A 51,642-nucleotide genomic window follows, 5' to 3' on the forward strand; every position below is an offset into this window, starting at 1 on the left:
CGGACCAGTCGTTCCCGAGTTTCGCCTGGCTCCCCGCGATGCGTTCGCGGGCTTCGGCGAGGGCTTCTGGCGTGCCTCGCACCATGGCGCGGTTGATCGCGTTACGTTCATCCATGAGTGAGGCACGAACCTCGCTGACGTGCACGATGGGGATGAGCGATGTGCGATAGATCCCTTCGAGACTCGCCTGCGTCTTGCTAAGGGCGAAAAGCCCGGTACCGCCGATAACGACGGCGGCAACAAGCGCCGCCGCCATGGTGAAAATGATGCGCCACCTGATTGTCATGATGCCCGTACTGCCAATGCGAAAATGCTAAGACGGTAACGGCAGTAGCTGTCGTGGCTTTAATCTCGCTAAATCTTGCGCCCCATCAGTTTTCGCGGGCGTCACTTGGCGCTTTCTCGTATCGCGATAACTTGCGGAACCTGGACTCCCGATCCTGATCAGTGCTGTTTCGCATCGGCAGCCCGCTGTGCGTCAGTACTCGTATTCGTGCCCTGCCCCTTGGGTGTCGACGGGACCGGTGAGCCGTATTCGTCCTTTTGCCTCGGGTCGCGCGAATGGGTGGTATTCATCGCGTCGTTCCAGTGCTGCTTCTGCTCATGCTGTTTCGAATTGGCGGTCTCGTTGACCGTCTGCGGTGCCGAGTTCGCCGTCTGAGTCTTCGACTCTATGGGCGCGTCCTTTGACCTGGGGGCATCCTGACCTGCCACGCACATGCTTATGGACAGGCCGAGCATGGCAATGCTTAGGGCGGTAATTCGCATGGGATCTCTCCTGGCGGTGGGATTCGAGGCTCCCACTTCCCGCCTCACGGCGACGCCGACGGCCCGTGAAACCATCGCCTGCTAGCACCTCAATTCGTACGGGTAAATCACACTCATCACTAACGTGAAGGATCTGCCGAACTTTCATATACCTCATTCATTGCGTACGCAAAAACGTGCGGTATAAAGATCCGTCATCGTTAACGCACCCGCAGTCGTAGTCGCCGTATGCTCCGCCAGCTCCATCGTCGTCAGAACCTTTCGCTTATCCTTTCCGTCCTTGAACTCGCTGGTATAAGCACCCCGCAGGCGCAAGCCGACGCGCTCGGCAATATCGCCACGGCGCGCAAACTCTCCCGAATGCTGATAGGCGGCAACGTCCCGTCGATGTTCGCCCGTGGTGCCGATCACGCCTTCGGCCTCAAACGGGGCTGGATGGACCTTCCGCACAATGCCCCGCCAACGCTGCCGGCACGGTTGGGCGTGGTCGCCGTTGAGCCGACTTCCGTGGCTGAGTCGCTACCGCCATCGGCCTGTGAGGAGGCCGACGTTCCGGCGTAGCGAAATCAGTGCGCTTCGCCCTGGTGACCCGAAAGCGTCATCGCCTGAAGCACGGCGTCGACGACCACTTGTGGACGGTCGTATTGGATGTAGTGCGTGCTGTCGGGAACGATCATGTTGACGCCCCGGCTGGACATGGCCGCCATGCGCGCGTGCAGGCGCTCCCATGAAAGGGTGCGAAGGTCGCGCTCCGTTTGCGTCTCGTCATCGCGTTTCGGGTAAGGCGAATGGATGAGGACAAACAGCGGCATGTCACCGTAGTCCTTGCGCGTAGCCCGAACCTGCTCGCAACTCACACCGGCGACGTTTTCCCGTTCCGAAGCGACCGCCGCCTGCCATCGTTCGCTAGTCGCGTAGGCTCGCTGGGCAGCGTTGATGGCCTCGCTGAAGCGCGGATCGGCATCATCGCCAATGCACCGCTTGTAATCGGGTGTACCTGGTACGAGGCCCTTTTGTGCGAGTTCGATGCATCCATGGGCCTGTACGAGGTAGGCCTCATATTTGGCCTTCTGGTCCGGGGCACCTATCGCCCACCCTTCGGTGAACTGATCCTCGTGCGACGCCTCCACCATCACCATCCCCACCACTTCATTACGGAAGCGGTCGGCAAATGCCCTGGCGTTGAGGCCACCGAGCGAATGGGCCACCAGGACGTAGGGCGGCTTGATTCCGGCCGCCTGCAAAAGGTGGTGCAAGTCGTCGGCTGCGTTCTCAGGCGTTCCGGCACGTGTCGCCGCATCGCTGAAGCCCAATCCGGCCCGGTCGAACGAGCAGGTGCGTGTGCGACGCGAGATCGCGGGCTGGACCAGCGCCCAACTGATCGTCGAGTCACCCAGGCCAGCATCCATGATGACGCTTGGCGAGCCCTGCCCCGTGCAATAGAGATTCATGCGACGGCCATGGCCCACATCGACCAACTGGGCCGGGCGAGCGTAAACCGGATCGGTAATAACAGGCTCCGCCGCATTCGCGACTCCCGCCAACGCGCAGGCCAGGAGCAGGCCCAGGACAAACGACTTCGCCACGTTTTCCCCCTGTGATCGTCTGAGCGCCGGAGTATGCCAGACGACCTGAGACGCGCAGCACCCTCTGGGCGCAAAGGGGAACCGGCTCACCGACGCAACGGTCGCCACGGGATCGCGCAATCTTTCTACGCGACCCCGTTCCGTTCTGTAGGCGTAGCCCTCGCGGATGCGAGGGGCTTTTCGCTTCCCCTGTAGGGTTCTCTCAGTTCTGGGCGATGCAGCCCCAGCCATCCAGGACGCCACCGAACCCTTCGGATTCGCCTTCGAGGGCAGCCTCGAACGCGGAGATGTTCTCGTGGCTGGGTTCCATGAACGGATGGAGGAACACCTGCCACGGCATCTCGTCGCTATCTTCGTATTCGGAGAACGAGACCTTCTGGCCCTGCCTCAGCATGGCCACGCAGAACTCCAGAGCGGCCTGCTCCGTCTCGAACAGCACGGCGAAGTCGATTTCGCGCGGGATGGAGAGGTTGTCGCCCTCGGCAACCATCTGGCGGAGGACCTGGCCGTTGTCATCGTCTGGGAACATCAGTTCGTCGGTCATCGGATTATCTGTGGGTCGTGGGGACAAGGCCATTATGCTCGCTTCGTCAGCGTAGGCTAGCTACACATCCCGTTCATCCATGTCACCGAGATCCTCAAGCTCCCAAATCCAGCAGTCATGGGGAAGACGGTGCTTCAGCACGTGGCTGATCGTGTAGCACCTCCCCGTCTTGTCGAAAAGTACCTGTTCCACGCGACGCCCCAACCAGGAGCGCTGATAGCGATAAACCCATCGATACCCGAGCACGTCGGCACGCTTCAGGCGACGATACGAAAGCGCCGACTTGAAGATAATCGACTCATCGTCGATTTCCAGCGTGGCTGTGGCCGTGTCGGCCACCACCACCGCGCACAGCAGCGCAATGACGGACATGATTACCATATTCCCAGCAAGGGGATGACCGGGATATGTCAGCCACCGGTAAATGATGAATCCGATCATCCAGAGCACGGTGCCGATGAAGATCGCGGCGAGCAGCTTCACGAGGATGTGGGAATCGACACGCTGGACCGGGGTCCCGCCCACTCCAGTCCGACGACGGCCATAGCGAAGCCGCGCGCGCGAAATGGCGTCCTCGACGCCATCGTCACCGCGGCGGGCCTTCGAGACGTTTCTCCAGCCCACGACCACCAAGACCGCAAGGAAAAGAATGCCTCCGACGAGCCGTAGCGCGCTATCCATCACGCTTTAAAAATCAACATTCGCCCGCCCTACCGTCGCTCATCGACGCTTGACGGGATCGCCGCTGCCACTCACGGTCTCACGACCTTACCGTGCTCATCCAGGAAAGCGATCTCGGGGGTGCCAGTGGCCGGTACGGACAACTTGATCCGATCGTGACCAGCGGCATCCACGCCTGATAGCACCGTTACGGCGAATGCCGCGGTGAGAATGCCCGAATAGACGACAAGGAAACGCTGGCCGAACATACCTAAATCCCTGTGGTGTGTTGTATTAGAGCTATCGCTGACCGGCGACTTACACGGGTACGGCCTGCGAGTCCCCTTAGTTGGTTCACCATCCCGCCATTGGCGGATCGTAACCACCGGGCAGGCAGGTGTCGAGGCGACCACTTCCTCCACTCCATGGGGACCTTATTTAGTACAGTTGGCGGACGACCGGACACAGGGGAACAGGGGAACAGGGGAACAGGGGAACAGGGAATGATTAGACAAACATGGGTCACCGTAGCAGCGGCCATCGCTATCGCGATGCCGTCATTGGCTTCTGCGGATGTCACGACTATCCAGGAGCGAGATGCCTTCGATCTAAAGGAGGCCTCGATTTCGCACGCCATCGGCATGGCCATATTCTGCGGAGACGAGGCTGGCAGGAAGCGGCTATCTCAAGCCGTCATCTCGCAAGCCATGGACGAGAACCTGAAGCGAGGACCGGGTGCCTATGATGCTGTGCGCGAATTTTGGCAGATCGTCGAAGCCCGCGCCGACGGCACGGCTGAAGGCCTGGGCATGGCAAAGGTCTCCGATGAAGGCAAGGCCGCATTATGCGAAGAACGCGGCCGCGTGGCGAAACAAGTGCCGTAGCAACCGGTCAACTCAACGTGCCTGCTCGGGAAAGGCCAGCCGATGCGCCGCGCGTGTCTGTAGGGATTTCCCTACACCGCAATGCCAGTTAGTCGGGCTGTGGCTCAGCTGCTAGCATCCCCTGGAACCGGGAGGACCCTATGAAACGATACATCGGCGTTCTGTGCGTAGTGACCTGTGCGGCTCTTCACATCACGGCTGCCCAGGCCGAAGAGAAGCCGAAGCTCACGTGCGACCGGGGTGGCGAGATCGCGAAGTATGGTGGCACTGACTGGATGGTATATGGCTGCTCGGATGGAAAGACTCTCGCCTTCCTGGCCGCCCAGGGCAATCCAGCCTCTCCGTTCTACTTCATGCTCACGCCCAAGGACGGCAATTATCAACTTTACGGAGAAGGCAACGGCGACAAGAAGCTCACGGATGCCGCATATGCCGCGCTTAAATCGCTAACTCCAGCGCAGATCGACGCACTTCTCTCCAGCCGCGGACCATCGACCGGCCATTAGCCACTTCACGATCAAGTGCGTGCTTTAACGCAAGGGATCGCGGCCAACGGTCAGCGGCCGCCGCCCGGATCGCGATCGGATTGCGGGGAGTTCGGCGCGGCAGGATCATCTACCGCCCGGCGATCTTTCTTCGGATCATCCCGGTTCGGCTCCCTCGGCGGAGGGTCCTTCTTCGGCGGCTGTTTGTCGACGGACGTAGGGTCGCCGATGGGACCCGGGTTGCTGATCTGATCGTTGTTCATTAAATACTCCCATGCGGTCATCCGTTGGACTGGCCAAACCTGCGCGTGGGGCTGTGATATCGGCGTCACCGGAGCATGGAGAACCGACATCATCTAGTCGGGGCGAAACGATACGTGGCGACGTTAACCTTCCAACCAAAATGGAAAGTGATGCTGGTCTGCACCGGGCCTTGCGGCTCTTTCGTTTCGCAAAGCCTGATCGGGCCTTAGGGTGACGACCGTGGTTCAGATAGGCGTAAGCAGGTCCGCGACGGGGTCCAATAAGGTTTCGGGCAGATGCTCAAGGATGGTGTCCTTCATCACCGCTTCCGCATCTTCGTCCAGGGGCCCCTGGGAGAATGCGGCAGCCCGAATTTCAGCGCTGGGCCACTGGGCGTAGCTGTACCAGATGCCATCCGACCCCCTATGGAGGCGAGCTCCCAATGAGCCTCGCTCGACTTTCAAGCGGCTTGTGATCCTGGCCCAGGCAGCAGCGAACTCCGCCTCCATGTCAGCACGCACTCGCCAGCGGTACAGCACCGCGAAGCCGACGGAGCTGGCCGCAGGCGGAACCTCCCCGCCTGTGCCGTCGGGGCCAATGCGCGTGGTAAACAGTGGGTCGCTCATTCGCCATGCTCCATCCATGAGAGACTCCAGAGTAGCACCGCCCTCATTGCCACATGAGAAGGTGTCCGGCCCGATCGCGGATTAGTCAGCTGCTTCAGCTATTCCCCTCTGAGTCCGGCATTAGGATGGAGCATCATGATGAATGCATCGCGTGCATGCTCAACCTCATCGTCCTCGCTATCATTGGTCAGGATGACTATGGTCGTATTCTGGGATGGAAGCATGGTCAGCTCCGCTTTGAATCCGCGCCAATGTCCACCATGTGAGACGCTAGCGATCCCTTGGATAGATGGCTTGAGACTGAGTCCGAATCCGTACGGGCTTAGGGAACCGTCCACCAGCCTGACCGAGGTTGTGGCGTCCCTCCAATGCTCAGCTGACATGATTTTGCCATCGCGTAACGCGGTCGCCCAGGTGAGCAGATCACCAGCAGTCGAATAAATGCCGCCTGCACCGTACAGGTAGAGACCAGGAACTTGATCGAACGGCCTGCGCGACCCATCAGGTGTCTTGCGCATGGCGTACGCCCGCTCTGTGCCTTGGAGGGTCTCAGCTGATGGAGTCCGAACCCAGCTATGCCGCATCCCCAGCGGCCTGAAAAATTCGTCGTGAAGGAAGGAGGCGTAGCTCTTACCTGATGCATTCTCAATAATCTTCCCGAGCAGCGTGTATCCCGTATTGCTGTAGGAAAACGCCGCGCCTGGCTCAGTCAAGAGTGGCTCGCGCGAAGTCTTCAGGACATCGACAATGTCTGACAGGTCTATCGGTCCTTTGGCGTCGCCATTGAGAACCTGCTTCGTGTAGTGCGGCATCATGTCTGGAACACCCGAAGTCTGGTTCATCAGGTGGCGGATCGTAATAGTCGGGTAAGGAAAGCCCGGCAGAAATCGCTCAGCTGAATCGTCGAGTGAGAGGCGGTTCTGCTCGGCAAGCCTGACAATAGCAGCCGCTGTGAACTGCTTGCTGATCGATCCGATATCGAATGCAGTGTCCGTGGTGATTGGCTTCGTCCCGTCCGCGGAAGTATTGCCCACCGCTTTTTGCACGATGATTCTTCCATGCTGCGCGACTAGATACGAACCGCTGCACGCCAACGTCGCCGCGCACTGTTGTATGTATTTCGCTATTGCGCTCCCTGCCCTGCCACCTTCGGCGGCGGCAGGCACGTAAGCATTGGCGCCTAACGTAGCGCCAAGCAGGGTAATGAAGACGACCTTGTTCCGGTCCATACACTCCTCCACAATCCGCCGTCATGGCGTCATCGGAGTCTGCGAGCGCGGCGCCATGACTCGGGAAAAATTCCGACGAATGCTAGAAAGGAAGGGACGAGACTGCCGATTGCCGCCCCAGAATAGGAGAAGAGAAGTCACACGCGTCGGCATAGCCAGCGCCGTTGAATACGTCGCAGGAATGCAGCATAACCAGCACCAAAGCCTTCGGGGTGCACATTTTCAGCGCAGGACGGGACTGCCGGGCGGCCAACCGCAAAGCCACCTTACCTATAGGCGCTCCCCTACTGGGTCAGCCTCGGTTGCCTGGTGGTGCACCGCCTGCAGTGCGACTTGGGCCCTCTCGATTAGTACTGACGGCAGGCTACTGCTAGCTACAACTCATTCCAGGAAGAACATCACATGGACTTACCGTCGCTGATATCTACAGGCTCCTGCGCGCTCACACGTCTCGGGCCCTGCCGTAGCTCGTTCTGCGTAGCGTGGTACTCGATCGCTGACGCGGCGGTCCTCTGCGCCTTCTTCGTTTTCTGGTTCCGTGACACTGCCAAGCACGAGGGCCGCAGGAAGGCGATTCGCTACTTTCTGCCGATCGCCATTATTGTGGCGGCCTCAGTTGCGCTGTGCGTGTATCTGGCGATGGACTGACGGCTTGCCTACCACGAAATGATGGCGACTCGTTCGTCCGTGGAGAACCTTAAGCACGTCGGCCACGACCGGGACGGGAATGATGCCGTTGAGCCTGGAGGGTGATGCCGAGAGACGGCCAGATGGTGCCCGGAGTGGGACTCGAACCCACATACCCTTTCGGATGAGGGATTTTAAGTCCTGTGCATGAAGTAGGCATTTCATGCGGTTAGGAACTCTATTTTTACGGTACACCACGCTCTATGTGCCTGACGCTCCATGTGGACGGGCAAGAATTTTACGGGGTGTGTTTCCGCAATATTCCGGCCATGGAGCGCCACCCTCCTACCTACCGCCGGTCGAGATAGCGGTCGATCGCCGCTCGTGCGCGCTGGCTGGCTTCCTCCTCTGTGGAGCCTTCCTCGAAGCGTGCCCCGTGGGTACCGCGCGGCTCTATATAAACCTGGCTCTGAAGCTGTGGAGGGATCACGGGAAGGTTGTAGTGGGCAGCCCACTTGTCCCGTGACGGAACGTACTCACAGCGGATCCGAAGGTCTCGATAGATGGAAACGGTTGGTGCGTAGGTTGCGTCGTTCATTTTTCAGCTCCTTTGGCGTGATGCCGGGAGCAGAGTCGGAAAACCAAGCAGCCAAGTCAAGCATTTTTTCTAATTACAACAGTATGTTATATGAAACCACACCGCATATAAGCGAGAACACAACGCACCTTGTGCACCCTTCGAGCACTTGACTGTTAATCAGGGGGTCGTTGGTTCGAGTCCAACTTCGGGCGCCAGAGATTTCAAGGCCTTGCAGCAATGCAGGGCCTTTTTCTTTGGGCCGCGTGTAAATTTGCGTGTAAAAATAGCGACGCTGTCCGGTCGCGATCGGTGAGAACCAGTGGTCAGAAAATGACCACATGAACTCCTTTCGATCGACCCAGCGCGCCCGCCGCAACGGCTCGGGCAGTTTCAGCTACGGCGGCCCTGGTTACACGTTCTGCGAGCGACACCGCGAGCGTTACCGCAATGATCACCGTTGTCCCGGATGCTTCCCAGGCTACAAGCCTCCTCAGCGTGCAAGGTGGCGTTGATGGGTTTCTACGGTCGAAGCGAATGGCAGCGGCGGCGCGATCGGCAGCGCGAGTACGAGAACGCCTGGATCGAATGCCCGGTACCCGGTCACGGTGGGTACAACCCATGGCAGAAGACGCTTGGCGGCATGCGCCGCGGTGGGTGCCCGAAGTGTGCGGCAGCTAGATATGAGGCGGCGCGGAAAGGTCTAGAGTCGCCGCAGTAGCCAGCGGGTCGCCATCTTGATCACGAACGCTTCCTGCTCGGCGATCGGGGCCTCGTCGCCCCTCGGCCACGGTGCCGGCCCGAACATCACCCTGCCCTCCACTGCCTCGCTGTGGTTGCCGTCGGGGAACAGGCAGACGCGGTATCCATCCATGGTCGCCAGCTCGCGCACGAAGCCCACGCGTCGCCCGGACGCGTCCAGAGCGAAACGGTGAGGGTCGACGGCGCCCAGTAGGCTGACGTCTCGTGCTGGCCAGGTCACTTTGCTCATGGCGTGGCGGAGGATACGCCACCCCAGTCTCACCCCGCGGGAGCGATGCCACCATCGAGCGCAGCAACGCGCTCCAGAGCCGCCGCCAGCTTCGCCTCGAGGTCGGCGATCCGGGCATCGTGCTCCTGCCACGCCGCGGTGAGGTACACCGGCAGTCGGTCGTAGCTGATCGACTGAAGGACGGGGACGTCCACCAGCACGGGCACAGGTGGTTCCCACCCTTCCGGTTCCTGGCCAGGCAGATAGGGTGTCGTATCCCCCTGCCACTCGATGTCCTGCTCGACAGCGTCTTTCTCGCCGACGACGATCAGCGGCAGAAGAGCCTGCATCTCGTGAGCGATGAACCCCGCATAGACCTGTCCCGTCTGTTCGCGGCGGTCCCGGTACTCGATAGGCTGGGCGGCCCGGAGCGCCTCGGCGGCGCTGGCGGGAGCGACTGCAGCCACGACGTCTTTGATGCGGTAGTCCGAATTCTGGGTGAGGGATCCGGCAAAGGTCGCCGAGCCATTCGAGTTGAACACGAACTTGTTGGTGCCCGAGTCGAAGTGGAAGCCGATGAGGGGCGCGCTTGTCGTGGTGCCACCGGCGTAGCAATGGATACCGCCCAAGTGCCGGAAACCCCAATGGGTCCAGCTCATACCAACGTAGGTGGAACCGGGGTTCTGGCAATCGATCTGCAACGCGGGCTTGTAGGTCCCCGCGGTCCACTGACCATAGGAACTACCGATGCCAGAATCCGAACCTGTGTTTGCGACGCGGAAGGAGAACTCCGTGCCGACACCGGTCTTAGACATCATGCCCGTGAAAAGAGGATTTGCCACCGGCAATTTCAGCGCGTCCTGTGAGTCGACGTACGATTTGTCGGCTTTCGCGGCGAGACCGGTTGAAGCGCCGTCGGCGGTCGACTTAACGGCGATCAGGCGCGTGTCGAGGTCGTTGCAGTTGTTATCCAGCTTGCGCAGCGCGCCGCTGGTGTCATCGCCGGTGGCGGGATCGAAGTTGGGGCGGGTCTGTGCCATGAGGTCCTCAATAGCCCGTCACATCGACGAGCAGGTAGCTGAGCGCGTCCTGCTGGGAAGCGTTCGTTTTTGTTTCGGTAGGAAGGTGGTTGATCGCGTCGCTCTGCTGCAGCGACCAGGTGAGCTGTTGGCCGCTGAACGAAGCCATGGGGTAGAAGACGAAGTCGACCCATGGGTAGGGCGGGTTGCCGGCCTGGCTCACGATGTTGCTGACGTATTTGTAGGCGAGGTTCCCCACGACCATCGCCGGCAGCCCGGGAAACGACGCCGTCGCCGGTATCGTGTTGGCGGTGAAGTCGCTCCCACCGGCGCCGACAACACGCATGTACTTCATGCGTGAATCGAAGGTCACGACGCCCGTCGTCGGGTTCCTGATCCGTAGACCGGGCGCCGCGGCCATCGACACGTAGGCGGGTTCGTCGAAGAGCCACCAGTCGATCGATCCGCTCGTCGCGGCGATCAGGAACTGGTACGTGACCGATGTGCCCGACGCCGAGACGCTGACCAGCATCGCCGGCACCGACGATCGCCATGCCAGCACGGGCGAGTTGCCGGTGACCGTGAAGGATCCGAGGCGCCACTTGTTGCTGTTCCACGATGTACCCGGGGAGAAAGTCCCTTTCGCCCGCAGGGAGAGGTTTTTGTAGGTATCGTCGATCTGAACGCCGGAGGCGTTGCGAAGCTTGAAGCCGAGGGTCACAGCGGACCTCCGGTGTAGAAGCCGTACAGGACCTGCGCGGGCGATCGCACCGAAGGATCGCCGGCATACTTCCAGCTCCAGCTCAGCGTGGTGCCGCTGAGAACGATGCTCGGACTGTCCTTGCCCCCACTCCCGAAGCCGGGCAAAGTCGTGAAGAAGCCCTGCGCGCCCGCCACAGAGCCGAGCTCTGGGATAGTCACGGACCCAGGGGACGTGCCGGTGCTGAACTGCCCCAGGATCTTCGTCATGCGCGTCGCCAAGGTCACAAGCGTCGCGCCGGTCGCAGGGTCACGGAAGGTGGCAACGGCGGTTGCCATCAGCTCAGGATCCCGATCTCGACCACCACCACACCGTTGGCATTGTTGGTCATGCGCCAGCCGTTGGTGTCCTCCGTGATCGTGAAGGCCTCACCGCGCACGTAGCGCGAGCCGGTCTTGTTGATCTCCCACACCGGCAGGCCACCGGACGTGACTGCGGTGGACTTGATCTGGTTGCCGATCATGGCGTCCGTGATCCAGCCCTGCCCGATCAAAGCCTGGCTGATGAAGACCTGCCCGCCCTGGATCACAAACGGATATGTCACCGGCATAGAGCCATCGGTGGCATTAATCACCGCGAAGGTGCCCGCGTTCACCAGCACCTGCGATGTGACATCACCGCCGCTATAGTCGACGCCGAGCGCGATGCCCGCCATGTAGCGCTGCCCGTTCGCAGCGACCTGCGTTTTTATCGTGTAGCTGGACGACACCTTGCCGTCCGTCGTCGCCTGGGCCTGAGCGATCGTCTGGATCTGGGCACTGTACCCGCCGACAGTGGCGCTAAGCGCCTCGGTCTTGATGGCTTCGGCAAGGTCGCCATCCACCCGGGCGACGGAATACGTATAGATGCCCGCCTTTCGGGTGTTGGCGCCGGCCGGCGTGCTGTCCGCGCCAGCCTTGACCGGCATGGTCACCGAGGCTTCGATCGCCGTGGTACGCGATGCCAGAGCGCTGTCGGCATCCGCGCGCGCCTGCGCCTCCGCCGTGATCGCCGCAGTGTTCGCCAGGCCAGTCCCGATCGCTTCGGCGTCCTCGATGACGAAATAGTCGATCTCGACGATGCCGAGGCCGCTGCTGTAGTTCGCATAGATCACCGGCGCGAAGTACATGCATCCGTTCACCAGCGGGGCGGGTGCGTCGTAGGTCTTGTTCAGGGGAGGCACACCCGTGGCGGCCCGGCCCTTGAAATAGCCGGTGTACTCGACGAATGTGCCGATGGCCGGTGACGTGGATGTGTAGTGAGCCGGGCTGTATCCGTTGGCGCCCGCCGTCGTAATCGGGGTCGTCTTGTCGGCGCCGAACGCCACCACGCCAATGTAGGTAGGAAGGTCGCCCTGAACCCTGCGGAGGCGGCAACGAAAGCGATACAGCTTGTTCGGGTCGAACGGGATCCGATCCGTCGGCACCAGGTACTGGTGGTTGTCGGACGTTCCGTCGCCGATGCGCATGACCGACCCGCCCTGGACCGAGTCAGGCGAGGCGACATTCACCAATACGCTGCCAGCGCCAGCCACGCGCTTCCATCGCACTTTCGGGTCGGCCGCGTCGAAGACGTCACGGAACACGTTACCGGCCGAGACCTGCAGCGTCTGGATCGCGGATGCGTTCGCAGAATCGCCATCCGCCCGCGCCTGCTGCTCCGCAGTGATCGCGGCCGTGTTCTGGCCTACCGTGGACGACAGGTTGTCAATGCGCGTACCGAGCGCCGTGTCACCGTTCGTTCGCGCAGTGACCTCGGTGTTGAGACGGGTGCTGACGTCGCCGTTGGCCGCCGTCACGCTGGTCATCCACTGCGCCAGCGTCGTCGTGGCATCGACCTGGGTGGTCTGCTGATTCAGGATAAACGCCGACTTGGCCGCGTTGTGCGCGCCGATGAGGGCGATGTCCTGGGCCATGGCCGAATCGGCCGTGGCGCGTGCCGTGGCTTCGCTGGTGATCGCTGCGGCATTTACGGTGCCGCTGGTCTGCTGCGTGTTGTGCTTGGTCGTGATGACCTGCACGGTGTAGAGCGACGCATGGTTGTAGAGGCGCAGCGCAGGGACGCCATCGGCATCGATGAAGAATTCGGGATTATTGCTCGTGACGCCACGCTCATAGACCTTCTTGAGCGTCCAGTTCGTCCCATCGCTGATGAACTGCGCGACCGCGCTGGTCACGCTGCTCGTAGTTTTGACCTGGGCTTCGCACTCGTACACCGCGCCACCGGGCGCGTTCTTGTCCAGCGGCGTGGTGCCATCGGCGTTGGCCAGCTTCTTCGACGTGGCCGTGTTGACCTGGTAGACCGAGGTCCAGCGGCCGACCGCGCCGAACGATGCCGTGACGGTGTCAACGCGCGTGCCCAGTGCCTGGTCCGCGCTTGCGCGGGCCGTCTGCTCGGCGGTGATCGCCGCTGCATTGTCGTTCGCCTGCCCCTGGACCAGGCTAATCGACGTGGATAGCGCGCCATCGGCGTCCGTACGGGCCTTCTTCTCGTCGAAAATGATGCCGCTAGTCAGGTCACCCAGACTGGCGTTCGACGGGTCGGGGAGCCCTGTGAGCTTGCTGGACAGGGTCTGCCGCGCCGTGACCTCGGCACTGTCCGCGTTTGCCCGCGCCGTGGCCTCCGCCTGGATCGCGGCCGTGTTCCCGTCGGCGGCGGCTGTCACGGTATCGATGCGGCTGCCGAGCGATTCGTCAGCGGTCTGCCGGGCCGTGGCCTCGCTGGTCACGGCTGCGCCACGCGCCTGCGCCTCGGCATCGATCGCGTTAGCGCGCGCCTGCGCCTCGGCGCTGATCGCAGCTACTCGGTTGTCCGTCTCCTGCTGAATCGAGGCGGCCGCCGCGTCAACGTCGGTCCGGAGCTGGGTAGCGGCGGTGTTGAGCTCGGCCACGTCGTCGGTGAGCTGGCCTACGGCCGCCGTCGACGCGTCGATCTCGCTGCGAAGGGCATCCTGTAGGGCGCCCTTGCCGATCGTGCCGGCCCAATAGTCCTGCAGCTGGTTCGGATCGGAAATGCTCTGGCCGTTGACTGCCCCGGTCGGGGGATAGAACGGGCCGATGTTCCCAGCCTTGTCAACGATGCGCCCCCAGAAGAACAACGAGGCGCCGGCGGCCAGACCGTGAAGTTCCGTATGACTACCCGGGTACGAGAAGTCGCCCATCTTCGTGGCGGCGGTAACCTCCGCGTCCGGGCGCGCGGCGGTGGCGCTCGACCAGATCTCGGTGCGCTGGCTATCCTCGGTATTCGGCGGGAACGTCCAGTCCAGGGCGATGCCGAACGGCAAGCTCTTGGCGGTGAGGGTCGATAGCGACGGCGGCGCGCCAGTCTTACCCGCAACGAGTGTGGGATCGCTGTACGCGGCGATCGACGCGACATTGCCGTTGTTGATGGCCGTGACGCGGGCGATGTAGGTGCCCGTGTAGATACCGATGACGTCGATCGAGGTGGTCGAGACGGTGCCCGCCTGGATCCACTGGCCGTTGTCCTTCTGCCACTCGACCTTGTAGGTGGCTGCGCCATCGGCTGCCGTCCACTCGATGGTCATCACGTTGTTCGCGATGCCCTGCTCCACCACCACGCGGCCTTCCAGCGTGACGTTCGTCGGCGGTTTCTGCAGGCTCGCCGGCAGGCCACTGATGGGCGGTATCTGGATGGCCGCGCCCGAGTCGATGTGCGCGAACTTGCTTGCGTTGTGCTGGACCGCGCTGATCGTGAACTTGATCTGGCCCTCGCTCGAGTCCTCGCTGACGCTGAGGATGCGGAAGGTCTGGTTCTGGAGCGTCGTGCTCTCGACGGCCCACACCGACTGGCCCACCGGGATCTCGGTGAAGGGCTGTGAGACCGACAGCACCCGGCCGTTGATGCCGTTGATCACCCGGCTCTGCGCCGTGCCCTCGGGTAGATGGACCGTCAGGGTATCGCCGACGGCCACCTGCTCGGGCGCGCGATCGACGGTGACGGTGCTGGCCGTGGCCGCGCTAATGCGGCCGCCGTTGCGCGCGCCAGCACGAGCCGGATCCTGCACGCGGATGATCTGGCCCGGGGCGGCACGCAGGCCCTCAAGGCCCACGGCGAATGTCACCGAATCGGTCTCGTACTGGCTGCTCGTGACGGCCCAGAGTCCACGGCGGTGCGCCTGGCTCTGCCGCGTGCAGCCGAAGGCTACGAACTCGTAGGGCTGGATGCCATACCGGGCAATGGCCGCGTCGTCGGGGACGTACTCGACAGCCTGCTTGTAGCTGTTTTCCGGGTCGTTGTAGGTCACCAGCGCCGTGGTGTAACGGGTCTTACGAGCGCTCGACTGGTACGAGAACGCCCCGTCAATGACGTTCGCCGCGGTGTAGGTGTAGACCGGGTCGTCCGGCATATCCGCGACCGTGGTGATCGCGCTGCCCATCCAGTAGCTGACACCACTGAAGACCGACGCCAGGTCACCGAGCAGACGGAAGGCATCCTCCCGGGTCTGCAGGTAGCAGGTGCACGTGTAGCGTGGCTCCTGGCCGCCCTTGCCGTCCGGCACGAGCTGGTCGCAGTACTGGGCGATCCGGTACAGCTCCCATTTGTCCATCAGCGAGGCGTCGACCATCGCCCCCAAGCCGAAGCGGTCGTTCAGAACGACGTCGTAGATGATCCACGCGGGGTTGTTCGTCCAGGCGATCTTGAACGAGCCGTCCCACACGCCGCTGTACGCCCGCGTCTGGGGGTCGTAGTTCGACGGCACGCGGATGAGGCGGCCCCAGCAGACGTAGGACCGAACCGGGATATTCGAGAACTGGGAGGCATCCCCGCTTATCGCCACGTATGCCGTGTTCGGCATACGCAGCTTCGCGTCGATAATCTCGGTGATGGAGATAACACGGGTGGTATCCGCCACGGTGGCGCTGTCGGCGTTCGCGGTAATGCGACGAACGCGCACGTTCCAGCCCAAGGTGGCCGCCGGAAGGTCGATACGGTGCGTACGCTGGTACGGGTTGCTGGCCTTTCCGTCGAAGGCGCCGTTCAGAACCGTGTTGTAGGCGCCGCCATCGGTCGAGATGTCGATCGCGTACTGGATGCGGTAGCCGTTGATATCGCCGTTCGAAGTGTTGCTCTTCTGGAGGGCATCCACCTGCAGCGTGATCGAGACTGCAGACAACTCGGTGTTCGTCACCGCTCGGACCCACGGCGTGCCCGACTTGAGCTCGGTCGATACTGCGATCTCGTTCTTTACCGAGCCGTACCCGGGGATGTAGCTCTGGTCCTGCGTGCCAGGCCGGATCTGCACCGACACACCGGTGAAATTCAGTGTGCCGTCGGCATTGGCCACTGGCGTGCCGTCCAGCTTCACCGACTGCAGGCCGTTCACCAGCCCATACATTTCGCCTTCGGAGAGGATCTCCTCGATCTGGAAGTAAGAGATCGATCGAAGTGTGTCCGGCGCTTCGACAGGCGTGTGAGTGCTTCCGCCGCCTTTGAAGCCACGGATGATCGGGTCAAGGCCCATGGTCGTCCCATAAAAAAGGCCCGCACGTGGCGGGCCTGGGTGAAGGTCTGGTGGCGAGGATCAGTCGGGGTCGTACGGTGAGGCCTTCGACCCACCGAGCAGCGAGCCGGTACCGACGTTCGACGGGCGGGCGCTGTAGTCGACGGCCTCGATGCCGGCGGAGATCACCACGCTGCCAATTTCCATGGGGCCGCCGTAGAGCGCCGGCACGGCGCTGCCCTGGGCGGTGACGTTCACCGGGCCGTTGAAGATGTAGCTCGCCTGGTTGCTGGACGAATCTGCGGCCTTCGACGTCTTCGGCTGAGGGCTGAGCATCTGGACGACGCCGCCGGCCACCATCGCGATACCCGCCTGGATGAACGGGGTGCCCCAGCCGCCGTAGATGTTGCCGATCACTCCCACCACGATGAGCACGACGCCGATGATGGTCTGGAGCACGCCGCCATTCTTTGCGCCGGCGTGGACCTGGGCGATTCGGATCACGGACCCGGCAGGCTCCTTCAGCTGCTCGTAGCCGATGTTCTCTTCGTGCTTGCCGCTTCCACGGAACACAGCGAACTCGATCCCGTGATCGGTGCTCCAAGCCAGATACTCCTTGAACCCGCGCAGCATGGAGCACAGCGCGCGAACGGCTTCCGCCGGCGTCTTGGTGTCGAGGTGGAGGCTGAACTGCCGGCCGAAGCGGCGGCCAAGGGCCCCACCCAGGCGAATGGTCGTTGCGGTCACGTTGTTTCCTTGCTCGAGGCCGACATTCGCCACGCCGAACGCGTGATCTCCTGGTACCAGCCGCCGTAGTTGTCTCGGGAGCTGTCCCGACCGTACATGTGGTGCAGCATCAGGCCGTCACCCAGATAGATGGCTGCGTGGTTCGGAACCAGGTTCTTCGATCGGACCTGCATGAGGATCAAGTCGCCTCGACGCAGAGTCGATGGGTCGATCTTCTGGAAGCCAGCGGCAGCTATGGCGGCATCGGAATACAGGTCGCTCGATCCGTCGTCCCACCAACCGTCAGGGCGTGACGGATTTGGGAGGTCGACCCCGAGCTCGCGCGCATACCAGTCCCGGCACAACGCCCAGCAGTCCAGCACGCCGTGGTGCCACGTACGCCCGACCAGGGGCGCCTCGTAGCCGCTCGGCTCAATCACAAGCGTGTCGGTGACCACCGGCCCGGGCATAACGGAGACGATGGCCCACGGCACGCCAGAGGTCTCACACCCAACCCTGTCGCCCTCGGACGGTCTGGCTGGAACGTTCGGGTGCGAGTGCACGATCGCCGTAACCTCACCCTCGTCTTCAGCCGCAGCGTAGTCCGCCGGCGCAAGCACGAAGTGATCTTCAGGCGTCTTCGCGACGTTCCTACACGCAATGTATCGCTCCCTTCCCTTTCGCACGATGACAACGCCGCAGGCCTCGCGCGGGTATTCCTCGAGGGCATGCGCGTGAGCGGCTCGCTGGGTGGCAGGCTTCATTTGATCAGGCTCGCGGCTGGGAATGAGCCATACGGCAGTTCGGCGGTCTGTCCGAAGCGCGCGCGGCACGACGTCAGCCGACCGCCGCAGCGATCGAGCACGGGGTCATCGGTGGGCGTATCGTCGGCGAGCGCCACGGGCGGACCGTTGTAGCCGCAGTACGGGCCGCGGTACCCGCCGATGGCCAGCCAGCTGCAAACGTTCGCGATGATCTGCCGACCCGGCAACTGCTTGCCACCGAAGTCCATGGGGCTTGATAGCTCCCATGTGACCTGCGTCTTGTCCTCGGCGGACCGGCGCTCGATGAACCACAGCTCGGGCGGAATCTCCTGATCAGGGTCCGCTGTCGGATTACCTCCGGGGAAGTTCACAGCATCGAGGTATTTGCCGAGCGTGCGCCTGCGGGTGACGCGCGCCCCAACCAGGTCTTGATAGGCCAGGCAAAGCGCGGTCATACGGCCGTTGACGTTGCCGGCCGTCAGTGTTGGCACGGGCGGCTGGTCGGGATCGGTCTTGAAGCCCTGCGTCTGGATGGGCCACGGGTCGTACTGATTTCCCTGCCAGTAGATGGGCCCGACCTGGGTGTAACCGTGAAATCGGAGAACGTCCCCCGCTCCACCGCCAGTGATGGGCCGAGCATCGAGGTCGAACAACTCCACCCATGCGCCAGGCTCGAGGGTTTGGATATCGGCGTAGATCATGCAGCGAACTTCTGCTCGAACGTGGCGCTGACCGTGTAGATGCCGCCGCCGATCTCGGAAGGGCTGTAAGCCGTCACCTTGTAGAGGCCTTGCGTGCTGAGCGGCGGCTTCCAGAAGAACCCGACTGCACCAGCATGGCGGTCGAAGAAGTCCACGATCTCCTGCATCTCAGCCTCGTCGCCGACGAACTGCAGCGGCCACGACTGGACCTTGTTGTTGATCCCGTCCGCGACCTCCTGTGAGTAGCCATCCCCGAATTTGGCCTGGCTAGTTCGCAGATTCACCTGCCCGGGCGACCCGATCGCCCGCCACTTGAATGTCTCGGTCATCGCGGCTGGGCCCTCCACAGGGCGCCACCTGGGCGCATTGCCATGGCGAGCTCCTGCTTCACCGTCGCTTTCACCGCTTCACCAAGATGCCGGCCGAACCCGGCGGCATCGTCCTGCGTGGAAACATCGCTCGATCCATCAGCATTCACTACCACGCTCACCTGCACATCCGGGCCTGAGCCACCACCGACGGCCTCGACGCCAAGGCGGCCGCTCGATGTCCGGGTGAGCGGCATGATCGCCTCGCTGCGTCCGGTCTCTTCGCCGGCAACGCCGATGGCTGCCCCTTTGGCGAACGCAAACATGGTGGGCTTGCTGAGGATCTGGTTCGAATAGGTCGACAGGCTCGGAGAATCGTAGACACCGCCCTTGGCGTTCGCGGTCATTCCCGGCCACGACGTCGAGAGCGAGCCGCTCCCGGTGTAATTCGAACCGCCGTTCAGCGCGTCACCGGCGCCCGTAGAGGCACCACCTCCCGTGAAAAAGCTGAGCCCGTAGTTCAGGAGTGCCGCAGCCGCCTTGTTGGCTTCCAAGCGCGCCACTTCGGTAAGGATCGACGACACGAGATCCTTGATTCCCAGCTTTCCCTTCGTAACCGCATTGGTGATGAAGTCGGACAGGCCGCCGTACGTGCTCTGGACCAGATTGGCGAAGTTCGTAGCCGTGTCACTAACTTGGAAGTTGATGTCGTCCACGGCGCGACGCGCGCCATTGCGCCAGTCGTCGAGAATGGCCCTGCGCTGGTCTTGATATCCCTGTTCAACACCGAGCATGCGGTCGCGCGAATCGCGCAACGCCTGCTCTTGCACACGGTAGGAATCGGTGTTCTCTGCAACCCCTCGGTCTCGTAGCTGCTTGAGCCCATCCGTATAGGTTCGCTCGATCTGCAGCCGTCGACGCATCTGTTCCACGGCGTCGCTTCCCCGGCCAAGTTCGGCGAGGTCTGCGCTATCGGCATCCTTCTGATTCTGCTCTTCCGCCTTCAGTTGCGCTTCGAGGCGAGCGAGCTGCTCAGTTGCCTTCTTTCTATCGTCGGTCGACTTGTTGAGCTTGTCCGACGCATCCAGTTTATCGAGCAAAACCTTGATCGATGCTCTATCGGCAGCGCTGACCTTGTCACCGGCGGCTTCGAGATCGGCCTCTACCGAGATCCGCAGGCGCTGCGACGTCGTCAGCTTGTCCGTGCTTGAAGCATCCAACTCGTTTGCGGCAATCTGCTCCTGCAGCCGCTGGATCAACGTCTGACCAGGCTTCGCGAGCGCCGAGGCGGCACGGGTCTGGCTATCGACGGCTTTCTGGTACTGATCGTCGAGGCCCTTCAAGGCCTTCGTTTTGTCCTCGAGGATCTTCTTTTCGTTGCCGGGGTCGGCCTTTAACGCCGCAGCGGCAGCGTCGACGATCTTTTGCCGCTCGTCCTTGTATTTGTCGATCGTGGTGGCGTACTGCTTGGTGGCCGCCTCGAGGATGCGCTTGCCAGCGGCGCCGTCGGTCTCGATCCGATTGGCGGCCGCCGTGGCGACGCTCAGGTTGTCCTGGCCCATCAACTGATCCTGGATCAGGTTGATGCTGGACTTGGTCTGGTCGATTGCCTTATTGATGTCCTGCAGGCCGTCGAGGTTCCAGCGAAAGCGGACCCCAGACTTCGCTTCGGCCTGCAGCTCGGCCAGCTGCGTGGCCTGCTTCTGGAGTTGATCCTGCAGCGTCGGATCACGTCCGATGCTCGTGACAGCGCTCCATGCGCCCGAAACGGCATCCTTCACCGCCGTCCACGACCGGGCCATCCAGGTCGCGTTGTCGACGACGTCCTTTGACCGGTTAGCCACCGCGTCGGCGTACTGGTTGACCAGCAGCGTGGTGGCTTCCTGCGCCCTTCCCTGCTCGTCGAGCGCGGCCAGCTGGTCTTTCGTCGACTGGTTCAGGAAATGGAACTGCTTATCCAGCGCCGCGGCCGCCTTGACCGGATCCTCGCCGAGCCGAACGAACTGCGCGATCGTGTCATCGATCGACGCCCCGGTAGCCCGATTCAGCTGAACCGCGGCACGGGCTACCGTCTCGATAGTCGTACCGAAGAATTGGCCCGACTGCACGACCTTGGTCACGGCGTCAGCTGCAGCGCCGAAGCTGCCACCCGTTTCCTTCGCGATTCGCTGAGCCGACGTCGTCAACTGGTCGGCCGTCTGGCCAGCCTGATTACCGGTGAGGATCAGCGCTTTACGAAACTCATCCTGCTGGTCCTGCCCTTCCTTCCAGGCATATACCAGCCCGAGGGTCGCGGCAGCGACGAGCGCGGTAGGACTGAGCAAGCCAAGCAAGCTGCGCCCCAGAGCGCCGGCCGCGGGCGCGATGCCGCCGAACATATCCTTCAGCTGGCCGCCCTGCTGCAAGAGAACCGTGAAGGGACGCTGCCCAGTTGCCAAGCCGGAGACAATGTCGGTGATCTGGGCCGGCACGCCGCGCATCGCCGCCGCGCGTGCAGCCTCGCTCATAACGTACTTGCCGTTTGCCTCAGTGGCGCCCTTCGTTGCTGCGGTCTGGGCAGCCAGTTTTGTCTTCAGCTCATCAAGGATGCTGAGCGGCACGCCCTTCAACGCGGCGTTATAGGCAATCTGCTCCGAACGTGTGAGGCCGAGCTGGTCGGCCTGGCGAATGAGGGAGTCGACACGCCGTTTTTCGGCCGAAGAAAGCTGGTTGTAGTCCTGCTGCGCCTGCTGCGACATCGAGCTCACGCTTCGCTTCGCCGATGCAATAGCGGCGTCGAACTGCGTGGTGTCGACGACGATGTCTAGGCGCGCAGTGCCAATGCTGTCGTCGGTCATGAAGTGCTCTGGTGGAGGATATTGAGGGCTTCGCCCTCAATGACGCGGATCGCGTCCATGAAATCGTCGAAGGCGTCGCCCTCGACGCCCTTGCGGTCGAGTTCGTGGAAGATCACGCCGTAGTCCAGGCCAACCGCGCCACCCGGGCCGGTTCGCCATTGGGAGCTGTGTCTGCTGAAAAAGCCGATTGGATCGACGTTCTCGACCCAGAGGGAGACCTTCGGGTCTTCGAAATCCGAGGGCTTTAGGCCGAATTCGCCGGCCGCTGCGGCGGTGGGGCGCTCCCAATAGAGCGCCCGCACCGCTTCCCTCAGTTTCCCTCGCGGCCCACCCGAAGTCCGGTGCTGTACCCGGCCAGAATCGCCTCGCAGGCGCCCGGCTGCTGCTGCTGCAGCAGATCGAGGCTTTCCACGGAAAGCGGCTGGTCGGCTTCCCAGCTCTCAACGATGTCGAGCAGGATCTCGGGTAGCGGACGCATCTCGGTCGCGAAGTCGGTCAGCAGCTTTTCCACTTCAGCCTTCGGCTTGTGCCGGTAGACCAGCTTGAGGGTCTGCTTTCGGGACTGGCCGACGATGGTCAGCGTGGCCGGGAACGTCGGGTTGGCTGCGATCTGGAACATCAGGCCGCCTCGTCGTAGCGCGTGAGGTCCGAGATCAGGGAGAACGTGGCCGTGTTGGTCATGTTCTCGTTCATCGTCATCGACGGGTCAGCGTCGAACGACGGGTAAACGTAGTAATAGAGCTCGGCACCGTTCGGAAGCACGGCGCGGAGCACGACCGGATCCTTCTCGCCGTCGGCTTCGGCCAGCGCGGCATACCAGGCCAGAGCCGGATCGTAGTCCAGCGTCAGCGTGATCGACTTCGCGTTCTTGTACGTCGGGCGCTGCCGCTGCCGGCCGCTCTTGTCCTCGAGGTACTGCCAGGTGAAGAACTGCTGATCGCCACCGGCCTTGGCGATGCTGCGCACCTGGGACAGCGTCACCCAGTCGTCGACCACCGACACACTGCCGATGCCCTGGCCAGCGGGGAAGCGCGAAGCCTTCGTCGTATCGATACCCTCGAGCTCGAAGGTCTTGGCCTGGCTGTCGGCCTCCGCCGTGCGCGCAACGCGCTCGTTGATGTCGGGCCAGCCGCTGGTGATGACGGCGATGCTGCCATCTTCTGGCGGTGCGCCGGTGGTGGTCGCCACGGCCGAAATGGCGTTGCTGAGGGCGGAAACCACCAGCGCCGCGGCGAGCGTGCGGGAAACAGAGAAGATGGTCCCGTTGGGGAACTGAGCGGACATGGGTGGCTCCTGAGGGGCTGAAAACAAGAAGCCCGGCACATGGCCGGGCTTCAACGAGGGCGTTTAGTCGCCCAGGACGGTCATTCCTTGACCCAGATACCGAAGTCTTGGCGAGTGCCGTAGATCTTCAGCGTGTCCTCGTATGTGCTGACGAAGGCACCGTATGCCTGCGTCACAAGAGCGCTTTCGATGAGCGCCCTCTCGATATTCCGGGCGATCTCCGTGGCCTCTACGCGCGATCGCGAGTGCACGTTGATCTGTACCCGGGCATGCCGGTGGTCGGGCAGCCGATTCTCGGCGTAGGCATAGGCCTGCCCTCCGACCTGCTGGTAAGTGATGCAGGGGAAGACTGGATTGTCATCCGTAACGTCGGGCGCGGCGCCGCCGACAGCCAGCGGATTCAGCAGACCGTAAAGTGTTTCCTCAAGCATCGGCGGGCGTCTCTGGTTCAGTCATGTCGCCAGCCAGGAGCTGCGGGAGCCTTTCGCGGCCGCGTGCAATCATGGCTTCTCGGGCACGCGCGGTACCGCCCTCCAGAGCTGGGCGGAGAAAGGGCCGAGCCGACACCCACTTCGGGGTCTCACGCCTCGACTTCACCGTGTACCACTGTCCCGAAGGCAACCTCACGGCCTTGAAGGGCATCCAGTGCCCGAACTCGAGCAGATGGCCATGCGGCGCCTTCTTCGAGTTCCACGTGACGGTGTACTGGACCTGCTTTTCATTCGACTTGGCATCCCGGAAAGCAAGGTAGATCGCGTTCCGCAAAATCCCATCCTTCACGGGCGCCAAGGCCTTTGCCTCGTCGCGAAGCACCTGCCCGCCGGCCACTGCCATGGACCTCGCGAGGTGTGTCCGCGCAGGCCCGGCCAGGCGCTCAAGCGCGGCCGTGAAGTCCGCCGTGTCGAACGTGGCCTTGAGGTTGTCAGCCACCATTCGCTCCGCGGTTGCAGACCAGGTCGGTCCACTCCCGCTTTTCCTCGTCCATCTGCACCGAGGTGATGTCGTAGGGGATGCCGCCCATCAGGACGCGCATGCCGCTGTCGATGCCCTGGCGATACCGGATGCGGAAGCTATAACGGGTGACCGAAGCCTCGACGCCGTTCTGCTCGCCGGACACCACGCCCATGCCGGTCTGGCTCTTCACGTTGGCCCATACGGTTACAACGTCGGTCCAGGTCTTGATGGGCTGGCCAGCAGGATCCTTCCCGGTGCCCGGCTTCTGGATGGTCGCCTGGCGGTTGAGCGATCCAGCAGCGAGACCCATGTGATCAGACCCCGAGGCCGACGCGATGGGGCCACAGCAGCGTGGTCGTACCGACGGGCAACTGCGCGGCCGCGGCGCTGTCGCCCATGACCACTTCCTCGCGATTGCGGTAGAGGTGGCCGAGCAGCAGCAGGACGGCTGCCTTGATCACCGGCGTAACCACCATCGGGTCGTCGCCCGCGACGTTGTCCAGGACTGCCTGCGCCAGGGTGTCGGCATCCTTGTATACGCGGCGGTTGAGGAAGTTCTGGGCAGATTCTTCGGCCGCTGCCCCGTACACCTCGAGCATGGTGTCGTCGCTGCTGTCGGCCCGGCAGTGCGCTCGGGCCTCCTCGATGGTGATCAGGTCCACGTCAGTCCTGCGGATTGAGCGCAGCGGTCAGGGCGTCGACAACACCCTTGCGCGGCTTGTCGGTCGCGTTCTCGGCGGCCAGCGCCGCCTGAAGCAGAGCCTCGTCGGCGCCTTCGATACGGCCGGCGACGTCGGGCACGGTGCCTTCGATGAAGGCTGATGCGCGGGCGGCGAGCTCGGCACCCTCACCCTCACCCTCACCCTCACCCTCACCCTCACCCTCACCCTCACCCTCACCCTCACCCTCACCCTCACCCTCACCCTCACCCGGGGCCGGGGCCGGGGCCGGGGCCGGGGCAGCATCGCTTTCCAGATACCCCAGCTTTTCCAGCTCTCGACGGTGCTGCTCGGTAGTTTCGAACGTGGTGCGAGCCTGCCCCTCGAACATAACCGGACGCTTCGTCGTGACCTTTACCTTATCGCTCATATCGATCTCCATGAGGGGGCCGGCAGGCCCCCTCATAAGTGGCTAGGAACCGATCAGCCGCCCGAGGGAGCGGCAATCGTCAGCGGGCCGTAGATGAAGGCCTCGGGGCGCTTGACCGCCAGGGCCGCACGCTCTTCGCAGCGGATGGTGATCATGTTCTTCTCGAAGTCGTCGTTGTTCTCGGTCGAGATCACGACGTTTGCGTCTTCGCGGTCGAACAGCTGGGCACCGTAGGCGAACGAGCCCGTGAGGAACTTGCCCTGGAAAGCGGCAATCTCGGTGGCCACCACCGGCAGGTTCCAGAGGCGCGGGGCCGCCGAGGCCTGCGGATTGCCGATGATGTAACGGCCCAGCGTGTCCTTCAGGAGCTCGATGCGAGCCCAGTCCACGAAATGCAGCACGTGGCCGGTGGCCGGGATACGGGCCAGCTGGGCCTGCAGCATTGCCAGGCGCAGATCATCGATCGGGGTCTGGCCGTCCAGGCTGAACGCCGGATCGAAAGCCGAGGCCTGGGGAACGATGCCATGCAGATGCGCACCGGTACCGTCACCGAACAGGATTTCCTGCTCCTCGGCGTACTTCAGGCCGAAGCGCATTTCAACGTCGACGGTGCTCTGGAGCTGCGCGAAGTCGTCCATAATCTGCTTGGACGCCTTGAACAGGTGGGCGATCGTCGCCACCGGCGTGATCTTCGTCGCGAACGTGATGGTGGACTCGGGCTTCTTCGCACCCTCGACCTGCACCGCGGCATTGTTCGTGAACCCGGTCTGCTGGACCCAGAAGATGGCCGGCGAGGTCGTGCGGCCCGGGGCGATCAGGTCGCGCATGAACAGGCGCTGCTTCGGGGCCACATCGATGCCCGGGAGGCGCTGCGGCTCAACCACGCCCTCGGCGACGCCGGAGCTCAGCAGCGCGGCATTGACCGAGAAGCTGGCACGGAAATTCTCTTTCGAGTTGATCCGCGCCTGAACGTTCTTCAGGCCTTCCTCGTTCTCGAGCAGCTGCTGGCCCCAACTCTTCGGCTGAGCCTGCTGACCCGAGTTCGCGGGGATGCGCGCGATGCTCTGCTCGACCTCGCCGAGCTCGGCGCGCAGCTTTTCCTGCGTTTCGCGGAGGCCATTGAACTCGCTCGCGATCTTGTCGACCACGCCCTTCGTTTCCGCCGAAAGGGTGCCAGCATTCTTGGCCTCCTTGATCGCGTCCTCGGCCTTGCGGCTGAATTCCTCGCTCGAGGCGTTGAGCTTCTTGGTCACGTCGTTCAGAAGCTGAACGATCTCGCTGTTACCGTCTGCCATGGTCGTATCTCCGATTAAATGGCGGCTGCCAGGCGGAGCCGCGCGAGCGCGACGCCAATGCCGGCGGGGGTGTCGGCCTCGTTGGCCGGTGAGTTGGCAGCGTCACGCGTGCCCTTACCAGCAGCGCCAGGCATGCCGGATTTAACTTCGTTCAGGAGCTTTCGGCGCTCGGTGCGCGGCATACCCGCTTTCGCAAGCGCCAAATCAAGGCGGTGAGCGGCCGCACGGGTAGCCGAAGAGCCAGAATCCGGCTCGGAGACGTCCTCATCATCAAGCAGTCCGTCAGCAAAGCCCTTCGCGACGGCATCGCTGCCACCGATCCACGTCTCTTTATCCATCATCGACTGAACGGCCTTGGCGTCCTGACCGGTCCGTGCCACATAGACATCGGCCATTGCTGCGTCGAAAGGCTCCAGGTAATCAGCTGCGTCCCGTAGATCATTCCTGTTGCCGATGGCAACGATCCAGGCGTTGTGGATCATGAAGAACGATGGGCGGCCGATCTGAATGGTGTCGCCTGCCATGGCGATGATCGAGGCTGCCGACGCGGCCATGCCGAGGATCTTCACCGTCACAACGCCCTTGTGGGCACGGAGCATGTTGTAGATGGCGATACCCTCGAACATGTCCCCGCCGGGTGAGTTGATGTTCACCGTCACAGGATTGTTCGCGCCGATCGAGCGCAGCGCAGCCGCGATCCGATTGGAGGTGACCCCATCGCCCCAGTAGTCCTGGCCAATCACATCGAGGATGGAGATCGAGTTTTCCTCGTCGTCCGCCGCAGCCCGGATGCCGGGATTCCACCGCTCCAGCGCGCGGGGTGACAGGTCGCACTGGATTCCCGAGCGGTCGCGGGCCTCCGGAATACCCGGAAGTCGGTTGTGCTTCATCCAATCATCCTCGGCTAAGCGGCCTTGGCGGCCTTTTCGTGGTTATCGTCCTGGCCGAGCCAAGACATCAGCGCAGCGCGCGCACGCGCGCCGTCAGCGGGAACCTGCCCCAGCTGGTCGAGCGGTATTAGGTTCGACTGGACAGTCAGGACGTCACCGCCAGGCACAGGCGGCAGGTTCTCGAGCCGGCGAACGTCATTCCGGCTCATCCAGCCGTTTTGCAGCGCATGGATGTAGAACTGCGCACGGCCCGCGCTATCGGCGCGCAGCAGGCCTTCAACGCTGAACTCGGCGTAGTACTCATCGTTGGCTGCGCCCAGGAGGCAGCGCTGGATCTCCTGTTCGATGTTCTCCAGCATCGGAGCCAACGAGTGCACCAGGAACAGAAGGTTCATCCCCTCCACGCTCGATGCCCACGAGCTCTGCTTGTCGGTGTGGCCGACCATGTACGGCGGCACCTTGAACCACCGGCAAATTTCCTCAACATTGAACCGGCGCGTCTCCAGCATCTGCGCCGCTTCGGGATCCATGCTGATCCCTTGGTATTTCAGGCCCGCCTCAAGAACCATCAGCTTGCCAGCGTTCTTGCTGCCAGCGAACGTAGCCAGGCTCTTTCGCAACTGCTCGCGCTGGGCAGGCTTCAATGTGCCGGCCTCGCTCGTAAGCACGCCGGAGGTCTGCATGCCGTTGGCAAACACGGCGCCCGCGGCCTCGTCCGCCGCCATCGCCGATCCGAGCACGTCCCGACCGAACTTCAGCGGGTCGGCGCCCGCTACACCGTCGAGACCGAAGCCCCGAATGTGCATCATATCGTCCTCGGCGATCACACGAGGCTGCTTTCCTGGCTCGCTGTAGGTGTACTGCAGGGCTCCGCTTTCGAGGCGCTTCATGGTCACGCATTGTGGCAGAAGCGGAACCAGCGACACGATCTTTCGGCCGATCCGGATCTTCTCGATGAATGCGTTGTGCCTAAGGCACAGCGATGCGACAACCATCAGCATGAATCGAAAAGGAGTCATCTCCTTATTGGGCGACTGGCAAAGCACCCGGTACAGCTCGTGGTTCCTCGCTAGCTCCCGTGATCCGTCAGGAAGGCGCCTGTAAAGTTTGAGCGGAAGCGATGGAACGGTCTCCGAGATCAGCCGTACGCAGGCCCAGACCGTGGACAGTTGCATCGCCGTGTGCGCGGAAACGCTCTTGCCACTCTTCGAGCTGCCGAACCATTCCTGCCAGAACTCAGTCGAGGTCAACTGGATGGGGATGCCCAGCCAGTTGACCAGGGCAGCCTTGACCCGGCCCGGCTTCTTTTCGGCCATCAGATTCCCACCATGATCGGGTCGTTGACGAAGCCGTCGATGTCGCCGCGGCCTTCCGGGTTAAGCGACATCAGGGATGCCGCGTTGAACAGAGCCATGAGCGGATCGATCTTCGCCGTACCGCTGGCCTGCTTTGTGATGTTGATAGCGTTGCTCGTGAGGACGATCCGCGCATTGCCGACGCACCAGTTCATCATCGGCTGGCCGCCATGGGTAATCGTGCCCTCAGCGAGCTTTCGCTCAACGGTCTTGATTGCACCGCCGAGCTTCCAGCCCTGACTGACACCGACCACCTTGTCCTTGGGAACGCCCGCATCTTCCAACGCGTCGAGGATGCCCCCGAGGCCCGCCGGGTCGACCCCGACCATGTCGAGAAGGCCAGCCTCTTCGATCTGCGCCACGAAGCTTGCAACCTCGTCGACGTCCTTACCGATCTGGTCGACCAGGACAAGATGGCCCTGCTTCTCGAAGTCTCGCAGCGCCGGGGCGACCTCTCGCCGGCGCTCAAGGACCGAAGGGTGAGCCCATGCTCGGGTCCACACCATCCAGTCCTTCGTGTCGCGATGGCGGCCTATAGCCGAAAATCCCAGAAGGTCGTCAAGGCCGCCGCCGTCGATACCAACGTCGATGACCTCGCAGTCGCGCAAAAGGTCGGCAAGCCCAACCTTCGCCGCACGGCCCTCCCAGAAGTCCGCCCCCGCCCACCGGTCGGAGCGGAGCGCAAGGCCGATTTCGACGTTGAGGTGCTTGGCCAGGAAGCCGCGCATCGACTCCTCGCCATCGTTCTCCGCTTTGCGGAACTCGCGCTCCAGGAACTCCCTGTCCACCGAGTACCCCATGTTGGGGTTCACCATGTGGAAGTTCTCGGGCTTTCGGTGCTCGCCCTTCGCGATCATGTCCGCAGGGAACTCGTAGATGATCGGCACGAAGCGCGGATCCACGACCTTCCCGTCGCGCACGTCGCGCGCGTACTGCAACTTCTGCCGGAACACGCCAGCGGGCGGGTCATCTGCCTGAGTGGTCAGGTAAATGATGAACCCCTCGGGCCGTGAAGCTAGGCCGCCCGTAGCCTCGCGGAGCATGTTCTCAGCGTTGTGCTGCTTGCCCAGCAGCCAAATCTCATCCACCAGCGTTCCGACTGACTTTTTGCCGCCGACGGTGTTGTTGTCCGCCGCGACCACCTTCAGCGTCGCGCCGTTCCCGCGATGCGTGATGGTCTTCACGTGCGTCTGCACGTGCATCAGGTCTTCCAGGCGCTCGTCGTACTGCACCATGTCCCGTGCCGGCGAGAAGCTGTTGCCAGCAATCTCGATGGTCGGCGCCAGGATGGTGAACTCGGCGGAGTGCCGCCAGTTCAGCACCAGCGAGGCCATCATGATGGCCGCCGCGATACTGGACTTCGAGTTCTTCTTCGGCACGCACACGAACCATTCCGTGATCAGCCGACGTCCGGTTTCCACGTCATAGGCTCCGAAGATCGACGCGGCCAGGTCGAAGACCCACGGGGCGCACGATTCCTCGATCGTCGGCGAGCCCGGCACATCCACCAGGCGGAGCTGGCGAAAGACCTGCAGCCCCCGCTCAGCCTCTGCCGGGAAGATGGGCGGGGGAATGATCGACTCGCCGGCCCTGAGCCGGTCGGCCCAGTCGACGCACGCCGTGCTCCACTCCATCCGATCAGTTCACCCTGGACGGCCGCGGTGGAGGCGGCGTGGACGCGAATGCGCCGCCGGCCTGCGCCGCAGCGTCCCGCTTCGAGTCCTTCTTACCCTTCTCCCCCATCTTCCCGTGCACGTACGGCGCAGCCGCTACGGCCATGCGGTCGCGGCGCTCGGCCTCGGCGTTTCTGTTGTTCATCACGTGCAACATGTACTCGAGCGGCGACATGCTCGCGGGGATGAACTCGCCTTCCAGTGCCGGATCGCTCGGCGGCGGACCAGGTAGTCGTGGCGGCGCCTTCTTGGGCGGAGCCTTCGACTTCCCGCTCGTCTTCTTTGTGTCCGCCTTCGATGCGGACGCCTTCTTGCCCTTCGACGCGCTGCCCTTCGGTCGGCCAGCACCCGGGCGGGGTCCACCTCGCGGCATGCCTCACCTCGATGCGCCGATCGTGGCTCAAAGCCTTGCGCGGCGCGGGTTGTTTGATTTCCGTGCCCTGCTGCGATTAATCAAACAGGGGATATTTTCTGTGCGTGAGAGGACGATCGGTTTCCGGGCCGGATCGGCCCAAACTTTTGACCCGCCCCCTCACATTTCCTTAACGTTTCGTTCATGTATGTGACACGCAGCCTCGGCATGTGACATGTCGCGACTCGTTCGCATTTGCATCACCTGCCGAGGTCGGATCGAGTCTTGCGGGCGTGGCACCCATCTGGCCCGGTGCACAGCACCTGGCAGTTCTCGTCCGTGTCGGACCCGCCGTTCACCAGCGCCACCTTGTGGTCAAGTTCGAACTCGTGCATTGCCACCAGGCGTCCGCACTCGGCGCAGTGCGGGCTCTTGGCCCAGATGCGCAGCCGTCGCTCCTGAAGCGCTCTGCCCGTCATGCGTCGGTCGGCTGATCGATGCGTGGCAGGCTGCCGTGATGGCGCCATGGCGACACGGCTGCCGATGGTGTGGAGCCTGCCCATCAGGCTTCCTTGGGCAGGACCACCAGGCGGAGACGGGCATCCGGCGTCAGCAGCGCCACCTGCGCGCCAGTGGGCGCCTCGCCGATGTGCCGCCGATACTCGCCTGCGGTCTTGCCTTCGAAGGCATCGTCGATCAACCGGTCATCGGCCTGCACCTGGTAGCGCAGCGTCTCGCCAGCACGGTCAGTGCCCAAGGACGAAACGACGAGGAACAGATCGTTCATTGCTTGGCCTCGGCTCGGTCGGCCATCACCGCACGCTGGAGGCCGGTGACGGTGCTGTCGCACTGGGCGCCGGCGAGAACAAGATCTCGCGCACCCGCTGCTCGTAGTTCGGCTGCTGCATCAGGCTGGCTGGCACCGGCGGCAGCTTGCACTGCGGCGGTGGCACGGGCGGTGGCCCACTCGTCGCGCAGGCGGAGAGTGCCAGCACGCAGGTCATCAGCAACGCGGTCAGCGCGAGCCTTTGCATCGGACATGTCCTTCTGGTGTGTGGCCTCGGCGGCCGCCAGCTCTTCGGCCTGCACCTGGTACTGCGACAGGCGCAGGGCTTCAGCTTGGCCGAACGCCATGGCCGCGCCCGTCTGGTCGGCGGCACGATCCAGCTTGGCGCTGGCAAGGTCAGCGTCTGCGCCCTTGCCGCGCACGTACCAGCCGCCACCGAACCCAGCCACCAGGAGCAGCACAGCCGCGATCGCAATGACCTTGACGTTCACCGGCGATCCTCGAATCGGTCCAGGCGCTTCTCCATACGGTCGGACTCGCGCTCCTGGCAATGCTGGTACAGGTCTTCGTATCGGTTCCGGGCGGCGGTGATGCGGCTCGCTTCATCACGCGAAATCGCAACCTCGCGCTGCGCACTGGCGGATGTCGCGCCGAAGTAACCCGTGCCGCCAAGCCCAGCAACCATCATTGCCACTGCCAAGCGCTGCGACACGCCCGCGCGGCGGCGATCTGCCTGCGGGTTGTGAGCGGCGCTCGATCCGTCTGTCATGGCGTCTGCGTCTGGCTTGCCGCCGGCGTCGCCGCGGCGCTGGGTTGTGCCGCCGCCGGTGTGGCGTTGGCAAGAATCTCGGTTTTCCGGTCGCTATCACTGCTGCGGCCGAAGAAGAAGCTCACGATGACGCCGGTCGCGGCGCCGTTCCATGCCGTCAGGATCGTCCCGAGCAGCACGTTGTCGGCGTCCTTGGGCATGCCGAAAGAGAGCATGTGGTCAACGACTCGGTAATCGAGAAAGCCAGCGATCGCCACAATGACCAGGGCAAGGGCCTGCACGAACCAGCCCCGGCGCATCAGGCCGTCCAGGACGCCGGCACAACGCCGGTGCGCATCATCCTCGCCAGTTCGAGCATGCGGCGGCGCTCGTCATCGCTCACCGCGCGTTCCGGCCATCGGGTCAAAAGGAGCGTGTCCTGGGCATCGTCCCAGCGTGCCTGGCTGATCGCATCCCATAGCGGACGGCATGCCATCAGGGCGGGCGAGCCGATGACCATAGCGACATGCGCCAGAACGGCCAGACGAACGGAACCGAGCTGGGGATAGATCGCTGTGCGCGGCCGCAACGTGCGGACGAACCGGCGGATGTCGCGGCCCAGAAGCTCGGTCATTTCTGCCTTACTCACGGCGCGGGTGGACGCGATGCGCTCATAAGCCGTGATGCCGCGGTCCTCAACGGACTCCGTGGCACCAATGAATGGGGCGTACGCGCCGATGTGGCGGATTGCGACCTCTGCCGCGTGGGCTTCAGTCGCCTCAACGCGCTCGTGAACCAGGGCCACTTCATCGTCCGTCGTCACTGCACACCCAGCGCCGCCTTGGCGTTCTTCCACAGAGCTTCCCGCTTGTCCTGGCCGGTCAATCCGCCGTTGATCTTCTTCGTGATCGCCGCGAACAGGCCAGCGTCAGCGAGTTCGTTCAACCCATGAGCCTTCCACCACCAGGCGGCGGATAGGCTGGCGAGTTCCTCGCTCTGCAGCAGTTCGGGGCGCTTCACGACATCAACGCCTAGGGCTTTGCTCGCCTTCGTGTAGTTGTCGCGTCCGGTTATCTGGATCAGGCCGCGACCCATGAATCGCTTGCCATCACCGCGCTGGGTGTTGCCCAGGTCGATGCGGCCCTCGTAACGAGCCTGCGGGGCGGTCGGGCCCCAGATCTCGAGCGTGCGCATGAAGCTCATCGACTCGTGGCCGACCTGCGCGATGAACGCGGCCTGGCGGGCGGGCGTGTTGATGTCGTACTTGTCCATGGCAGCCGAAAGCGGTGCGGCCCACTCTTTCGCGCGCACGAGCGGAATACCCGCTGCGCTGGCGAGGGTTGAGGCGTCCATCGGATGCTCCGGGATAGGGTGGCCGGCGAGCCGAGGGGAGCGACGCGCCAGCCGGTTCGGCCCCAGGGGAAAGGCCGAAAACGACGAAACCCGGCGCGGGGCCGGGCTTCAATGGGTGTTCTGACTAGGCGCGAGATTACTCATTTTTTGGGTGGGCATCACCCACCCACTGCTACGGTGCGCGAGGCAGTGGCATCCAGTGCGACGGTGGCGGATCGACCTGATGGTCGTGCAAGTCGTCGAAGTGTGCCTCCTCCACACACCACCCCACCGGCGGAAGCGGCTCGTGGGACCAGCATCGCTGTGGCTGTCCCCACCAAGCGTTCGGAACACGCTCGCCACCTGCCCAGACGTCGATCTTCGTTCCGTCTGTTGGGGCGGTCTCAATCGGCAACCACTGCCCTACCGGCGCCGCCATTGGGCCGTAGAACTCGACGTAATCAGGAATGTCACCTACGTGCGTTGAGACATCAGCACCAGCGTGCCAGACGACTGAGTCGCCCAGCTGCACTACGTGCCATTCCTTCGGGTACTGCTGCCCATCAGGGATCCACATCGCCAGATCGTGGGTACACCAGTAATACCCGGCTTCCGCGAGATCCTTTGCCTTCACGCCAATGCCCCCTGAAACTGGCGCTCCGCCTTGTGGAGGTCGTCGGTACACGCCTGAAAGGTCCAATCGTAGACCGAGGCCCATCCCTCGCGGTAGGTCTTCCAGGAGAACCCGCACAGGTCTGCCCGACCGCGCTCACTGAGGCGCATGTGCCCTTCCCCGCCGCAGTCCTTGCAGCTGCGCGCCACGTTCATTTCGTTGGGCACTACGCCGCGGCCATGGCATGACTGGCAAAGGCCGGCGCTGGCAAGCTCCCGAATCACCGCGTGGCGCACCTTGCCATAGCCAGGTGCCAGCTGGGGGATCTCGTGTTCCCGGATGATGACGCGGGGCCAGCGTCGCAAGTGGGCCGCGGCGTAGGTTCCCTGGGCCTTGCTGCCGCGCAGGGCTACCGCGAGGGTGGCGTCAAGCATGGACGACTCGCGCCGCGCCCACTCCTCGCGCATCAGGGTGTCGACCATGTCGGACAGCTCGCGCTCGGTCAGCCGGGCACCGTCAGGCCACCACACACGGCACAGCACCTCGCGGCCGATGCCGGCGGCCACCATGCCCAAAGCGGCGGCGACGTCCGTGGCCACGAGGTTGGGGATGCCACCCGAGCCGATGTCGAATCGGCAGTTCTTGGGATTGAGCATGGCGAGTGCCTTTCCGGTATGCATGGTGTTCCCCTGGTTACTTCGGTTCGTGCACGGCGCCAGCGGCACCGCTCTTTTTCAGTTGCTTGGCGAGTCTGCGGAGGCGCTGGGCCGATCCGTTAAGGTCTGACGACGCCCTGCTTACCTCGTCGGCGAAGGCCGCGATCGCAGCCGGGTCGCGCCAGTCCAGCCACGCGGCGCGAGCGATCAACTCGCCCACTTCCACGATGGGGCGGCGGGCGCGATCCTCGAGGGTGCGGGCAAGCTTGCTCATGCCGGCGACACCTCGATGCGGACGCCGTACTGGTGCGGCTTGCCGCGCTCCTGGTCGTAGGTGAAGCGGATCTTCGTCTTGTCGTTGTCGGCGATGCCGTAGGCGTCAGCCACGCCATCGCGCATGGCCTTGAACATCCCGTTGAGGTTGTCGCCCTCATCTACGCGCCGCGGCGCGATGCGGACCATGTGGACGGTCACCGGCAGCGGAGGGCGCTTTGCGTCGAGCATGAGCCAGTGTGCGGCCTGTCGCTCTCGCTTCGTGCGACGCGCTTTCTCGCGCCAGTGGCAATGGACGTTCGGCCCGGCCATCAGCTTGAAGTCCTCGATTTCCACGACCAGCGTCATGCGCCACCACCGCGTCGTACGCCGGTCGTGCCGGTCTTCACCCAGCGGCGCACGATCAGCTCACACCCGTCCATAAGTGCCACACCGTTTGCCAGGCCAGTGTGGGTCGCCCGGCGCCCGCATCCGCACCAGCACTTACGGCGGGACTTCGACGATATGAGGACCGAAGTCCGGCGTTGGTCCTTCGCGGACCCGTGGATGACCGTCATGCGTCACCCGCCTGGGCGAACGTCGGCAGGCCCGAGCGCTCCAGCATCAGGTTCTGGTACTCGAGCAGCTGGTTGTCGGTGCCGTAGGTCTCGCGGAAGCGGCGCGGCTCCCGGCCGAAACTCGGGCCGAAGGCCTTGGCCTGCTCCGTGTACCCGTGCTCGGGATACGGCAGGCGATCGCCCTGGTGGTGAAAAGTACAGAGGCACACGGTGAAGTCGTGCCCGCGGCGCCGGCCACCGCTGAGCAGGTGGTGGATCTCCAGTCCCTTCCCGTAGCTTGCGCGCGCCAGCCCATGGTCCACGCCGTTGAGGTGGCAGGCGACGCAGCCCTTCGCGCGCATCGCATCCCAGCGGGCCACCTGCGCTGCCGTCGGCTTGCCCGTGCTGCGGCTCTGGCGGAGCTTCGCCTTGATCGCGACAGCCTTGCCCTGCCCCTTTTCCTTGGCGGCCGTCAGACCCTGACGGATCGCGGTCATCGCGACGAACTGGCGGCGCGCCTTCAGCGGTGTTTTGCGGAGGATAGGGGTTCGCTTCACGCGGCGAGCCCCAGCGGAATATTGAAGTACCTCGCTCGCCCAGCCTGCAGCATCTCGAGGAACTGCAACGCCACGACGGCGCCCTGCGTCAGGCTTCCGTAGCCCGCGCAAATGTCCTTTGCGAGGTCGCGCGCAGTCGCCTCGGTGATGACGATGCGATCGGGCATGCGGCCATTGCGGGAGTGGAAAGCCACGACCTTGGCGAGCAGACGTTCCTGGCTCATGCGGCCTTCGCCCCCTTGTTCGGAAGCGCCAGCACGTGGCACCGGATGTCGGCCATCAGCGCAGCGGCATCGCCATCGGTGACCTTCCCGCTCGGGGACGGCTGGTAGACGCCCACCAGGCTCTTGGCGTGCTTGCGGCAGTGGCGGTCGTAGTCCACGTGGCGGTAGCTGTACGCGGCCGCCTCGCCGTTCTCCCCGATGAACACAGCCACGCGGCCCGTGCCCAGGATCGCGCGCAGGGCCGTGCGGTGGATGGCCGTCACGCCCTGACGGTGGACGTTGCCGAGGTAGATCTGGCGGTCGGCGGCGGGCACGACCACGTTGGTGCGGCGAAGCGCCGGGCGCTGGTTGGTGGATGCAGTCATGGCGTGATGCCTCGTTCCTCAGGGCGGATAGCGCGGTGCATGCGCTCGCGGTAGGTCTTCCGGTCTTCCTTCTGTTTCGCGAAGAAGGCGCGCCAGCTGGCTTCGAATGCGGGGAGGTGCGCGATCTTGTCGCCGTCGATCGCAAGGCCTTCCGGGCGCGGCTCCCTGCCCCACGTCTCGCCCTGGGCGTTGATGGCGTACACGGGGCGCGGGAGCAGGCGCGGCGGCGTGCTGTCGTTCACGGCGGCGGCGCGGAAGGTGTCCACGATCTCGGCCACCAGCGGGAACTTCACCCGCATGACGGCGCGCTCGTCCGCCAGCGCGGCGCGCGCGGCGACTCGGTCGGCCTCGATGCGCGCCAGCAGGTCACCACTCATCGTGATACCCCGCGCCGCGGTCGGTGAAGCGCATGGTCTCGGCGTGCCACTCGACCTTCTTGCTGCCCGTCGGGCCGTGCCGGTTCTTCTCCACGCTGATCTCGGCCACGCCCTTGTCTTCCGTGTTCGGGTTGTAGACCTCGTCGCGGTAGAGCATCAGGATCTGGTCCGCTTCCTTCTCGATCTCGCTGGAGTTCGCCAGGTCGCCCATGTTCGGGCGCTTGTCGCTGCGCTTCTCCACCTCGCGGTTCACCTGGGCCAGCGCGACCACCGGGATATCCAGCTCGCGGGCGATTTCCTTCAGGCCCTGTGCCACCTCGCCCACCTGGTCGATGCGCGAATCCTTCGGGTTGTTGCCCTTGATGCGCTGGACGTAATCCACGAACAGGCGCTGGATGCCGTGCTTCTTCTTCCACCGGCGCGCCAGGCGCTGCACCTCGCCGATGGTGATGCCCGCGCGGTCGCAGATGACCATCTCGCGCTCCATCAGGCGGGCCACGGCGGCGGCCATTCGGCCGAGGTCGTCATCGTCGTGCGAGCCGTTGCGCAGCCGCGAGGCGTTGATCACGCCCTCGATCGACAGCAGGCGCGAGCCGATCTGCACTACCGGCTGCTCGGTCGAGAACAGGCCTGCCGGGCCGTTGTGTGCCAGAGCGATGTTCAGCAGCAGTGCCGTCTTGCCCATCGCCGGGCGGGCGCCGATCACGATCAGGTCCGAGTCGTGCAAGCCGCCCAGCACGTAGTCGAGATCCGTCAGGCCGGTGGGCAGGCCGGGGATCTTCCCGCCACGCGCCTTCGCGGCGTTGGCCGCCTCGTAGGCAATCGTCAGGGTCTGACGGAGGGTGTACTCGCTGCTGGTCTCGATGCGCTGCATCGCCATCAACTCGGCAATGCCGCCGTCCACGAGCTCCGCCGCGTCCTGCACGCCGCCGAACGCCTGCTCCATGAGCTCGGTCGCGGCGCCGATCACGCGGCGGCGCACGGCCTTCTCGCGCACGATCGCCGCGTATGCCTCGATGTTCGCCGCGCTCGGCGTGTCGTTGGCAAGCTCCAGCAGGTACGACGGGTCGCAGTCCAGGTCGTTGGTCGCGAACCACTCGCCGAGAGTGATGGCGTCGCACGGCACACCGCGGCGGTTCAGGTGCACCATGGCCCGGAAGATCATCCGGTGGTCGCGGCGGTAGAAGTCATCCTCCTCGAGCCGCGCGCTCACCGCGTCGATGCGGCCAGGCGCCAACATCAGCCCGCCCAGCACGCTCTGCTCGGCGGCCACCGCGTTCGGCGGGACGCGAAGCATGCGGTCGATCTTGCCGTCGCCGCTCATCGGGTCAGCTCCTGACGGACGCGCGGCTGCTCAGGGCGCTGGGTGAAGCCGCCGCCAGCCTTGCGCGAGTTACGGATCCAGTTGCGCCACGTCGCGGTCCAGTCGAGCTTCGTGCCCTCCTTGCCCGGCTTGGCGCGCCAGTAGTCGCAGAAGCTCGCCGTCTCGGTGCGGAGGTCCACGTCCGGGCGCTCCTTCCGCGCCCATGCGAAGTCCTCATTGCTCGGGCGCCAGTCGTCCGGCAGACGAGTACCGCGTTTCGCCGAAGCCTTGCCGCCCTGCCCCTGATCGTCGGAGACGAGTTCGAGAGTGGGCGCCGACGTAGTCGCGCCTCTCTCTTTCTCTTCTCTACTCTTCTCTTCTCTGCGGTTACTCGTTACGTCACGCGTTACGTTACTTTCGTTACTGTCATTTGCCTGCTTTTGACGGTCCCGATATTCCTTCTGACGCTGCGCGTTCGTCTTCGCCCCAGCCGTGCGCGTGTCGCCTGAGGTGTTGTATTCATTGAAGTTTGGCAGCGTGATCGTGCCCGCTTCGCTGTCTACGACGAGCCAGCCAACGTCCTCCATGGCAGCAGCGAAGCCAGGGATGCCGACCATGTCATCGACGTCAGAAACATCAGCGTTGTGGAACACGCCATCCTTTGTGTGCTCGTTCGCAGCACCCCAGATAACGAGCAGGCACGACACCGTTACGTGACGCATAACGTTACGCGTAACGATTTCGGACATAACGCCGCCGAACCCAGTGGACAGAACGCCCGTTACGTCACGGTGGCTTTCCAGTTCGCGCGCGATGCCGTTGACCTTGGGATTGGTCAGCAGCGAGGTGCGCATCTTGATCCAGTCGCCGGCCATCAGTGCACCGCCCCAGCGCGAGGCGCACGCACGCTCTCGCGGATCTCGTCCAGGCGAGTGTGTACCTGCTCGGCAGACGCGCCGTAGAGGCCGCTTATGGTGGTCAGGGCGGCGGACGCGCTCGTTGCGATGGTCATCCCGCGAGCAGGCCCGTCAAGGTCTGACGCGCGGCACACGAGGCGCTGGAAGCACGCCGCGATCATCGCAAGGTCAGTGAGGTCTTCGTCGTGCATCGTTACTCCGGCTTCCGGGAAAACGCATGCACGCAACCGGCCGGATCCGGCTGTCCCCGGGAAGCTACCCCCGGGTAAGCGTGCTGCGTGTCGAACAAGGGCATCTGCGGCGAAGGCCGCAGCGAGGAAAGGTGCATTTCGGCAGCGAGGAGCTGCTCGGGCGTCGCCCCATGCGCCAGCACGCCAGGCAGTACAGCCTTCGCGTGGAGGTACGCAGGGGACGACAGGCGGTTCACCGAACGAACGCCTTGAGGGCACGCAGGGTGCGAACCCAGAGGAACTGCTCGTAGGTCGTCAGGGTCTGCTGCATCAGCTAACTTCCCCTGGCATGGCAAGCGGCCAGCCGCCTTCGGGCGCGTCCTTGCGGCCTTCCTCAAGCGCCTTTTGCAGAGCCGCAATCAGGGACGGAAGGACCGACAAAGGGACTTGAATCCTTTGGTCATCACCGGCGGATGCTTGGTGTTGGACGATCCACACCCTTCCCGGCGGAGAATCGCCATCGAACCGCGCGGGATGGACGCAGATCTGTTCGACCGAATCGCAGACAATGATCATCGCGCGTCGAGCCTCACCTGGGCCTGCAGCGCGGCAACGAGGTCCACCACGATCTTCTGGACGCCCATGCCGGCCTGCGCCGTGTCCTTCGCCTCGCGCGGCGTGATGACGCCATCCTCGCGAGCGTCGGCAATCGTTCCGGCGAACGAGCCCGTGGCTCGCATCAGGTCGAGCACTAGCTCGTCGACGCGCTGCTGCGCTTCCTCGCGCTCACGCTCCAGTTCGTCATGACGCTGCAGGACGTAGCCGTGCTGCGCGGCGAGCGCGTGGAGAATGCGGTGGTCGCCCGTGACCGTCATCAGCAGGTCGGCTTCGGCCAGCGTCAGGTGGTTTCGGTCGTACTGCGGGTTCACCTTGCCGCGGAGCAGCGCACCGGACATGTCTAGGCGAGGCGCCAGCGATTCGGCGCCGCCGGGATAGGCCTTCACGGTTGCTTGGGCAGCGTCGAGGACATTCATGAACGGGAATCTCAAATGGTGAGCCGGGTGGCCCGGTTGGATATCGTTCTCGCCATGGAGATCACGACGAGTAGGGAATCAGGGGACTTACTTCGGGTGGCGCATCAGCGCCCTGCCCGCTTGCGCAATGGCCAGAACGTCACCGCGGCGAACATCACCAGCACCAGCAGGTCGGTCGCCATGTCAGGCGACCTTCCCGGTCAGAACAGTCGGAGTTGCTTCGGCCGTCGCCCCTGCCGAGGCGGCCGGGCTTCGGTGTCGCTGCGACTTCCCCTCGCCGAAGGCATCCGGCTTGATGACAAAGCGGAGCTTCAGGTCCATCCACTCGGGCAATTCGCCGGACGGCAGCTTGTTAATGGCCTGGCGGCTCACCCCGAGCGCACGGCCAAGAGCCGCCTGATTGCCATCGAAAAGCGCCAGGGCTCGGTCCTTAGTGACTCGCGTGGTCTCGTTCATGGCGCTAGTCAACCACAGTTGTCTACATGAGGTCAACTACAGGTTACCCACTTTCGTCAACAATGGTTGACATGGGCACACTGGCTGAACGACTGCGGGAAGCCCGCAGGGACAAAAAGGCGAAGCAGGAAGACCTTGCCCAGGTGGCCGGGGTCTCGAAGCAGGCCATCTCGAAGATCGAGAACGGGGGAACGCTCGAGCCGGCCATGTCCACCATGGAGCCGATCGCGCGGCTGCTGGGCGTCAATGTGCGTTGGCTCACCGAGGGGAAGCTGCCGAAGCACGTGGACGATCAGGCTGAGGAAGGCTGGGCCGACATCGTCGGCGTGCGCCAGGCCGCCGCCCTGGGCGAAGGCGCCGTGGTCGACGACTATGCCGAGACCCACAAGCTGAAGTTCCGGGCCGAGAGCCTGCGCCGCAAGAAGCTCCGGGCCGACAAGCTCGCCGTGCTCTACGGCAAGGGCGACTCCATGATGCCCACCATCAAAAACGGCGACGCCATCCTGTTCGACACTTCAGATATCGAGCCCCGTGACGACAAGATCTACGTGATCAGCTACGAGGGGCACCTCATGGCCAAGCGGCTCACGGAGCTGGGCGGACGGTGGTTCATCTCGAGCGACAACAAGGACGACCCGAAGTGGCGGAAGCCGGTCGCGGTCGACGAAACCAGGCACTTCGAGATCCATGGCCGCGTGCGGTGGATCGGCAGTTGGGAAGATTGACAATGTCCGACGACCGCTTCACGCAGTATGACCCGATTGACCCTGCGGAACTCTTCGAATTCCACATGGCGAATGGGGTCAGAGCCGAGGGGTGCAATCTGTGTGGCAACACCAGCTGGAGCATCATGAGCTCCCCCGATGCACCCGTGGGGGCCCTGCCCTCTGCCTCGACTGACCAGCGCGCGAATGTCGACCTGTTCTTCCCGTTGATCGTCTTGTCCTGCAACAAGTGCGGCAATGTTTGGATGATCAGCCGGCAGGTCTTCGACGCCTGGCGTGCCCGGAAGGCTGATCAACAGGGAGTGGAGGGGGCAAATGGCTGAATGGAAACAACTTAATTTCCCGGACATGTGGTCCGGTAGCCGAGGAAAGGTTGAAGATTACGGCGGCCCGCCCCATGATGGAGGTATGGAAGCACGCGTCGCTGCCCTCGAAACCGAGTGCCGATACATCCGGCGGGATCTCGATGAGGTCCGAACGGACGTTCGGGCGATCAGCGATAGGCTCGGATCGATCGACGCGACTCTCGCCGCAATGGCTGCGAAGCTGGATCGGTTCCCCACAAAACTGCAGTTGTCGCTGTGGGCAGGTGGCGGCCTGTTGGCCCTTTTGGGAGTTGCCGCGGCCCTGATTGCCTTGTTGCTTCGAATGTCCGGACATACGGACGCCGCCAACGCTGTGGACGCAGTCCGGGGCAAATGATCAAAGCCCGCTTCGGCGGGCTTTTTCATATACTTCGCAGGGAATTGCCACAGGGGAAATGGATGAACAAGAGAACACTGATCGCTCTAGGCGCGGCCATTTCGGCTGCCTTCGCGGGATGTAGCGATAAGGGATCAAGTAGCACGGCTGCGAATGCGCCAACGGCCTCCACTCAGGCCGCACCGGCAGAGTCTCATCCGGTTCCGGCCGCGCCAGCACATGCTGCACCGGCGGTGCAGGCTCGCTCCGGCCCGGGTGGCCTTGGGATGGGTATGTCACTTGAGGAACTGAACCAGGCGGTTCATGCAACTCCTGTCCCCAAAGCACCGATGGTTTACGTGACGACTTCGGTTCCGTCGCCGCTGCCCGGTTTCGAGCGGTATTTTCTCATCGTCTCCCCTAAATCCGGCCTCTGCAAAGTCGTCGCGCTAGGGGAAGAGATCAAGGGAGATTCGCAGGGATTTGCTGTGCGGGAAGGCTTCGAAAAGGTCTCCGAGGCCATCACCAAAAAGTACGGGGCTGCAAGCTCGACACTGGACGATCTTCTACCTGGATCGATCTGGAAAGAGCCCCAGGAATGGATGATGGGCCTGGCTAAGCAAGAGCGCGTTCTGAGCTCGGTATGGGGTGGCAAGGGACCGGGAAAGTCGGGCCTTCCTAACGACATCGACACCATCGGCCTTAAGGCCGAAGCAGACTCTCCGTACGTCGCGCGCCTGAACCTTAGCTACGAATTCAACAATTTCGACAGCTGCAGGGAAGAGCTAAAATCGGCAACGAACGCTGGCTTCTGACCACAGGGGATATCGACATGCGTAAGTTATGGCCGGCCGCCTTCACGGCCATGGTCGCGCTTTCGGCGTGTACAACTAAGCCACCGCGGCCGGACCAGCTTAGGCAGCCTCCGCCCGATCGCAATCTCGCTTACCAGGCGCCAGCTGATGGCGACGCCACGGTCACCGTGACCCGTGATGTGGGCTCCCTGATGAGCGCGTGCTACTTCGCCGTTTTCGTCGATGGAAAGGTCGCGGCCAAGCTGGCCACCGGTGAGGCCACCACGCTGCACCTCCCCGCAGGCGAGCACATCATCGGTGCCTGGAACACTGGTTCAGGCCTTTGCGGCTACCGCGAGGGCGTGGATCGGCGCGAGCAGTCCACGGTGCTGAAGGCGGGAGACGCGAAGCGCTTCCGCATCACGGTCAACCAGGGCTCAGGCATCGAGCTCAGCCCGACCACCCTGTAAGGGTCAGACGCCATCGCCCGAATGAGAGCCCGCTACGGCGGGCTTTTTCACGCCTAGGAAAAATATATAGACAACTCTGGTTGACTCTTTGTAGACAACCATGGTTTACTTCTTCCCAAGCCGGGACGCACCGGCAGGGAGAGGACCATGGTCACCACCGCCAACTCGAACCACATCACCCAGCCACTGGCCGAAGTCATCGCCGACGTCCGCCACGGCAAGCTGTCAGACCCTGACGACCTGATCGCGCGCCTGCTCGAGGCGAAGTCACGCGCCGAGCGCGCCGCCACCGCCGTGCACCTCGCCGAGAAGTTCGTTCACCTGGTGCGCACCGCGCCGCTGGATGTCGGCGTGGCCGTCGTCGGGCATGACCTGACCCGCGCCATCTGCGCCGCCAAGGGCATCCCGTCGGTTCTCGTCCACTACCAGCAGATGGCTCGCGAAGCCGACAAGGCGGCGGCATGAACCAGACCTCCCATCAGCGTCAGGCCCTGACGGCCTACAACATCATCCAGGCGACGAAGCGGCACGACATGCGCGCCGGAGAGGCCGAGTTCCGACGGCCGCAGCGCCCGCCGGTCCGCACGCGTCAGGCCCTGCCGAAGCAGCGCCGCATCGCGCGCTTCATGGCCAAGGTCAATGCGTTCTGCGACTGGTTCGCGAACAACGGATGGGTGCTGATCATCGGCATCGCCGTGGCTTTCGCCCTGGTCTACGGCCGCGCATCGGGGGTGATCCAGTGATCCGCGCTGCGTACGTCCTCCCCACCGCGCTCGCCGTGCTGTGCATCGCCGCGTGCGCCAACTTCCACGCGCGCCCCGACCTGAAGCGCTCGACCATCACCGGCCCGGCCGACAGCGTCACCTGCTCGAAGGGCCACAAGGCGCGCGTGACGGGTCCCGACTACAACGGCGCGCCCGTCGTCGAGGTGACCGACAAGCCGTGCGAGATCAACCCGTGAGCCGCCTCGAACGGCGCATGCACCGCGCTATCGCCTGGTGGATGAGCGCACCCGTGGACGAGAAAGCCGCCGTGGCTCTCGCCGTGCTCCCCGCCCTGCTCGCCCTTCTCATCGCCCTTGTCGCTCCAGCGCATCCCCTCCCCTCCCCCGTGCGCTGAGCGGCACCACCCGAGCCCGGCGGTCTGACCGGGCACCCATTCAACAGCGCCGGCTCGGCCGGCAAGGGATTTAAGTATGTCGATCGAGATCAGCCAGGCGCGCCTCGCCGAGGTAACGAGCGCCGAACTTGCCAGTGGTGGACACGACTCCATGGATGAAGGCATGTGCGTGATGGAGGCTGTGTCCTACGTTGCTGGTGAGGAATGGAGCGACACGCCAGCCTGCGCCTGCCCGGTCATCGGCGCATTCATGCGCGCCTGGAACGACTCCCTCCCGGACGACCGTCGCAATACGCTGCTGAAACCTCTCATCAGCAAGCTGATCGGCACCCGTGCATCGGACGACGTCACCGAGCGGCGCGCCCTGATGGCCGCCGATTGGCTTGTTCGCATACATACCCCCGCCTGGCTTCGTCTTTCCGGTCTGAACTCCCAGGCAGATGCCCTCGCAGGGCTACCAGAAATCACTGGTATGTCGCAGATCCCGGGCATTCGTCCTGCCATCGAGGCTGTACGGAAGGACGCGGACGCCGCATGGGACGCCGCACGGGTCGCCGCAGGGGACGCCGCATGGGACGCCGCATGGGACGCCGCACGGGCCGCCGCATGGGACGCCGCAGGGGCCGCCGCAGGGGCCGCCGCAGGGGCCGCCGCATGGGACGCCGCAGGGGCCGCCGCAGGGGCCGCCGCATGGGACGCCGCAGGGGCCGCCGCACGGGACGCCGCACGGGCCGCCGCATGGGACGCCGCAGGGGCCGCCGCAGGGGACGCCGCACGGGCCGCCGCATGGGACGCCGCAGGGGACGCCGCAGGGGCCGCCGCATGGGACGCCGCATGGGACGCCGCAGGGGCCGCCGCAGGGGCCGCCGCATGGGACGCCGCATGGGACGCCGCAGGGGCCGCCGCATGGGACGCCGCATGGGACGCCGCAGGGGCCGCCGCACGTCAACGGCTCGCGCCCACAGCCGACGAGCTCCAGGCGTCAGCCCTTGAGCTCATCGATCGAATGATCGCCGCCTGACCCATGCCGCGCACGCCCGACATGTTCTCCGGTTGGTTCGACAACCAGGCCACCCAGCAGCGAGAGCACTGGGACAACCGGGTGCGCGGCCGCTTCGCCCATCGTCGCTGCATCGAGTCCAGCAACCCGTGGCCCGAGCTTCGCCCCGCATGGGGCTCCAATCCAGACCTTCCGACCAACGCAGGAGCGCCAGCCGCCGCATGAAAGCCACGATCCTCACCGGCGACTGCCTCGACCTGATGCGCTCGCTGCCTGACAACAGCGTGGATTCCGTGGTCACCGACCCGCCCTATGGCATCCGCTTCATGGGCAAGGCCTGGGACGGCGCGGACATCGAGAAGCGCCACGCCAGTGCGGATAGCACGGATGCGGCTCGCACGCGCAACGGCAAGGCAGCGGCAGCGGCAGCGGCAGCGGCAGCGGCAGCGGGAATGTACGACCTCGCGCCCGAGGCTATGAAGGCCTTCCAGCGGTTCAGCGAAGCCTGGGCCGCCGAAGCCTTCCGCGTGCTCAAGCCCGGCGGCATGCTGCTCTCGTTCGCCAGCCCGCGCACGTATCACCGCATGGCCAGCGGCATCGAGGATGCCGGCTTCGAAGTTCGCGACCAGATCATGTGGATCTTCGGCAGCGGGTTCCCGAAGTCCCACAACGGCGAATGGGGCGGCACGGCATGCAAGCCGGCCCACGAACCGATCGTGATGGCTCGCAAGCCGCTGATCGGCACCGTGGCTAAGAACCACGCCGAATGGGGCACGGGCGGCCTGAATATCGATGGTTGCCGTGTCGGGTGGCCGGACGGCATTGCCCCAGAGATCGGAACCCCGGGATGGGGCGGCCCGCGCAAGACGGTTTCCGCCGCTCCAGGCACGGGAGGCGAGACGGCGGATCGGTCGCCTCCGTCTCACCTTGGCCGCTGGCCTGCGAATGTCATTCACGACGGAAGCGACGAGGTTCTGGCGGCCTTTCCGGATGCCCCTGGGCAACTCGCCAACGCAAAGACGGAAGGCGACGGCAAGACAGGCAGGGTCTACGGCGCCATGCGCTACGGGCGCGGAGACGAACCGTCAGCCGAAAGCGTGAATATGGGTGTGGTCGGATTCGCCATGAAGCCGGGTGCACGCCGGCTGGATACAGGCAGCGCCGCCCGTTTCTTTTACTGCGCAAAGGCGAATCGGGCGGACCGGAACGCGGGACTCGAATCTGGTACGCAACCCGCGGTCGCGCAGAACGCCACCATGCGCGACCGCGAGGACGCCGACTGGGCGAATCGCAACGGCAACCACCACCCGACCGTGAAGCCCACGGACCTGATGCGCTACCTGTGTCGCCTGGTCACGCCCGCCGGCGGCGTGGTCCTCGACCCGTTCATGGGCTCAGGTAGCACGGGCCGCGGCGCCGTGCTGGAAGGCTTCCGCTTCATCGGCATGGAGATGGACCGAGCCTACGTGGCGATCGCGGCGGCACGCATTGCCGCCGCCGAGAGCGACTTCGCGCACACGGCTACCCAGGCTGACCTGTTCAAGGAATCTGCATGAGCACCACCATTTCCCCCGAAGACTTCGAGAAGGCCCTGAAGCGGGCTTGCCTGCGCTCCGTGGCTCGATATGCGCGGTTCTCGACCTTGCTGGGCAGCGACATCACGGCTGTGAAGACCTGCGGCGCGCTGCTGCGCGATATCGCCGACGAGGCCGACCTCTCCGTCCCGCAGGCCCGGCGGCAGATGCGCGCGCTCCAGGACGCGGGCAAGGTCATCCGTGACGATCGGCGCGGCGGGTCCACTGCCTGGTGGCTGGTTGGATTGGCGGCCGAGCTCAAGGGGCCGGATCCGGTATGCGCGCCGCGTCATGGTGTGACGGCCGCCCCGATCAGCCTCCCGCCTTTCGCTCCGGCCGTGCATGCCACGCCGAGCCCTGACACCGCGCGTCACGCCCTGACGCCCAAGCGCGACAACTGGTGGGAAGTCCTCGGCGTCGCCCAGGACGACTCGTTCCGCGAGTGCACCGCCGCCTATCGCGAAGCGCACGCCCGTCTCTTGGCCGACGAAAGTCCCGAGGCGCCATCCCTTATCGACCGCCTCAAAGCCGCGTATGACGGCGCGGCCAAGGCCCACGAAGTACAGGTGACCGAATGAAGACCACAGCGAGCATCTACACCATCAGCGCCGATGGCGAGCACGGCACGTTCTTCGTGCGCTCTGGCGTAGGGCAGTTCAACAACACCTGGATGCAGCTCACGGTGAACTCAACGTTCGGCACCTTCGGCTACACGTTCGGGTCGATCGGCGGCACGCCCGCGAAGTTCCTCGCCGACGTCGATTTCGACTATCTCATGGGAAAGCTGATGGGCCGCGACGCCATGGTTTTCGACGTCGATACCGCCGTGGCCAGCGTGCGCACGCTGATTCTCGAACATCGGCGCGATGGCGATGTGTCGCGCTGGAAGGCGCGCGATCTCTGGAACGCTGTGGACGCGGCCGAAAGCGAGTGCAACGGCAGCGAGGACCGGTTTTTCGGGGATCTGGCTGAATACGAAAACCTCAACGACTGGTGCGTTTGGGAGCTCCGGTGCCGCGTAGCGAACCCGCAAGCCGTCGGCTTCTGGGAAAAGCTCTGGCCGGCGTTCATCACCGAACTGAAGGCTGAAAGCCAGGCGGTTGCCGCATGACCATCCCCGCATATCCCCTGACCTGGCCCGAGGGATGGATGCGCAGCGCCAGCCAGCGCACCGCCACGTTCGGCACGAACAGGACGAACAGCGGCAAGCGCCGGCTGACCGTCGCTGAGGCCGTTACCCGGGTGCGTGCCGCTCTCGCAACGATGGGTATTGCCGATTACGACCTGGTCGTGTCGACCAACCTGACGCTGCGCCTGGATGGGTGGCCGCGGTCCGATCAGGCCGAGCCGCGGGACTCCGGGGCTGCCGTCTACTGGCGGGACAGCCGACAGGATGGATGGCCGCGCCGCTGTATGGCAATCGACCAGTACGACCGCGTTGCCGACAACCTGGCGGCCATCGCCGCCACGCTCGACGCCATGCGCGCCATCGAGCGCCACGGCGGGGCCGCCATCCTCGACCGCGCGTTCACTGGCTTCGTCGCACTGGAATCGCCGGCGGCGGACTGGGCGCGGGTCTTCAGCATCGCTGCCGACGCGGCCGAAACCGAGGTGCGCGACCGGTACCGCTACCTGCGCTCCGTTCACCACCCCGACAACGACGGCGACGCCGCCAAATTCGACGAGGTCCAGAAAGCCTGGGCCGCCTACTGCCGCGCCAGCGGAATCAAGGAATAACCATGGATACACCCGGCAAGCTGTTCGACCCGTCCGTCATGCCGCCCCGTGACGAATACGGCCATTGCTGCCATCCCGACCTGCTCGGTGACCGCTGGAACTGCGACGACAACGAAGAGGCCTTCGATCGCGCCAAGTTCGCCGCGGCAGGCTTCGAGATCGACTTCGTCTGGTTCGAGCACGACATCGACGACGCCGCGATCGAGCGCTACGCCGAACAGGGCGACGCCGACGTGTCCCACTGGACGCCGAGCGTGCCGGAGGGCGACGGCTGGGTCTTCTGCGGCATCTGGGACACCGAGGATATGCCGGTGGCGTTCTACGTGCGCGAAATCCCTTCGGCATGAACCCTGAAATCTTCCGTCCGGCCGTGCTGGTCAAAGGCGACCGCATCCACATCTTCGTCGGCAGCGCTTTCAATGCGCTACCCCTCGAACCCGCCGTATCTCTCAACGAACAACTCGCTGCCGCTATCGAGCAGCTGAAGGCCCAGGAGGCCGATAAGGCATGAGCGACCAGACGAACAACGTTTTGAAGGTCTTCCAGTGCGACGACAGCGATCTGTACGCGGCAGTCAGCGCTGAGCAGGCGGCCGACCTCTATGAAGAAATGACCGGCGAGCGGCCCGAGGATGGCTACCCCGTCGAGCTCACCGACGAGGATCTCGATGCTCCTCAGCCTGAGATCGATGAGAACGAGCAGCGGACGGGCGGCGTGACCAGCATTCGCAAGTTCCTCGCCGAGCACGGCGACGAGCCCGGCTGGCTGTGCGGGAGCGATTACTGATGAACGACCAGACCTATCGCGATTTCAAGGAATACCTGCGGACCCGGAAGCTTCGGAAGAGCTTGGCGCTGTCGAAGCGTCGTAAGGCGCGCGGTGTTCAGCACGTCGATGGCCGGTCGGGACGCGCCAGCTCGGGAGACAAGGCATGACCCACGACTCCGTAATCACCGCACCAGATGCGGTGAATGATGCCCTTATTCGCCGCATCGTCGACCGCCTGCGGGGCAGTGAGCCGGAGCACGACGGCGAGCACTGCCTTCTCGTGGACGTGACGGACCTCGCGGACGCGCTACGCGCCGAGCTGGCTACCGACCTCACATCGCGCGAGGCTGTGGCCGAAGTCTTCGACTGGAAGGAGGACGACGGCACGTCGACGCACTGCGTTTCCTTCCTCTGCCCGCTTTCGGAAATCCCCGTCGGCACGAAGCTCTATGCGGCCCCCACCGCGCAGGAAGCTGCCACTTTCGATCGCGCGAGCGAAACACCTCGCCGCCAGCGGGCGGTCGAGGCCCTCCTTGGCCTTGGGTGGACATACGACGCTGACCTCGGTTGGAAGCGTCCCGCGCATGAAGCTGCCCAGCCGGCCGAGGGTGTTGCAGTGAAAGGCATTCAGCCCGGACGCGCGGTCGCGGTGGACGCCGAGCAGCTCGCCGCATTGATCCGTGGCCATGAGGAATCTCTTTCCGTGCCGACCCGTGGCGCTTCCGAGCAATGGGAGGACGGCTATAGCCGCGCGGTCGAGGCAATGTCCACCGATATTCGGGGGCTTCTCCGCGACGCCACGCAGGACGGGGGTGCGGGATGAGTCTGCATGCGTATTACACGCTAGCCGACGATGAGCGGCGGCCTCCCGCTTGGCGGCACATGTCGATCGGGCACCGGCACGGTCCTCGCGGCGGCAATCGGCCAAACAGAATCGAGAGCCGCATCCGCTTTGTCAGACAGGTCGCGGGCGGCCGCTGCGACCTGCCCCTTCGCGAAGTGCACTATTTCAAGCATTTCGAGACGCGGGAATCGGTGGATATCGGCTTGCAGTCTGAGGATTGCCGCATAGAGGGTCATCAGAAGACGTCCGCGATCGCCGCGGTATACGTCCCTGGCCGCAACGAGGTCCAGCGTTGGCGCACGGCAGGTTTCAAGGTGGGCCAGCATGGTCTGGTAGGCGATGCGGTTTTCGTCATCTGGCCCAGCGGCGTGAATCGCCAGAATTTGGCCGCACACCCATCGAAGCTGCAGAAGCTCCTCTGCGATCCCCGGAGCGAAGACCCGCTCGAGGTCAGCGGCATCTTTTCGCTTGGCACGACCTTCTCGCGTAGCAAGCATCAGGGCTACCACCACGGCGCCTGTGGACGCCGCAGCACCGGCCCACGTTGCGACGTCTCCCCATTTGATTTTTCCGTCCCAGCCGGTGCCTGGCGGGATGGCAAGCCAGACGTAGATTACGAAAGCCACGAACACGTAAAGCGCGATCAGCGCCACGGTGCGACATTCCATGCGTGAACTCCCCATCCTTTTCAGTGCGCCGATGGTGCCACCGCGATCGCTGGATGTCGCGCTACTCCCACAGCTCCAGTTCCTGCATGCCGGAAAGGCTCCCATCCAGGTACTCGTCGGCCAGCACGACGCCAGCGCGGATCAGGTAGTTCTCCGCCTGGCCGGCGTCCATGCCCTCAATGTGCGAAGCGAAGTCCTGCTCGAAGACAAGCTCGCCGCCCTTCACCAGTTGGACAACGCCATCTTCGGCGTCGGCAACCACGTCTAT

At 64.0% G+C, this 51,642-nt stretch carries 76 protein-coding genes (2 of these 76 only partly in view); 21 read left to right on the plus strand and 55 right to left on the minus strand.

Annotated features, from left to right (window positions below):
• The 7 genes from ACZ6YI_RS05310 to ACZ6YI_RS05340 form a co-directional block, all read right to left on the minus strand.
• On the minus strand, positions 1-286 hold the start of the coding sequence (locus ACZ6YI_RS05310) for a methyl-accepting chemotaxis protein (protein WP_465777729.1). The gene continues 1,373 nt to the left of window position 1, outside the view; only the first 286 of its 1,659 coding nucleotides appear in the window; it begins with the start codon at positions 284-286; the stop codon falls past the left edge of the window.
• Positions 287-444: 158 nt separating this feature from the next.
• Positions 445-768 (minus strand): hypothetical protein, encoded by a 324-nt coding sequence (locus ACZ6YI_RS05315; protein WP_465777730.1) that lies wholly within the window; start codon positions 766-768, stop codon positions 445-447.
• Positions 769-921: 153 nt separating this feature from the next.
• Positions 922-1,179 (minus strand): hypothetical protein, encoded by a 258-nt coding sequence (locus tag ACZ6YI_RS05320; RefSeq protein ID WP_465777731.1) that lies wholly within the window; start codon positions 1,177-1,179, stop codon positions 922-924.
• A gap of 155 nt (positions 1,180-1,334) precedes the next feature.
• Positions 1,335-2,354, minus strand: coding sequence for an alpha/beta hydrolase (locus ACZ6YI_RS05325; protein ID WP_465777732.1), 1,020 nt, complete (start codon positions 2,352-2,354; stop codon positions 1,335-1,337).
• A 202-nt stretch (positions 2,355-2,556) separates the two neighbouring features.
• Positions 2,557-2,898 carry a ribonuclease E inhibitor RraB gene (locus tag ACZ6YI_RS05330; RefSeq protein WP_465777733.1) on the minus strand — a complete coding sequence of 114 codons (342 nt, stop codon included), beginning with the start codon at positions 2,896-2,898 and terminating at the stop codon, positions 2,557-2,559.
• A gap of 60 nt (positions 2,899-2,958) precedes the next feature.
• Entirely contained in the window at positions 2,959-3,579 is a 621-nt protein-coding gene (locus ACZ6YI_RS05335; RefSeq protein WP_465777734.1) for a hypothetical protein, read from the minus strand.
• Between the two features lie 71 nt (positions 3,580-3,650).
• Positions 3,651-3,827 (minus strand): hypothetical protein, encoded by a 177-nt coding sequence (locus tag ACZ6YI_RS05340; protein ID WP_465777735.1) that lies wholly within the window; start codon positions 3,825-3,827, stop codon positions 3,651-3,653.
• Positions 3,828-4,061: 234 nt separating this feature from the next.
• Here ACZ6YI_RS05340 and ACZ6YI_RS05345 point away from each other — a divergent pair, with 234 nt between their 5' ends.
• Both ACZ6YI_RS05345 and ACZ6YI_RS05350 read left to right on the plus strand, forming a co-directional pair.
• Positions 4,062-4,442, plus strand: a complete 381-nt coding sequence (locus tag ACZ6YI_RS05345; protein WP_465777736.1) for a hypothetical protein — start codon at positions 4,062-4,064, stop codon at positions 4,440-4,442.
• A 140-nt stretch (positions 4,443-4,582) separates the two neighbouring features.
• The gene (locus ACZ6YI_RS05350; protein ID WP_465777737.1) at positions 4,583-4,948 is read left to right on the plus strand and encodes a hypothetical protein; all 366 of its coding nucleotides are present in this window, start codon (positions 4,583-4,585) and stop codon (positions 4,946-4,948) included.
• A 50-nt stretch (positions 4,949-4,998) separates the two neighbouring features.
• On the opposite strand, the gene ACZ6YI_RS05355 is transcribed toward ACZ6YI_RS05350, so the two are convergent.
• From ACZ6YI_RS05355 to ACZ6YI_RS05580, 46 genes are all read right to left on the minus strand, one after another.
• A complete protein-coding gene (locus ACZ6YI_RS05355) occupies positions 4,999-5,190 on the minus strand; it encodes a hypothetical protein (RefSeq protein WP_465777738.1) in 192 nt (63 codons plus the stop codon).
• 225 nt (positions 5,191-5,415) lie between these two features.
• Positions 5,416-5,796: an antibiotic biosynthesis monooxygenase family protein gene (locus ACZ6YI_RS05360; RefSeq protein WP_465777739.1), complete on the minus strand. Its 381-nt coding sequence runs from the start codon at positions 5,794-5,796 to the stop codon at positions 5,416-5,418.
• A 98-nt stretch (positions 5,797-5,894) separates the two neighbouring features.
• On the minus strand, positions 5,895-7,025 hold the full coding sequence (locus tag ACZ6YI_RS05365; protein WP_465777740.1) for a serine hydrolase domain-containing protein: 1,131 nt from the start codon (positions 7,023-7,025) through the stop codon (positions 5,895-5,897).
• 976 nt (positions 7,026-8,001) lie between these two features.
• Positions 8,002-8,250, minus strand: a complete 249-nt coding sequence (locus ACZ6YI_RS05370; protein ID WP_465777741.1) for a hypothetical protein — start codon at positions 8,248-8,250, stop codon at positions 8,002-8,004.
• Between the two features lie 682 nt (positions 8,251-8,932).
• A complete protein-coding gene (locus ACZ6YI_RS05375; RefSeq protein ID WP_465777742.1) occupies positions 8,933-9,220 on the minus strand; it encodes a hypothetical protein in 288 nt (95 codons plus the stop codon).
• 29 nt (positions 9,221-9,249) lie between these two features.
• Positions 9,250-10,239, minus strand: coding sequence for a hypothetical protein (locus ACZ6YI_RS05380; RefSeq protein ID WP_465777743.1), 990 nt, complete (start codon positions 10,237-10,239; stop codon positions 9,250-9,252).
• Positions 10,240-10,246: 7 nt separating this feature from the next.
• Complete coding sequence (locus ACZ6YI_RS05385) at positions 10,247-10,939, minus strand: hypothetical protein (protein ID WP_465777744.1); 693 nt, start codon at positions 10,937-10,939, stop codon at positions 10,247-10,249.
• Positions 10,936-11,256, minus strand: a complete 321-nt coding sequence (locus ACZ6YI_RS05390; RefSeq protein ID WP_465777745.1) for a hypothetical protein — start codon at positions 11,254-11,256, stop codon at positions 10,936-10,938. The genes ACZ6YI_RS05385 and ACZ6YI_RS05390 overlap by 4 nt, the downstream gene beginning before the upstream one ends.
• On the minus strand, positions 11,256-16,439 hold the full coding sequence (gene gpJ, locus ACZ6YI_RS05395) for a TipJ family phage tail tip protein (RefSeq protein ID WP_465777746.1): 5,184 nt from the start codon (positions 16,437-16,439) through the stop codon (positions 11,256-11,258). The genes ACZ6YI_RS05390 and gpJ overlap by 1 nt, the downstream gene beginning before the upstream one ends.
• 60 nt (positions 16,440-16,499) lie before the next feature.
• Positions 16,500-17,165, minus strand: a complete 666-nt coding sequence (locus ACZ6YI_RS05400; protein WP_465777747.1) for a tail assembly protein — start codon at positions 17,163-17,165, stop codon at positions 16,500-16,502.
• Entirely contained in the window at positions 17,162-17,908 is a 747-nt protein-coding gene (locus ACZ6YI_RS05405) for a C40 family peptidase (RefSeq protein ID WP_465777748.1), read from the minus strand. The genes ACZ6YI_RS05400 and ACZ6YI_RS05405 overlap by 4 nt, the downstream gene beginning before the upstream one ends.
• Positions 17,905-18,609, minus strand: a complete 705-nt coding sequence (locus tag ACZ6YI_RS05410; RefSeq protein ID WP_465777749.1) for a phage minor tail protein L — start codon at positions 18,607-18,609, stop codon at positions 17,905-17,907. Before ACZ6YI_RS05410 ends, ACZ6YI_RS05405 begins: the two co-directional genes overlap by 4 nt.
• Positions 18,606-18,938 (minus strand): phage tail protein, encoded by a 333-nt coding sequence (locus ACZ6YI_RS05415; protein ID WP_465777750.1) that lies wholly within the window; start codon positions 18,936-18,938, stop codon positions 18,606-18,608. Before ACZ6YI_RS05415 ends, ACZ6YI_RS05410 begins: the two co-directional genes overlap by 4 nt.
• Positions 18,935-21,754 (minus strand): phage tail tape measure protein, encoded by a 2,820-nt coding sequence (locus ACZ6YI_RS05420; RefSeq protein ID WP_465777751.1) that lies wholly within the window; start codon positions 21,752-21,754, stop codon positions 18,935-18,937. The genes ACZ6YI_RS05415 and ACZ6YI_RS05420 overlap by 4 nt, the downstream gene beginning before the upstream one ends.
• The gene (locus tag ACZ6YI_RS05425) at positions 21,751-22,056 is read right to left on the minus strand and encodes a DUF1799 domain-containing protein (protein ID WP_465777752.1); all 306 of its coding nucleotides are present in this window, start codon (positions 22,054-22,056) and stop codon (positions 21,751-21,753) included. The genes ACZ6YI_RS05420 and ACZ6YI_RS05425 overlap by 4 nt, the downstream gene beginning before the upstream one ends.
• An 8-nt stretch (positions 22,057-22,064) precedes the next feature.
• Positions 22,065-22,373 carry a phage tail assembly chaperone gene (locus tag ACZ6YI_RS05430; protein ID WP_465777753.1) on the minus strand — a complete coding sequence of 103 codons (309 nt, stop codon included), beginning with the start codon at positions 22,371-22,373 and terminating at the stop codon, positions 22,065-22,067.
• Positions 22,373-23,038: a phage tail protein gene (locus ACZ6YI_RS05435; RefSeq protein ID WP_465777754.1), complete on the minus strand. Its 666-nt coding sequence runs from the start codon at positions 23,036-23,038 to the stop codon at positions 22,373-22,375. Before ACZ6YI_RS05435 ends, ACZ6YI_RS05430 begins: the two co-directional genes overlap by 1 nt.
• A gap of 80 nt (positions 23,039-23,118) precedes the next feature.
• Positions 23,119-23,469 carry a tail completion protein gp17 gene (gene gp17 / locus ACZ6YI_RS05440; RefSeq protein ID WP_465777755.1) on the minus strand — a complete coding sequence of 117 codons (351 nt, stop codon included), beginning with the start codon at positions 23,467-23,469 and terminating at the stop codon, positions 23,119-23,121.
• The gene (locus ACZ6YI_RS05445) at positions 23,462-23,968 is read right to left on the minus strand and encodes an HK97-gp10 family putative phage morphogenesis protein (protein ID WP_465777756.1); all 507 of its coding nucleotides are present in this window, start codon (positions 23,966-23,968) and stop codon (positions 23,462-23,464) included. Before ACZ6YI_RS05445 ends, gp17 begins: the two co-directional genes overlap by 8 nt.
• Complete coding sequence (locus tag ACZ6YI_RS05450; RefSeq protein WP_465777757.1) at positions 23,961-24,302, minus strand: phage head closure protein; 342 nt, start codon at positions 24,300-24,302, stop codon at positions 23,961-23,963. The genes ACZ6YI_RS05445 and ACZ6YI_RS05450 overlap by 8 nt, the downstream gene beginning before the upstream one ends.
• A gap of 4 nt (positions 24,303-24,306) precedes the next feature.
• Positions 24,307-24,654, minus strand: a complete 348-nt coding sequence (locus ACZ6YI_RS05455) for a head-tail connector protein (protein WP_465777758.1) — start codon at positions 24,652-24,654, stop codon at positions 24,307-24,309.
• A gap of 1 nt (position 24,655) precedes the next feature.
• Positions 24,656-25,081: a hypothetical protein gene (locus ACZ6YI_RS05460; RefSeq protein ID WP_465777759.1), complete on the minus strand. Its 426-nt coding sequence runs from the start codon at positions 25,079-25,081 to the stop codon at positions 24,656-24,658.
• Between the two features lie 53 nt (positions 25,082-25,134).
• On the minus strand, positions 25,135-26,376 hold the full coding sequence (locus tag ACZ6YI_RS05465) for a phage major capsid protein (RefSeq protein ID WP_465777760.1): 1,242 nt from the start codon (positions 26,374-26,376) through the stop codon (positions 25,135-25,137).
• Between the two features lie 14 nt (positions 26,377-26,390).
• Positions 26,391-27,266: a head maturation protease, ClpP-related gene (locus ACZ6YI_RS05470; protein ID WP_465777761.1), complete on the minus strand. Its 876-nt coding sequence runs from the start codon at positions 27,264-27,266 to the stop codon at positions 26,391-26,393.
• Positions 27,267-27,280: 14 nt separating this feature from the next.
• Positions 27,281-28,582: a phage portal protein gene (locus ACZ6YI_RS05475; RefSeq protein ID WP_465777762.1), complete on the minus strand. Its 1,302-nt coding sequence runs from the start codon at positions 28,580-28,582 to the stop codon at positions 27,281-27,283.
• Positions 28,582-30,255, minus strand: a complete 1,674-nt coding sequence (locus tag ACZ6YI_RS05480; protein ID WP_465777763.1) for a terminase large subunit — start codon at positions 30,253-30,255, stop codon at positions 28,582-28,584. Before ACZ6YI_RS05480 ends, ACZ6YI_RS05475 begins: the two co-directional genes overlap by 1 nt.
• A gap of 4 nt (positions 30,256-30,259) precedes the next feature.
• Positions 30,260-30,667, minus strand: coding sequence for a hypothetical protein (locus ACZ6YI_RS05485; RefSeq protein ID WP_465777764.1), 408 nt, complete (start codon positions 30,665-30,667; stop codon positions 30,260-30,262).
• 239 nt (positions 30,668-30,906) lie between these two features.
• Positions 30,907-31,209, minus strand: a complete 303-nt coding sequence (locus tag ACZ6YI_RS05490) for an HNH endonuclease (RefSeq protein WP_465777765.1) — start codon at positions 31,207-31,209, stop codon at positions 30,907-30,909.
• Positions 31,209-31,433 carry a hypothetical protein gene (locus tag ACZ6YI_RS05495; RefSeq protein WP_465777766.1) on the minus strand — a complete coding sequence of 75 codons (225 nt, stop codon included), beginning with the start codon at positions 31,431-31,433 and terminating at the stop codon, positions 31,209-31,211. Before ACZ6YI_RS05495 ends, ACZ6YI_RS05490 begins: the two co-directional genes overlap by 1 nt.
• Complete coding sequence (locus ACZ6YI_RS05500) at positions 31,430-31,924, minus strand: lysis system i-spanin subunit Rz (protein ID WP_465777767.1); 495 nt, start codon at positions 31,922-31,924, stop codon at positions 31,430-31,432. The genes ACZ6YI_RS05495 and ACZ6YI_RS05500 overlap by 4 nt, the downstream gene beginning before the upstream one ends.
• Complete coding sequence (locus ACZ6YI_RS05505) at positions 31,921-32,202, minus strand: hypothetical protein (protein ID WP_465777768.1); 282 nt, start codon at positions 32,200-32,202, stop codon at positions 31,921-31,923. The genes ACZ6YI_RS05500 and ACZ6YI_RS05505 overlap by 4 nt, the downstream gene beginning before the upstream one ends.
• A complete protein-coding gene (locus ACZ6YI_RS05510; protein ID WP_465777769.1) occupies positions 32,199-32,501 on the minus strand; it encodes a hypothetical protein in 303 nt (100 codons plus the stop codon). Before ACZ6YI_RS05510 ends, ACZ6YI_RS05505 begins: the two co-directional genes overlap by 4 nt.
• On the minus strand, positions 32,501-33,004 hold the full coding sequence (locus ACZ6YI_RS05515; protein WP_465777770.1) for a lysozyme family protein: 504 nt from the start codon (positions 33,002-33,004) through the stop codon (positions 32,501-32,503). The genes ACZ6YI_RS05510 and ACZ6YI_RS05515 overlap by 1 nt, the downstream gene beginning before the upstream one ends.
• Entirely contained in the window at positions 33,001-33,534 is a 534-nt protein-coding gene (locus tag ACZ6YI_RS05520) for a glycoside hydrolase family 19 protein (protein WP_465777771.1), read from the minus strand. Before ACZ6YI_RS05520 ends, ACZ6YI_RS05515 begins: the two co-directional genes overlap by 4 nt.
• A gap of 609 nt (positions 33,535-34,143) precedes the next feature.
• Positions 34,144-34,806 (minus strand): hypothetical protein, encoded by a 663-nt coding sequence (locus tag ACZ6YI_RS05525; RefSeq protein ID WP_465777772.1) that lies wholly within the window; start codon positions 34,804-34,806, stop codon positions 34,144-34,146.
• Positions 34,807-34,819: 13 nt separating this feature from the next.
• Complete coding sequence (locus ACZ6YI_RS05530; protein WP_465777773.1) at positions 34,820-35,056, minus strand: hypothetical protein; 237 nt, start codon at positions 35,054-35,056, stop codon at positions 34,820-34,822.
• Positions 35,053-35,403 carry a hypothetical protein gene (locus tag ACZ6YI_RS05535; protein ID WP_465777774.1) on the minus strand — a complete coding sequence of 117 codons (351 nt, stop codon included), beginning with the start codon at positions 35,401-35,403 and terminating at the stop codon, positions 35,053-35,055. The genes ACZ6YI_RS05530 and ACZ6YI_RS05535 overlap by 4 nt, the downstream gene beginning before the upstream one ends.
• A 205-nt stretch (positions 35,404-35,608) precedes the next feature.
• Complete coding sequence (locus ACZ6YI_RS05540) at positions 35,609-36,148, minus strand: Ref family recombination enhancement nuclease (protein ID WP_465777775.1); 540 nt, start codon at positions 36,146-36,148, stop codon at positions 35,609-35,611.
• Positions 36,145-36,372: a hypothetical protein gene (locus tag ACZ6YI_RS05545; RefSeq protein WP_465777776.1), complete on the minus strand. Its 228-nt coding sequence runs from the start codon at positions 36,370-36,372 to the stop codon at positions 36,145-36,147. The genes ACZ6YI_RS05540 and ACZ6YI_RS05545 overlap by 4 nt, the downstream gene beginning before the upstream one ends.
• Positions 36,369-36,737 (minus strand): hypothetical protein, encoded by a 369-nt coding sequence (locus ACZ6YI_RS05550; protein WP_465777777.1) that lies wholly within the window; start codon positions 36,735-36,737, stop codon positions 36,369-36,371. The genes ACZ6YI_RS05545 and ACZ6YI_RS05550 overlap by 4 nt, the downstream gene beginning before the upstream one ends.
• Positions 36,734-37,114, minus strand: coding sequence for a hypothetical protein (locus ACZ6YI_RS05555; RefSeq protein ID WP_465777778.1), 381 nt, complete (start codon positions 37,112-37,114; stop codon positions 36,734-36,736). Before ACZ6YI_RS05555 ends, ACZ6YI_RS05550 begins: the two co-directional genes overlap by 4 nt.
• Positions 37,104-38,438: a replicative DNA helicase gene (gene dnaB / locus ACZ6YI_RS05560; RefSeq protein ID WP_465777779.1), complete on the minus strand. Its 1,335-nt coding sequence runs from the start codon at positions 38,436-38,438 to the stop codon at positions 37,104-37,106. The genes ACZ6YI_RS05555 and dnaB overlap by 11 nt, the downstream gene beginning before the upstream one ends.
• Positions 38,435-39,292 (minus strand): hypothetical protein, encoded by an 858-nt coding sequence (locus tag ACZ6YI_RS05565; protein ID WP_465777780.1) that lies wholly within the window; start codon positions 39,290-39,292, stop codon positions 38,435-38,437. The genes dnaB and ACZ6YI_RS05565 overlap by 4 nt, the downstream gene beginning before the upstream one ends.
• Positions 39,292-39,525, minus strand: coding sequence for a hypothetical protein (locus ACZ6YI_RS05570; protein ID WP_465777781.1), 234 nt, complete (start codon positions 39,523-39,525; stop codon positions 39,292-39,294). The genes ACZ6YI_RS05565 and ACZ6YI_RS05570 overlap by 1 nt, the downstream gene beginning before the upstream one ends.
• 551 nt (positions 39,526-40,076) lie before the next feature.
• Complete coding sequence (locus ACZ6YI_RS05575; protein ID WP_465777782.1) at positions 40,077-40,538, minus strand: phage regulatory CII family protein; 462 nt, start codon at positions 40,536-40,538, stop codon at positions 40,077-40,079.
• Positions 40,539-40,721: 183 nt separating this feature from the next.
• Complete coding sequence (locus tag ACZ6YI_RS05580; protein WP_465777783.1) at positions 40,722-40,994, minus strand: hypothetical protein; 273 nt, start codon at positions 40,992-40,994, stop codon at positions 40,722-40,724.
• A gap of 71 nt (positions 40,995-41,065) precedes the next feature.
• On the opposite strand from ACZ6YI_RS05580, the gene ACZ6YI_RS05585 reads away from it, so the two are divergent.
• The 19 genes from ACZ6YI_RS05585 (at position 41,066) to ACZ6YI_RS05675 (ending at position 50,685) form a co-directional block, all read left to right on the plus strand.
• Entirely contained in the window at positions 41,066-41,719 is a 654-nt protein-coding gene (locus ACZ6YI_RS05585; protein WP_465777784.1) for an XRE family transcriptional regulator, read from the plus strand.
• Positions 41,720-41,721: 2 nt separating this feature from the next.
• Positions 41,722-42,042, plus strand: a complete 321-nt coding sequence (locus ACZ6YI_RS05590; protein ID WP_465777785.1) for a hypothetical protein — start codon at positions 41,722-41,724, stop codon at positions 42,040-42,042.
• Positions 42,035-42,421, plus strand: a complete 387-nt coding sequence (locus ACZ6YI_RS05595; protein WP_465777786.1) for a hypothetical protein — start codon at positions 42,035-42,037, stop codon at positions 42,419-42,421. The genes ACZ6YI_RS05590 and ACZ6YI_RS05595 overlap by 8 nt, the downstream gene beginning before the upstream one ends.
• A complete protein-coding gene (locus ACZ6YI_RS05600; protein WP_465777787.1) occupies positions 42,418-43,215 on the plus strand; it encodes a hypothetical protein in 798 nt (265 codons plus the stop codon). Before ACZ6YI_RS05595 ends, ACZ6YI_RS05600 begins: the two co-directional genes overlap by 4 nt.
• 17 nt (positions 43,216-43,232) lie before the next feature.
• Positions 43,233-43,664, plus strand: a complete 432-nt coding sequence (locus ACZ6YI_RS05605) for a hypothetical protein (RefSeq protein WP_465777788.1) — start codon at positions 43,233-43,235, stop codon at positions 43,662-43,664.
• Positions 43,665-43,811: 147 nt separating this feature from the next.
• Positions 43,812-44,129, plus strand: a complete 318-nt coding sequence (locus ACZ6YI_RS05610; RefSeq protein ID WP_465777789.1) for a hypothetical protein — start codon at positions 43,812-43,814, stop codon at positions 44,127-44,129.
• Positions 44,126-44,407 carry a hypothetical protein gene (locus tag ACZ6YI_RS05615; protein ID WP_465777790.1) on the plus strand — a complete coding sequence of 94 codons (282 nt, stop codon included), beginning with the start codon at positions 44,126-44,128 and terminating at the stop codon, positions 44,405-44,407. Before ACZ6YI_RS05610 ends, ACZ6YI_RS05615 begins: the two co-directional genes overlap by 4 nt.
• Positions 44,404-44,625, plus strand: coding sequence for a hypothetical protein (locus ACZ6YI_RS05620; protein WP_465777791.1), 222 nt, complete (start codon positions 44,404-44,406; stop codon positions 44,623-44,625). Before ACZ6YI_RS05615 ends, ACZ6YI_RS05620 begins: the two co-directional genes overlap by 4 nt.
• On the plus strand, positions 44,622-44,783 hold the full coding sequence (locus ACZ6YI_RS05625) for a hypothetical protein (RefSeq protein WP_465777792.1): 162 nt from the start codon (positions 44,622-44,624) through the stop codon (positions 44,781-44,783). Before ACZ6YI_RS05620 ends, ACZ6YI_RS05625 begins: the two co-directional genes overlap by 4 nt.
• 76 nt (positions 44,784-44,859) lie before the next feature.
• Entirely contained in the window at positions 44,860-45,804 is a 945-nt protein-coding gene (locus ACZ6YI_RS05630; RefSeq protein ID WP_465777793.1) for a hypothetical protein, read from the plus strand.
• Positions 45,805-46,004: 200 nt separating this feature from the next.
• Positions 46,005-47,339 (plus strand): DNA-methyltransferase, encoded by a 1,335-nt coding sequence (locus ACZ6YI_RS05635; RefSeq protein ID WP_465777794.1) that lies wholly within the window; start codon positions 46,005-46,007, stop codon positions 47,337-47,339.
• The gene (locus tag ACZ6YI_RS05640) at positions 47,336-47,935 is read left to right on the plus strand and encodes a FaeA/PapI family transcriptional regulator (protein WP_465777795.1); all 600 of its coding nucleotides are present in this window, start codon (positions 47,336-47,338) and stop codon (positions 47,933-47,935) included. Before ACZ6YI_RS05635 ends, ACZ6YI_RS05640 begins: the two co-directional genes overlap by 4 nt.
• Positions 47,932-48,468: a phiTE_072 family protein gene (locus ACZ6YI_RS05645; RefSeq protein ID WP_465777796.1), complete on the plus strand. Its 537-nt coding sequence runs from the start codon at positions 47,932-47,934 to the stop codon at positions 48,466-48,468. The genes ACZ6YI_RS05640 and ACZ6YI_RS05645 overlap by 4 nt, the downstream gene beginning before the upstream one ends.
• Positions 48,465-49,094 carry a J domain-containing protein gene (locus ACZ6YI_RS05650; RefSeq protein WP_465777797.1) on the plus strand — a complete coding sequence of 210 codons (630 nt, stop codon included), beginning with the start codon at positions 48,465-48,467 and terminating at the stop codon, positions 49,092-49,094. Before ACZ6YI_RS05645 ends, ACZ6YI_RS05650 begins: the two co-directional genes overlap by 4 nt.
• 2 nt (positions 49,095-49,096) lie before the next feature.
• Positions 49,097-49,441: a hypothetical protein gene (locus tag ACZ6YI_RS05655; protein WP_465777798.1), complete on the plus strand. Its 345-nt coding sequence runs from the start codon at positions 49,097-49,099 to the stop codon at positions 49,439-49,441.
• Positions 49,438-49,605: a hypothetical protein gene (locus tag ACZ6YI_RS05660; RefSeq protein WP_465777799.1), complete on the plus strand. Its 168-nt coding sequence runs from the start codon at positions 49,438-49,440 to the stop codon at positions 49,603-49,605. Before ACZ6YI_RS05655 ends, ACZ6YI_RS05660 begins: the two co-directional genes overlap by 4 nt.
• Positions 49,602-49,880 carry a hypothetical protein gene (locus tag ACZ6YI_RS05665; protein ID WP_465777800.1) on the plus strand — a complete coding sequence of 93 codons (279 nt, stop codon included), beginning with the start codon at positions 49,602-49,604 and terminating at the stop codon, positions 49,878-49,880. Before ACZ6YI_RS05660 ends, ACZ6YI_RS05665 begins: the two co-directional genes overlap by 4 nt.
• Complete coding sequence (locus tag ACZ6YI_RS05670; RefSeq protein ID WP_465777801.1) at positions 49,880-50,029, plus strand: hypothetical protein; 150 nt, start codon at positions 49,880-49,882, stop codon at positions 50,027-50,029. Before ACZ6YI_RS05665 ends, ACZ6YI_RS05670 begins: the two co-directional genes overlap by 1 nt.
• A complete protein-coding gene (locus ACZ6YI_RS05675) occupies positions 50,026-50,685 on the plus strand; it encodes a hypothetical protein (protein ID WP_465777802.1) in 660 nt (219 codons plus the stop codon). The genes ACZ6YI_RS05670 and ACZ6YI_RS05675 overlap by 4 nt, the downstream gene beginning before the upstream one ends.
• Positions 50,686-50,705: 20 nt before the next feature.
• On the opposite strand, the gene ACZ6YI_RS05680 is transcribed toward ACZ6YI_RS05675, so the two are convergent.
• Positions 50,706-51,374, minus strand: coding sequence for a hypothetical protein (locus ACZ6YI_RS05680; RefSeq protein ID WP_465777803.1), 669 nt, complete (start codon positions 51,372-51,374; stop codon positions 50,706-50,708).
• Positions 51,375-51,435: 61 nt separating this feature from the next.
• A protein-coding gene (locus ACZ6YI_RS05685) for a hypothetical protein (protein WP_465777804.1) crosses the window boundary here: on the minus strand, positions 51,436-51,642 show its 3' portion. 24 nt of this gene lie beyond the right edge of the window; the window shows 207 of its 231 coding nt (coding positions 25-231); the start codon falls outside the window, past its right edge; the stop codon is at positions 51,436-51,438.

Source organism: Luteibacter sp. NPDC104163 (assembly GCF_055584245.1).

Bases quoted from the DNA above. Each gene is read 5' to 3' on its own strand.
- ACZ6YI_RS05315 (WP_465777730.1), bottom strand. From the start codon at position 768: ATGCGAATTACCGCCCTAAGCATTGCCATGCTCGGCCTGTCCATAAGC.
- ACZ6YI_RS05330 (WP_465777733.1), bottom strand. From the start codon at position 2,898: ATGACCGACGAACTGATGTTCCCAGACGATGACAACGGCCAGGTCCTC.
- ACZ6YI_RS05335 (WP_465777734.1), bottom strand. From the start codon at position 3,579: ATGGATAGCGCGCTACGGCTCGTCGGAGGCATTCTTTTCCTTGCGGTC.
- ACZ6YI_RS05340 (WP_465777735.1), bottom strand. From the start codon at position 3,827: ATGTTCGGCCAGCGTTTCCTTGTCGTCTATTCGGGCATTCTCACCGCG.
- ACZ6YI_RS05345 (WP_465777736.1), top strand. From the start codon at position 4,062: ATGATTAGACAAACATGGGTCACCGTAGCAGCGGCCATCGCTATCGCG.
- ACZ6YI_RS05350 (WP_465777737.1), top strand. From the start codon at position 4,583: ATGAAACGATACATCGGCGTTCTGTGCGTAGTGACCTGTGCGGCTCTT.
- ACZ6YI_RS05355 (WP_465777738.1), bottom strand. From the start codon at position 5,190: ATGAACAACGATCAGATCAGCAACCCGGGTCCCATCGGCGACCCTACG.
- ACZ6YI_RS05360 (WP_465777739.1), bottom strand. From the start codon at position 5,796: ATGAGCGACCCACTGTTTACCACGCGCATTGGCCCCGACGGCACAGGC.
- ACZ6YI_RS05365 (WP_465777740.1), bottom strand. From the start codon at position 7,025: ATGGACCGGAACAAGGTCGTCTTCATTACCCTGCTTGGCGCTACGTTA.
- ACZ6YI_RS05370 (WP_465777741.1), bottom strand. From the start codon at position 8,250: ATGAACGACGCAACCTACGCACCAACCGTTTCCATCTATCGAGACCTT.
- ACZ6YI_RS05375 (WP_465777742.1), bottom strand. From the start codon at position 9,220: ATGAGCAAAGTGACCTGGCCAGCACGAGACGTCAGCCTACTGGGCGCC.
- ACZ6YI_RS05380 (WP_465777743.1), bottom strand. From the start codon at position 10,239: ATGGCACAGACCCGCCCCAACTTCGATCCCGCCACCGGCGATGACACC.
- ACZ6YI_RS05390 (WP_465777745.1), bottom strand. From the start codon at position 11,256: ATGGCAACCGCCGTTGCCACCTTCCGTGACCCTGCGACCGGCGCGACG.
- gpJ (WP_465777746.1), bottom strand. From the start codon at position 16,439: ATGGGCCTTGACCCGATCATCCGTGGCTTCAAAGGCGGCGGAAGCACT.
- ACZ6YI_RS05405 (WP_465777748.1), bottom strand. From the start codon at position 17,908: ATGAAGCCTGCCACCCAGCGAGCCGCTCACGCGCATGCCCTCGAGGAA.
- ACZ6YI_RS05410 (WP_465777749.1), bottom strand. From the start codon at position 18,609: ATGATCTACGCCGATATCCAAACCCTCGAGCCTGGCGCATGGGTGGAG.
- ACZ6YI_RS05415 (WP_465777750.1), bottom strand. From the start codon at position 18,938: ATGACCGAGACATTCAAGTGGCGGGCGATCGGGTCGCCCGGGCAGGTG.
- ACZ6YI_RS05420 (WP_465777751.1), bottom strand. From the start codon at position 21,754: ATGACCGACGACAGCATTGGCACTGCGCGCCTAGACATCGTCGTCGAC.
- ACZ6YI_RS05430 (WP_465777753.1), bottom strand. From the start codon at position 22,373: ATGTTCCAGATCGCAGCCAACCCGACGTTCCCGGCCACGCTGACCATC.
- ACZ6YI_RS05435 (WP_465777754.1), bottom strand. From the start codon at position 23,038: ATGTCCGCTCAGTTCCCCAACGGGACCATCTTCTCTGTTTCCCGCACG.
- gp17 (WP_465777755.1), bottom strand. From the start codon at position 23,469: ATGCTTGAGGAAACACTTTACGGTCTGCTGAATCCGCTGGCTGTCGGC.
- ACZ6YI_RS05450 (WP_465777757.1), bottom strand. From the start codon at position 24,302: ATGGGTCTCGCTGCTGGATCGCTCAACCGCCAGGCGACCATCCAGAAG.
- ACZ6YI_RS05460 (WP_465777759.1), bottom strand. From the start codon at position 25,081: ATGAGCGATAAGGTAAAGGTCACGACGAAGCGTCCGGTTATGTTCGAG.
- ACZ6YI_RS05465 (WP_465777760.1), bottom strand. From the start codon at position 26,376: ATGGCAGACGGTAACAGCGAGATCGTTCAGCTTCTGAACGACGTGACC.
- ACZ6YI_RS05470 (WP_465777761.1), bottom strand. From the start codon at position 27,266: ATGAAGCACAACCGACTTCCGGGTATTCCGGAGGCCCGCGACCGCTCG.
- ACZ6YI_RS05475 (WP_465777762.1), bottom strand. From the start codon at position 28,582: ATGGCCGAAAAGAAGCCGGGCCGGGTCAAGGCTGCCCTGGTCAACTGG.
- ACZ6YI_RS05480 (WP_465777763.1), bottom strand. From the start codon at position 30,255: ATGGAGTGGAGCACGGCGTGCGTCGACTGGGCCGACCGGCTCAGGGCC.
- ACZ6YI_RS05485 (WP_465777764.1), bottom strand. From the start codon at position 30,667: ATGCCGCGAGGTGGACCCCGCCCGGGTGCTGGCCGACCGAAGGGCAGC.
- ACZ6YI_RS05490 (WP_465777765.1), bottom strand. From the start codon at position 31,209: ATGGGCAGGCTCCACACCATCGGCAGCCGTGTCGCCATGGCGCCATCA.
- ACZ6YI_RS05495 (WP_465777766.1), bottom strand. From the start codon at position 31,433: ATGAACGATCTGTTCCTCGTCGTTTCGTCCTTGGGCACTGACCGTGCT.
- ACZ6YI_RS05505 (WP_465777768.1), bottom strand. From the start codon at position 32,202: ATGACAGACGGATCGAGCGCCGCTCACAACCCGCAGGCAGATCGCCGC.
- ACZ6YI_RS05510 (WP_465777769.1), bottom strand. From the start codon at position 32,501: ATGCGCCGGGGCTGGTTCGTGCAGGCCCTTGCCCTGGTCATTGTGGCG.
- ACZ6YI_RS05520 (WP_465777771.1), bottom strand. From the start codon at position 33,534: ATGGACGCCTCAACCCTCGCCAGCGCAGCGGGTATTCCGCTCGTGCGC.
- ACZ6YI_RS05525 (WP_465777772.1), bottom strand. From the start codon at position 34,806: ATGCATACCGGAAAGGCACTCGCCATGCTCAATCCCAAGAACTGCCGA.
- ACZ6YI_RS05530 (WP_465777773.1), bottom strand. From the start codon at position 35,056: ATGAGCAAGCTTGCCCGCACCCTCGAGGATCGCGCCCGCCGCCCCATC.
- ACZ6YI_RS05535 (WP_465777774.1), bottom strand. From the start codon at position 35,403: ATGACGCTGGTCGTGGAAATCGAGGACTTCAAGCTGATGGCCGGGCCG.
- ACZ6YI_RS05545 (WP_465777776.1), bottom strand. From the start codon at position 36,372: ATGAGCCAGGAACGTCTGCTCGCCAAGGTCGTGGCTTTCCACTCCCGC.
- ACZ6YI_RS05550 (WP_465777777.1), bottom strand. From the start codon at position 36,737: ATGACTGCATCCACCAACCAGCGCCCGGCGCTTCGCCGCACCAACGTG.
- ACZ6YI_RS05555 (WP_465777778.1), bottom strand. From the start codon at position 37,114: ATGAGTGGTGACCTGCTGGCGCGCATCGAGGCCGACCGAGTCGCCGCG.
- dnaB (WP_465777779.1), bottom strand. From the start codon at position 38,438: ATGAGCGGCGACGGCAAGATCGACCGCATGCTTCGCGTCCCGCCGAAC.
- ACZ6YI_RS05565 (WP_465777780.1), bottom strand. From the start codon at position 39,292: ATGGCCGGCGACTGGATCAAGATGCGCACCTCGCTGCTGACCAATCCC.
- ACZ6YI_RS05570 (WP_465777781.1), bottom strand. From the start codon at position 39,525: ATGCACGACGAAGACCTCACTGACCTTGCGATGATCGCGGCGTGCTTC.
- ACZ6YI_RS05575 (WP_465777782.1), bottom strand. From the start codon at position 40,538: ATGAATGTCCTCGACGCTGCCCAAGCAACCGTGAAGGCCTATCCCGGC.
- ACZ6YI_RS05580 (WP_465777783.1), bottom strand. From the start codon at position 40,994: ATGAACGAGACCACGCGAGTCACTAAGGACCGAGCCCTGGCGCTTTTC.
- ACZ6YI_RS05585 (WP_465777784.1), top strand. From the start codon at position 41,066: ATGGGCACACTGGCTGAACGACTGCGGGAAGCCCGCAGGGACAAAAAG.
- ACZ6YI_RS05590 (WP_465777785.1), top strand. From the start codon at position 41,722: ATGTCCGACGACCGCTTCACGCAGTATGACCCGATTGACCCTGCGGAA.
- ACZ6YI_RS05595 (WP_465777786.1), top strand. From the start codon at position 42,035: ATGGCTGAATGGAAACAACTTAATTTCCCGGACATGTGGTCCGGTAGC.
- ACZ6YI_RS05600 (WP_465777787.1), top strand. From the start codon at position 42,418: ATGATCAAAGCCCGCTTCGGCGGGCTTTTTCATATACTTCGCAGGGAA.
- ACZ6YI_RS05605 (WP_465777788.1), top strand. From the start codon at position 43,233: ATGCGTAAGTTATGGCCGGCCGCCTTCACGGCCATGGTCGCGCTTTCG.
- ACZ6YI_RS05610 (WP_465777789.1), top strand. From the start codon at position 43,812: ATGGTCACCACCGCCAACTCGAACCACATCACCCAGCCACTGGCCGAA.
- ACZ6YI_RS05615 (WP_465777790.1), top strand. From the start codon at position 44,126: ATGAACCAGACCTCCCATCAGCGTCAGGCCCTGACGGCCTACAACATC.
- ACZ6YI_RS05630 (WP_465777793.1), top strand. From the start codon at position 44,860: ATGTCGATCGAGATCAGCCAGGCGCGCCTCGCCGAGGTAACGAGCGCC.
- ACZ6YI_RS05635 (WP_465777794.1), top strand. From the start codon at position 46,005: ATGAAAGCCACGATCCTCACCGGCGACTGCCTCGACCTGATGCGCTCG.
- ACZ6YI_RS05640 (WP_465777795.1), top strand. From the start codon at position 47,336: ATGAGCACCACCATTTCCCCCGAAGACTTCGAGAAGGCCCTGAAGCGG.
- ACZ6YI_RS05645 (WP_465777796.1), top strand. From the start codon at position 47,932: ATGAAGACCACAGCGAGCATCTACACCATCAGCGCCGATGGCGAGCAC.
- ACZ6YI_RS05650 (WP_465777797.1), top strand. From the start codon at position 48,465: ATGACCATCCCCGCATATCCCCTGACCTGGCCCGAGGGATGGATGCGC.
- ACZ6YI_RS05655 (WP_465777798.1), top strand. From the start codon at position 49,097: ATGGATACACCCGGCAAGCTGTTCGACCCGTCCGTCATGCCGCCCCGT.
- ACZ6YI_RS05660 (WP_465777799.1), top strand. From the start codon at position 49,438: ATGAACCCTGAAATCTTCCGTCCGGCCGTGCTGGTCAAAGGCGACCGC.
- ACZ6YI_RS05665 (WP_465777800.1), top strand. From the start codon at position 49,602: ATGAGCGACCAGACGAACAACGTTTTGAAGGTCTTCCAGTGCGACGAC.
- ACZ6YI_RS05670 (WP_465777801.1), top strand. From the start codon at position 49,880: ATGAACGACCAGACCTATCGCGATTTCAAGGAATACCTGCGGACCCGG.
- ACZ6YI_RS05675 (WP_465777802.1), top strand. From the start codon at position 50,026: ATGACCCACGACTCCGTAATCACCGCACCAGATGCGGTGAATGATGCC.
- ACZ6YI_RS05680 (WP_465777803.1), bottom strand. From the start codon at position 51,374: ATGGAATGTCGCACCGTGGCGCTGATCGCGCTTTACGTGTTCGTGGCT.